Origin of the sequence: Streptomyces sp. JJ66, from assembly GCF_019303495.1 — a bacterium.
Lineage (GTDB): Bacteria > Actinomycetota > Actinomycetes > Streptomycetales > Streptomycetaceae > Streptomyces.
The window spans coordinates 1-57,328 of the sequence record NZ_JAEVFI010000007.1 but is presented as its reverse complement, the minus strand read 5'-3'; the positions used below and the strand labels follow the sequence as shown (position 1 = coordinate 57,328).

Sequence of the window (57,328 nt, the reverse complement as noted above, 5' to 3'; positions counted from 1 at the left end):
CCCACCGGGGACAGGCACATCTCCCCGAGCGTCTGGACGAGGTAGACGCCCAGCAGCCAGAACACCGTCACCCGGCCGCCGTCGCTGCTGGCGGCCGCCGCGCCCGCCAGGCCCATCAGGCCGAAGGAGCCGCCGATGAGCAGCATCGCCAGGGCGAACTTCACCGGCGTGCTCGGCTCCCTCTCGCGCCGGGCCAGCCGCACCCACAGCGCGGCGAACACCGGCGCCAGAATGATCACGTAGACCGGGTTCACCGACTGGAACCAGGACGCGGGGAACTCCCAGCCGCCGATGCCCCGGTCGGTCTTGGTGTCCGCGAAGATCGTCAGCAGCGAGCCGGACTGGTCGTAGATCATCCAGAACAGCACGGCGGTGACGAAGAACCACACGAAGGCGACGATCTTCGGCCGGTCCGCCGCCGACAGCTTCGGGCTGCGGAACATCATCCAGAAGTAGCCGATCGGCAGCACGATGCCGAGGACGGCCAGCGCGTTGACGATGTGCTCGATCGTGAACGTGCCCAGCACGAGGTCGAGCACCAGCGCCGCCACCGCGACCCCGGCCCACAGCGCGGCGCGGCCCAGCACGCGGCGCTTCTCCTCCTGCGAGGCCGGGTTCGCCGGCACGCGGCCGACCTCGCCCAGATGCCTGCCGCCCAGCACGTACTGGACGACGGCCAGCGTCATGCCCACCCCGGCGACACCGAACCCCAGGTGCCAGTTGACCTTCTGGCCCAGGGTGCCGACGACCAGCGGCGCGGCCAGGGCGCCGATGTTGATCGCCATGTAGAACAGCGTGAAACCGGCGTCGCGGCGGGCGCTGGACTGCCCCTCGTACAGCCCGCCGACCATCGCGGAGATGTTCGGCTTCAGCAGGCCGGTGCCCGCCGCGATGAGGGCCAGGCCCAGGAAGAAGACGGCGTCGTTCGGGATGGCCAGCACATAGTGGCCGCAGGCGATGATGATGCCGCCGACGAGCACGGTCTTGCGGGCGCCCCACAGCCGGTCGGCCACCCAGCCGCCGGGCATCGAGGTCATGTAGACGACGGCGTTGTAGACGCCGTAGATCGCCGCCGCGAGGGCCTTGCGGTCCTCCAGCGGGCCGTCGAGTACGCCCTCGATCAGGTAGAGCACCAGGATGGCGCGCATCCCGTACCAGGAGAAGCGCTCCCACATCTCCGTCATGAAGAGGGTGGCCATACCGCGCGGGTGGCCGAAGAAGGTGGCTTCGCCGCTGGGGCGGGCGCCGTCCTTCGTCATGCTGGACGCCATGGGGGTTCCTTGTGGGTTCAAGGCGCACGTCACAGGGTGGGAGCGCGCGCCCGGACGGGGGTGCCGCGGGCCGGTGGCGCCGGTCCGCACAGGAAGACGGCCGGGTGGTCCGTCCCGGCCGCTCAGGGGCCGTGCGGGAAGAGGCGTCCCGGCGGCGGTTCCGCCGGTCCGCGTCCGGCACGGCCCGGGGCTCCCCAGCGGGGGAGCGCAGTCACTTTACGCCAGACCCACACACCGACCGAAGATCGATGAGATGTGAATCACAGGTAAAGAACGGCTTTACTCGACGCTTTCCATGGTGGAAGTCCGTTCCGGCCGCCGGAGCGCGGGCTAGACCACTGGAGTGGTCCGGGGTGCGCGCGGCTGGGGGAGCGGCCCCGGGCGTCCCCGCCCGAGCCCCTGGCCAGCGGGACTACCATCGGGCCATGACCCGAGTACTGCTCGCCGAGGATGACGCGTCCATCTCCGAGCCGCTCGCCCGCGCGCTGCGCCGGGAGGGGTACGAGGTGGAGGTGCGCGAGGACGGCCCCGCCGCGCTGGAGACCGGGCTGCGCGGGGACGTTGACCTCGTGGTGCTCGACCTCGGACTGCCGGGCATGGACGGACTGGAGGTCTGCCGCAGGCTGCGCACCGAGGGCTGGACCTTCCCGGTGCTGGTGCTCACCGCCCGCGCGGACGAGGTGGACACCGTCGTCGGCCTGGACGCGGGCGCCGACGACTACGTCAAAAAGCCGTTCCGCCTGGCCGAGCTGCTCGCCCGCGTCCGCGCCCTGCTGCGCCGGGGCACCGCCGAGACGGCCCACCCCGCTCCCCAGCCCCTGGCCACGCACGGGGTGCGCATCGACGTCGAGTCGCACCGCGCCTGGATCGGTGAGGAGGAACTTCAGCTCACCGCCAAGGAGTTCGACCTGCTGCGGGTGCTGGTACGCGACGCTGGCCGGGTCGTCACCCGGGACCAGCTGATGCGCGAGGTGTGGGACACCACCTGGTGGTCGTCCACCAAGACGCTCGACATGCACATCTCCTGGCTGCGCAAGAAGCTCGGTGACGACGCGGGCAACCCGCGCTACATCACCACCGTGCGCGGCGTCGGCTTCCGCTTCGAGAAGAACTGACCCACCGGACGAAGAACCGACCCCACCGGGACAGCCCGCATGCGCCGCCGCCTGATCAACTCCACGCTCGCCGTCGTCCTCGTCGTCATCGCCGTCTTCGGCACCTCGATCGTCATCATCGAGACGCAGGCCATCGAGCGCAGCGCCCACGAGACGACGCAGTCGGAGGCCGCGCGGCTGGTCGCGGTCGTGGAGGCGCGACTCGCGGCGGGGGAGCGGGTCACCGGCGAGACGATGCGCAGCGCCGTGCCCGCCGACCGGTATGTGCGCATCGACCTGCCTGGCCAGCCCCCCATCGAGCACGGCGAGCGGCCCACCGGTGAGGTGATCGAGGGGCGGGAGACCGGCGGCAGCGGCGAGACCGTCGTGGTGCGGCAGCCGCGCAGCGTCGTCACCGACGAGGTGGGACGCATCCTGATGATCATCCTGGCCGTCGCCGCGCTGACGATCGTGGCCGCCGCGCTGCTGGCCGTGCGCCAGGCCCGCCGCGTCGCAGCCCCGCTCACCGACCTCGCCGAGACCGCCGAACGCCTCGGCTCCGGCGACCCCCGCCCCCGGCACCGCCGCTACGGCGTGCCCGAGCTGGACCGGGTCGCCGACGTGCTGGACGCCAGCGCCGAGCGGATCGCCCGCATGCTCACCGCCGAGCGCCGCCTGGCCGCCGACGCCTCCCACCAGCTGCGCACGCCGCTGACCGCGCTGTCGATGCGGCTGGAGGAGATCGTCCACACCGCCTCCCAGCCCGACCCCGAAGGCGGCGAGCCCCACCCCGGCACCGCCGGCGGCGACCCGGTGACCGTGCGCGAGGAGGCGGCCATCGCGCTCGCCCAGGTCGAGCGGCTCACCGACGTCGTCGAGCGGCTGCTCACCAACAGCCGGGACGCCCGCGCCACCTCCGCCGTCGGCTTCGACCTGGACGAGGTGGTGCTCCAGCAGGTCGAGGAGTGGCGCCCGGCCTACCGGGGCGCGGGCCGGGCCATCGTGCACTCCGGCAAGGCCGGGCTGCGCGCGGTCGGCACGCCCGGCGCGGTGGCCACCGTGCTCGCGACGCTGGTGGAGAACGCCCTGGTACACGGCGCGGGCACGGTGGCGCTGCGCACCCGCGTCACCGGCAACCAGGTGGTGGTGGAGGTCACCGACGAGGGGCCCGGCGTCGATCCGCAGCTGGGCTCGCGCGTCTTCGAGCGCACCGTCAGCGGGCACAACTCCACCGGTCTCGGCCTGGCCGTCGCCCGCGATCTCGCCGAGGCCGACGGGGGCCGCCTGGAGCTGCTACAGCAGCACCCGCCGGTGTTTGCGCTGTTCCTCAGCCGGGAAGTCGTCAGCCTCGCCGACGTCACCAGCTGACCGCCGCCCCCGGAAGACCCACGTCCGGTAGGACCAGAACCTAAACGCGGTGCCCAGGCCCAGGCCCACGCCGTACTTGGCGATGTTGTCCGCCAGCGGCGAGGTGAAGCCCAGCCCGTAGTGCGACAGCGCCAGCACGCCGTTCTCGATCACCAGGCCCACCCCGCTGAACAGCAGGAACAGTGACGCCTCCCGCCGCACCCGGGTCTTCGCCGTGTGCAGGTACGTCCAGTAGCGGTTGCCCAGGTAGTTCGTCGCGACCGCCACGGCCGTCGCGATGACGCCGGAACGCACGGTGGCCAGGCCGAAGACGTGCAGGCACAGGTTGAAGGTGGCCACGTTGACCAGGACGCCGAAGGCCCCCACCGTCCCGAACTTGGCCAGCTCGCGCACCAGCCGCCGCATGCGGAGGGCCAGCGGCAGGCGTTCACCCATCGTGATCTTCAGCGCCCCGTTTCTCTGCCCGTCGGTCTGGCCCGCCCCCCGCTCCACGCTACCCGCGCGACCCCGGTCCGCCCCCGCCTCCTCATGCTAGCCGCGCGCGACGCCCCCCGCGGCTCCCCGTACCCTGGGAGCGTGACGTTCCCGGTAGTCGGCATGGTCGGTGGCGGCCAGCTAGCACGTATGACCCACGAGGCGGGCATCGCGCTCGGAGTCCGCTTCAGGCTCCTCAGCGACACCCCGCAAGACTCCGCGGCCCAGGTCGTCGGCGACGTCGTCCTCGGCGACTACCGCGACCTGGACACCCTGCGTGACTTCGCGCGCGGGTGCGATGTCCTCACCTTCGACCACGAGCACGTGCCCACCGAGCACCTGCGCGCGCTCCAGGCCGACGGAATCCCCGTCCGCCCCGGGCCCGACGCCCTGGTGCACGCCCAGGACAAGGGCGTCATGCGGGCCCGCCTCGACGCGCTCGGCGTCCCCTGCCCCCGGCACCGCATCGTCGCCGACCCCGCCGACGTCGCCGCCTTCGCCCGGGCTGGCGGAGGCTTCCCGGTGGTGCTCAAAACCGTGCGCGGCGGCTACGACGGCAAGGGCGTGTGGGTGGTGCACTCCGAGGCCGAGGCGGCTGACCCGTTCAAGGCGGGCGTGCCGGTGCTGGCCGAGGAGAAGGTGGACTTCGTGCGCGAGCTGGCGGCCAACGTGGTGCGCTCCCCGCACGGGCAGGCCGTCGCCTACCCGGTGGTGGAGTCGATCCAGGTCGGCGGCGTCTGCGACACGGTGATCGCGCCCGCCCCCGGGCTGTCCGCGCAGGCATCGGCGTCCGCGCAGGAACTGGCGCTGCGCATCGCGGCCGAACTCGGCGTCGTCGGACACCTCGCGGTGGAGCTGTTCGAGACGCGCGACGGGCGCACGCTGGTCAACGAGCTGGCCATGCGCCCGCACAACTCCGGCCACTGGACGATGGACGGCGCCGTCACCTCCCAGTTCGCCAACCACCTGCGCGCCGTGCTCGACCTGCCGCTCGGCGACCCGCGTCCGCGCGCCCCCTGGACGGTCATGGCCAACGTCCTGGGCGGCGACTACCCCGACATGTACGGCGCGTACCTGCACTGCATGGCCCGCGACCCGCGGCTGAAGATCCACATGTACGGCAAGGACGTGAAGCCCGGCCGCAAGGTCGGCCACGTCAACACCTTCGGGGCGGACCTGGCCGACGTGCGCGAGCGCGCCCGGCACGCCGCCGACTACCTGCGAGGAACGATCACCGAATGAGCGCCCCCGCCGACCGCCCCAGCCCCTCCGACGGCCGCCCCGACGGCTCCCTTGACGGCGACGGCCCGCTCGTCGGCATCGTCATGGGCTCCGACTCCGACTGGCCCGTCATGGAGGCCGCCGCCGACGCGCTGGACGAGTTCGAGGTGCCCTACGAGGTGGACGTCGTCTCCGCGCACCGCATGCCGCGCGAGATGGTCGCCTACGGTGAGCAGGCCGCCGGGCGCGGCCTGAAAGCGGTCATCGCCGGGGCGGGCGGCGCCGCCCACCTGCCCGGCATGCTCGCCTCCGTCACCCCGCTGCCCGTCATCGGCGTCCCCGTCCCGCTCAAGCACCTCGACGGCATGGACTCGCTGCTGTCCATCGTGCAGATGCCCGCCGGAGTGCCCGTCGCCACCGTCTCCGTCGGCGGCGCCCGCAACGCCGGCCTGCTCGCGGTGCGGATGCTCGCCACCCACGACAGCACACTGCGCGAGCGCATGGCCGCCTTCCAGGACGAGCTGAACCAGCAGGCCACCGAGAAGGGCCGCAGGCTGCGCAACAAGGTCTCGGGCGACGCCGGTTTCGGCTTCGGCGGCCGCCCGTGAGCGACCTGCTGGCCCAGGCCCGCGCACTGCTCGCCGCCCACCCCGTCTTCGACGGCCACAACGACCTGCCGTGGGCGCTGCGCCAACAGGTCCGCTACGACCTCGACGCCCGCGACATCGCCACCGACCAGACCGGCCTTCTGCACACCGACCTCCCCCGGCTGCGCGCCGGAGGCGTCGGCGCCCAGTTCTGGTCCGTCTACGTGGCGACGTCGCTGACCGGGGACGCCGCCGTCAGCGCCACCCTGGAACAGATCGACGCCGTCCGCCAGCTCGCCGCCCGTTACCCGGACGACCTCCAGCTCGCCCGCACCGCCGACGAGGTGGCGGCCGCCCGCAGCCGTGGCCGCATCGCCTCACTGCTGGGCGCCGAGGGCGGCCACAGCATCGCGAACTCACTCGGCACCCTGCGCGGCCTGTACGAGCTGGGCGTGCGCTATATGACGCTCACCCACAACGACACCCTCGACTGGGCGGACGCGGCCACCGACGCGCCCCGGCACGACGGGCTCACCGCGTTCGGGGAGCAGGTGGTGCGCGAGATGAACCGCTGCGGCATGCTCGTGGACCTCTCCCACGTCGCCGCCTCCACCATGCGCGACGCCCTGCGCGTCACCCGCGCCCCGGTGATCTTCTCGCACTCCTCCGCCCGCGCGGTGTGCGACCACCCCCGCAACATCCCCGACGACGTGCTCGCGGCGCTCCCCGCCAACGGCGGCGTCGCCATGGTCACGTTCGTGCCCAAGTTCATCGCCCCCGACGCCGTGGAGTGGACCCGGCGCGCGGACGAGAACATGCGCGCGCACGGCCTGCACCCGCTGGACACCACACCCGCCGGAATGGCCGTCCAGCGCGCGTTCGAAGAAGCCCACCCGCGTCCGCGCGCCACCGCCGCCACCGTCGCCGACCACCTCGACCACATGCGCGCGGTCGCCGGTATCGACCACCTCGGCATCGGCGGGGACTTCGACGGCACCGCGTTCCTCCCCGACGACCTCGACAGCGTCGCCGGATACCCCCACCTCGTCGCCGAACTCCTGGCCCGCCGCTGGTCCGGGATCGACCTCGCCAAGCTCACCTGGCACAACCCCCTGCGCGTCCTGCGCGACGCCGAATCCGTCGCCCGCGACCTCCGCGCCACCACACCCCCGTCCAACGCCACCCTCACCGACCTCGACGGCTGACGCGACCCCACCCGGTCGGGCAGGATGCCTGGCATGATCACCGCCATAGCCAGATCTCGGCCTGCCCGCCTCCCCAAAATCTGTCCCCGCACTTATGCTGAGGCCCAGTTCGTCGCCGTGAGGGAGGGGGACACGTGTCGTTTGACGAGGAGTGGGCCCAGATCGTGGCCAATGTCCAGGAGCGGCAAGCTGCCGGGATGCGGCTCAACACCCTAGACCCGGGCGGTGGCAGCGGTGACCTGACCGTGCACCAGGACGATCTCGGCCGCGTTGGTGGCGCCGCGTACAGTCTCCACGGCGGTGTGCGCGCCCACGCTGAGCACGCCTCCCAGGCCAGCCGGGACGCCGCGACACACCTCACTGGCGACAACTTCACCTGCGGAAGCGCACTGAGCGACGTGGTGGACACCTGGGAACGCCAGTCCAGCACGCTGGCCGAGGCGTGTGCGCACATCTCCAACCACCTGGACTACTCCTCGAAGCGGTACGGCGAGGAGGAAGAGAAGATCACGACGTCCATGACGACCCTGGACGGCGAGCTCATGAACGTTTCCCGCATATCCGAGTTCTACAAGTAGGGCTGAGGGAACGGTGGCACTCAAGTTCGAGGACGTCCTGCACGCACGTCTCAGCAGACTCGCAGACGCGGTTGACGACTGGTCAACCGTGGTCACCAAGTTCGGTGAACTCGCCGAGGAGTCCCGTACCGTGCTGAAGGCCCGGTCCGACGCGGCACGCTGGGAGGGCGCGAACGCCGCCGTCACGCGGCCCTTCGTGGACAAGACAGCCGGTGAGTTCAACGACGCCGAGAACCAGGCGGTCAGCATCCGCAACATTCTCCGGGACGGCCACAGCGATCTCACCACCGCCAAGAACGACCTCCAGAAGCTGATGGACAACCTTCCTGACGGGGTGACGGTCTACCCGAACGGAGTGGTGGCCCGCTCGGTTCACCCTGACCGCCGCAGCGCGGACAACACTGACCCCGGCCCAACCCAGGCGACGCTGGAGGATGTGCGGGACCAGATCGCCGAGATCGTCGGCCGCGCAGCGGAGACGGACGCCAGGGTCGCCCGCGCTCTGAAGGACGTTATCGCCGGCCACCCGTATGACTTCAGCGGCACCCGCTACGAGTCCCTTGACGAGTGGCACGAGGAGCAGTCCGTCGAGGATGCCGAAGTGGCGGCGGAACTGTTTGCCAAGGGTCATGAGATGACCGACGAGGAGCTGGAGCGCTTCAACAAGTATCTGGACGACAACCGGGACAACCCCACGTTCGCCGAGCACTTCGCCACGCAGCAAAGCGCCGAAGACCTGATGGAACTCTACGTGGCCATGGCCGACAACCGGCTGAACGGCGGCATCGATGAGGACCGTCGAGCCCAGCTCGCCGCGATGCAGGAAAATCTCAGTCACGTGCTCGGTATCGCGACCCAGACCGACACCCCGGAGATACGGCGCTGGGAAGAGGACGTCATCGAACTCGGCCCCACGGTCTTGGACCCGGAGGGGCATACCAGCGTGTACGGATTCCAGGTCATGAGCAACCTGATGCGCCACGGCGAGTTCGACACCGAGTTCCTGCAAAATTACGGTAACGCGCTCTTCGCCACCGAGAAGGAGATGGGGATACCAGGGAATTACTGGAACGGCCCCCTAGCCCACGATGTCAACTTGAACTTTGCCGAGCCAGAAGGGCACGGTGAGGATGCGAGCCCTGCCGACGAGGAGCGTGACCCGGACTTCGGCCGCGACCCGATGACCGGATTCCTCATGGCCCTCGGCCGTAACCCCGAGGCTGCCACCGAGTTCTTCTCCGCCGACCACCCCCATGACAACTCCGCCTACATCCTGGCCGAACGCGAGTACTTTCAGGACAGCCTTCCCGGCACCCCGATGGCCAGCCGAGAGGCCGCCGCCGCGGCACTGTACGCCGCAGGCTCGGGCATCAACGCTTACGATCCCGACGCCACGTATGTACCCCACACCGATGCGCACCGAGAGATTCTGCGCGACTCGCTCGACCATCTGTCCCAGCAGGGGGATGACTTTCCTCCGGAGATGCGCGAGGGTATGGCACATCTCCTTGCCAACCACGGGGACGAGGTGCACGAGTCCGCCAGCGCCTTGGGTAAGACATCGTCCCCGCTCGACCGCAGCCAGCTGCTGGAAGTTTTCAAACAAGTGTCCCGCGACCAGGACGGCCATGCCATCCTCAATCTGGGCATGAACGCAGAGATCATGCGCGATATCGAAGCCAACGAGGTAGACCACCCCAAGGAAACACTGCTGCGCGGGGGTAAAACTATCGGCTTCCTCGAACAAGCAAAGCAAATGGCTATCGAAACGGATAAAAGGGATCCTTCGTGGCATGCGAAGTGGGGCTATCATGTCTTCGGTGCTGTTGTTAATGAAATACCAATTCTCGGCGATGTTGCTCAACGTGGCGTTGATCTTGCGACATATTCCTGGCAGCTGGATCAGCAGGAGGCCGTCAAAGCGGAGGCAACGGAGGAGGGGCAGAAGGCGTTCTTTACCCGGGAGTCTCAATTGAACAGGATGGCCGAAATCTGGACTGCTCGGAATCCAGGAGTCGATGAAGGTCAATTCGAAATCGCACAGCAGGCCCATGAGGCCGCATTTTCGGGTAACGATACCGCCAAAGCTTTGGCGTCGTGATGAGACGTTCATTCGACTCCGCGCTGCGTCGAGGTTCTGTTGTGGGTCTGCTGGTCACGCTGACGGGTTGCGGGTCTGGGGAATACGAGATTCCGCCTGAGGCGTGTGGTACAAAGATGGATCGCGGTGCCATAGCGGCGGTATTGCCTCCAGGCGAGGAACTGGAGGTCTCCTTGCGTGAAGTGGGTTCGGAGATCAGGTATGACGTGTGCTCCTTCGCAGTGGACGGTGTCATCGAGTTCAGCGTGCGAAGGTTTTGGGAAGGAAAGGCCGTGGAGCCGAGGCCATTGACTGAAAGATGGCAGGAAGCGGAGAGCAGTGGCGGTCCGCTAGAGCTCGGGGAGGCTGGAGCTGTGAGTGCAGACGGTTTCATCGCCGTCTACTCCTGCCCCGAGAAGGGCCGCACAGGCATGCTGATAGTTGACGGTTGGCTCGGCAGCGACGTGCCGGAAGGTGAAAGCAAGCAGGAGGAGTTGGCCGAGTTCGCGCGTTCCTACGTGCCCGGGGCCGTGCGGAACGCGGGATGCCGGTGAGCCGGGCCGGGAGCGCACGCGGGGCGGGTGAGCTTATGCCTTGCTGGCACCCTGCGACGCCCGTGCCGCGCCAGCGGGTTCGGGGCGGGAGGCGATGACCTTGCGGGCCAGGGAGCGGGGGCTGGTCAGGTAGCCCCAGCCCCAGGACAGGTGCATGGTGGCCAGGGCGAGGGGGATCTGGACGCGGGCGCGCAGCGGCAGACCGCGTCCGGCCGGGACGGAGCCCGCGGTGATCGCGGCGAGGTAGCCGCCGGGAACGGCGAACGCCCACGGGGTGAGCACCACACCGGCGACGACGCCGGCGGCGATGGCCAGCAGCGCGGTGGGCGGGGCGAGGTAGCGCAGGTTGATGGAGCCCGCGTGGTAGCGGGCGACGACGTGCCGCCAGCGGCCGTAGTGCAGGTACTGTCTGGCCAGCGCCCGCACGGTGGGCCGGGGCCGGTAGGACACCAGCAGCTCGGGGGAGAACCAGATGCGTCCGCCCGCCGCGCGGATGCGGTAGTTCAGCTCCCAGTCCTGGGCGCGGATGAACTCCTCGTTGTAGCCACCCTGCTCCCGCAGCACCTCGCGGCGGAACACGCCGAGGTAGACCGTCTCGGCCTCGCCCGCCGCGCCGCCGGTGTGGAACGCCGCGTTGCCGACGCCGATGCGCGACGTCATCGCGGCGGCCACCGCCTGCTCCCAGGGGGTCTCACCCTCCGCGTGCATGATGCCGCCGACGTTCGCCGCGTCCTGTTCCTCCAGCAGCCGGACCGCCGTGGCGATGTAATCCGGGGAGAGCATGCCGTGCCCGTCCACCCGGACCACGACCGGGTGGCGGGAGGCGCGGATCGCGGCGTTCAGCCCGGCGGGCGTGCGCCCGGTGGGGTTGGGCACGGTGCGCACCCGCGCGTCCTGCGCGCTCAGCTCGGCGGCGATCTCGTCGGTGCGGTCCGTGGACGGGCCGAGCGCGATGACGACCTCCAGCTCACCCCGGTACTCCTGCGCCAGGATGTGGCGCACGGCGGAGCGCAGGTGCCGCTCCTCGTTCAGGACGGGCATGATCACGGAGACGGCGGGCGCGGCGTCGGCCGGGCGGGGTGCTGCGGAGGTCACCCGGTCACGTTACCGCGTACGGGGGACGCCTCCCGCACGGCAACCGGGACCCGCGTCCGCGCCGCTCTAGGGTGCCGATTACCCCTGTCCCCGCGCCCCGAAGGTGCCGCTTACGTGCCCGCTGCCCCGCGTCACGCCCGCCTGCGTCACCCGGCCCGCCGTGGCTCGCGGTGGGGCCTGCGGATCAGCGTGCTGACCGCCGCCGGGGTGCTGACGGTGAGCGGCTTCGGGCACGCGGTGGTGCGGAGCTTCACCCAGGACATCCGCCGGGTTGACGCCTTCGCCGAGCTGGGCGAGCGTCCGGTGGCGGGGCGGGGCACGAACTTCCTCGTCGTCGGCGTCGATCACCGCGACCAGCTCACCGACCAGGAGAAGAAGGCGCACCGGCTGGGCGGCGCGCCCTGCCGCTGTACGGACACGATGCTGCTCGTCCACCTCTCCGAGCACCGCGACCGCGCCTCCGTCGTCAGCCTGCCGCGCGACACCTACACCACCATCCCGCCGCACGCGGACGCCGCCAGCGGCACGCGGCACGGCACGGAGCGGATCAAGCTCAACGCCGCCTACACGCACGGCGGCCCCGGGCTGACGGTGGAGACCGTCGAGCGCCTGACCGGCGTCCACATCCACCACTACCTGGAGATCGACTTCACCAGCTTCGTGCACACCGTGGACGCGCTCGGCGGCGTCCCGGTGTGCACGGTGAAGCCACTGAAGGACCGCCACTCGGGCCTGGACATCCCGGCCGGAACCAGCGTGCTGGACGGTGGCGAGGCGCTGGCCTACGTGCGCGCCCGGTCCGTGGACGGTTCCGCGGACCTCGGCCGCATGCGGCGGCAGCAGCGCTTCGTCGCCTCCGTCGTGGACCGGGCCACACGCAGCGGGGTGCTGCTGAACCCGGCGAAGTTCCGCGACGTGACCTCCGCCGCGCTGTCCTCCGTGCGCGCCGACCACGCCTTCGGCCCCGAGCAGCTGCTCGCGCTCGGGCAGGCGCTGCGCGGCCTGGGACCGGCGGCCACGGAGTTCACCACCGTGCCGATCAAGACCTCTGACCACCAGGTGCCCGGCATCGGCGCGACCGTGCGGTGGGACGACGCGGCGGCCGGCACCCTGTTCGGCGCCCTGCGCGCGGACCGCCCGCTCACCGACCGGGAGCCGGACGCCCCGCCGAAGCGACGCGCGCTGCCGGTACCGGTGCCCCCGCGCAACATCCGTGTCCAGGTGGACAACGGCACCCCCACCGCCGGGCTCGGCCACACGGCGGACCAGGAGCTCCGCGCCACCGGCTTCGCCACCACCGGCGTCCCCGGCAACGCCGCCGAGCGCGACGTTGAGCGGACGACAATCGCCTACGACCCGCGCTGGGACCGCTCCGCGCGGGTCCTGGCCGCCGCGCTCCCCGGCGCGGAACTGGTGCCCGCCGCCACCCAGGGCCCGGTCATGCGCGTCACCCTCGGCACCGACTTCACCGGCGTCACCCCCGTCCGCCCCGCCGCCCCCACCGATTCGGGCGACCACACCCCCCGCACCGGCGACGAGATCGTCTGCCCCTGACGCACCCCGGCGCGACCCGGCTCCGTCCGGGCGACCTGGGCCTACACCCGGGTGACCCCGTACGCCACACCCCTGAGTGACCGCCAGTCAGGGCAACGCGCAGCGCCCTCGGTTCGGAACTCCTGTACCGAGGGCGCTGTGGCGTGCGGCGCGTCAGTCGTGGCCGGGTTCGGGGAAGATGAACCCGCGCACCGGTCGGCCGTCGTGCCACCCCGGTCCCTGTGGTGGCTCCGGCTCCGGCTCGGCTTCCAGGGCGTTGATCAGTGCGTCGAGCGCGTCGAGGGTGATGTCGCGATCATCGGCGGTGATGCCCCACAGGCCCGAGGGGTGAGCGGGGTCCAGCGGGGCCGCCTCACCGGGCAGGCCGGTCAGGCGCAGCACACGGGCGAGTTTGCGGGCGACTTCCTCGGGCACGGCGGGTCCTTCCTACGCGGCGGCGGGGCCGCCCGGCTTCTGCTTCGGCCTCGGAATGGGCTCGATCGGCCCGCAGTTGGGCGAGTGCTGGCACCGCGCCGCAACGCCCACCAGCTCGCGGCCCGGGGCCGTCCACAGCTCCCGGTCCACTGCGTACCCGGCTTCCTCCATCAGCGCGCACGTGCGCGCGATGACGCCCGGATCGAACCGTTCCTCGTCGGGACGCTCAGGGTAGTGGTGGACAAAGCCGCCCAGCCGCTCGCACAACTCGGCGTACACGGTGGTGTGCAGGATGAGGGCGTGCCACCCCTCGTCCACGACGCGCGAGGGCGCGATGACGGCGGTGGGGTAGCGGGCGGCGGTGGCGACGAACGCCAGGGCTTGCTCGGTGATGCGGGCCGCGACCGTGAGGTGCATGCCGTCGTTGTTGTCGAGCACGGTTGCTACCACGTCGCCGTACTGTTCGGGGGTCAGTAAGGTGCGAGGTGCCATCGTTCTCTCTCCTTTGGGTTCGGTGGGTGGGTGCCCCGCCGCCGTGCCCGCGCTGTGGTAGGTCTCGGGCGTGGGCGGCGGGGCGTCCGCGCGTCGTCGGGGTGCGCCGTGAGGGGTTCGGCTCCGCCGACGTAGCGCGGGGTCGGATGGTGGCCCCATCAGGGGTGGGGCCAGGTGGCGACGGCGGCCATGCCGAGGGCGCCGAGGACTACGCCGATGGCGAGGACGCAGGGGATGGCGGTGTACTCGGCTGCGCGGGCACGGAGACGGCGCGCGCGGGTAGGACGGGCGTGATGGGCCATCAGGGGTTACGCCTCCAGGCGCGGTACGGCTCCGCCGTGAGCAGGCGGTAGGTCAGGTGCTCGGGGTGGCCCCCGGCGTGCGAGAAGAACCATTCACGGGCCTGCTTGGCCGTGGGGTGGTCCCCGGAGCGGGCGCGGCACACCGCGCACTCGGCGGCGTAGTGGACGGGTTCGGCGTCGGGTTCGCGGTCGGGGCCGATGGTCCACAGCTGGTGGTAGAAGACGCTGCTGCCCATCAGCTGGCCGGGGCCTTGCTGCGGTCGCTGGGGAGACCGGGGCAGCGCGGTGGTTGGTGGTGAGGGTGGCGTGTCAGCAGGACTCGGCAGTCCGTTGCCTTGGAGTAGTCGTACTTCGCCAGCGCTGTGACGAGCTCGGCTTGCAGGCGTTCACATTCGGCGCAGTTCACAGGATTCTCCCTAGTGTTCCGAATTTGCGTCGGCGCTCGCAGTCTTCGCGGACGCGTGCCCTTAGGTCGGCCATCAGCGGACTGTCTTCCTGCGCCCGGAGCGATCTGCGGGGGCTCGCAGGGGTGGGGCGTGAGTCGAGTTCAGGGCCGGTATCAGGGGTGTCCCCTTGCGTGTGGGCTGTGGTCCGTTCGCCTGCGGCCATGTGCCACACACAGCGGCCGGGTTGTGCGGTCGTGGCCGCCTCAGGCGTTGGGGTGGTCTTCCGAAGCATGCTCGGCACCTCTCCGTAGCGGTACGGCTACCGGGGAAGCTCAGCGTGGCCTATAGTCGGTCCTGCTTCAACTTGCGAACCTTGAACGAAGAGTTAGGGGCAGGCAGTTGAATCGGAAAGAACTTGACCCCGACAGTTCCCCCGTTGCGGCGTTCGGGCAGCGCTTACGCAGTCTGCGGGAGCGGCGCGGGTGGACACAGGACGAGCTAGGTGAGCGGATGGGGTGGAGTGGCACCCATATTTCCGCCGTAGAAACTGGTCGCCGTCCCCCAACTCTCGCCTTCGCCGCAAGTGCTGACAGAGCCTTGGGCACGGGTGACGCCCTTCAGAGTGAGTGCCGTGCGCTGCGTGAGGTCTCGCTTCTAGAGGGCTTCCCGGAGTTCGTCCGGCAGGAGGGACGGGCAGCGGAGATCCGGCTCTTTGAGCTTGGCATCCTTCCGGGTCTCCTCCAGACACCGGACTATGCGTCGGCGATTACTTACGGCGCCGTGCAGCGGGGGGCGATCACAGAGCACCAGGCGCAGGAGCGGCTGTCCCTGCTCAGAGATCGGCAAGCGTCCTTGGAGCGGACGCCCCCACCGATGGTCTACGCCGTTTTGGACGAAAGCTGCCTATGGCGCATCGTGGGGGGACCCAAGGTCATGCAAGTGCAGCTAGACCGCCTCATCACCTTCGCTGAGCAGCCATCGACCGTACTCCAGATCGCTCCCTTCAATCTCGGAGAGCGCCGCTCTTTCGACCTGCCGGTGACACTGGTGACGCTGGCAGACGGGTCCTACGTCGCGTACAGCGAATCTGCGCAACAAGGCAGGCTGGAACGGAACATGCGGTTCGTGCAACCCATACTGACGGCCTACCATCAACTCCAGGCGGAAGCGCTGTCGCAAGCGGCATCCGTGGCCATGATCAGGCAGCACCGAAAGGCAATCTCGTGAACGAAGTCCGGTGGCAGAAGTCCTCCTATAGCAGCAACGGTGGCCAGTGCATCGAGTGGGCGCCGGAGCACGCCCGTGCTACGGGTGAGTACCTGGTCCGGGACAGTAAGGACCTGCACGGGCCGCACCTGAGCCTGACTGCCAAAAGCTTCGCCGGGCTGGTGTCCTTCGCCAAGTCGCACGGCTGACCGGCCGACGCCTCACTCTGAATTCGGTCACTCCGTGATACGCGAAAGCGCGCCCCGTTCCGGCACGTAGCCGGGGCGGGGCGCAGTTCGTCAGCGGGTGGTTTGCCAGATGGTGATCACGAGTCCGGTGAGGCCGACGAGTCCGGCGAGGGAAGACAGCGGCCAGCGCTGGGCCTCGGGGTGTCCAGGCGCCCAGCGCCGCGCTTCCGCCGCGCGGTGGCGCCGTCCAGTGGGCGGGCCGTGCCCCTGACGCACCCCGGCGGGACCCGGGTCAGTCGTCCAGCAGGCCGTTCGCGGTGCGTTGTTCGCGGAGTTCGCGGATGGCGCGGCGGCGGGCCAGGCGGTGGGTGCGGCGGATCTGGGCTTCCTGGTAGCGCCGGTTGTCGCGCTCGGTGTGCGGCAGCACCGGCGGGACCGGGCGCGGCTTGCCCTCGGTGTCCACGGCGGCGAAGACCAGGTAGGCGGTGCCGACCTGGGTGGGCGGGGTGGACTCGTTCCAGCGCTCGGCCAGGACCCGCACGCCGACCTCCATCGACGTCCGGCCCGTCCAGTTGACCTGGGCTTTTACATGGATGAGATCGCCCACGCGGACCGGCTCCAGGAAGACCATCTCGTCCATCGAAGCCGTGACTGCCGGTCCCTCGGAGTGGCGGCCCGCGACCGCCCCGGCGGCGTCGTCCACCAGTTTCATGATCACCCCGCCGTGCACGGTGCCGAGCAGGTTGGTGTCGTTGTGCGTCATGATGTGCGACAGCGTGGTGCGGGAGGCGGCGGTGGGCTTGCCCGCGAGCTCGCTCTCGGCGGCGGCGGTGACGGGGTCGGTCATGCGTTCCAGCCTAAACGGTGCTGGTGGGGGTCTTCGCATGCCGTGAAATGCCGCAACTGTGCCACAAGCCTGCCCCGGTTCCGTATCCGGTGGTGCAGCTTCCGCGTGGAACAGGGCACACTTCCAGCATGAATGACTGGCCCCAGGGGTGGACCGAGGACCGCGGCCGCGACCGCTACGGCCGTGGTGCCGCCGGTGAGCGTCCCGAGAGCGCCCGCGTCATGCCGACGGTCCGGCGCGGCGCCCCGCCCAGCGGCGGCACGCGGGTGCCGCCGCAGCACGGAGGCCGTCACGACGCGGCGCCGCCCTACGGGGCGCCGTCCACCTACGGCGACCAGCGCGGGTACAGCCAGGGCACGGTCTACAGCGGCTCCGGCGGCGGCCCCGGCGGACGCGGCACCGCGTCCCGGCCGCGTCCGAACTGGGGGAGACGCGTGAAGGTCGGCCTCATCACGCTCGTCTGCGCGCTGCTCGTGATATCGGTGGGCACGTACTTCTGGGCTGACGGCAAGCTCCGCCGCGAGGTGGACCTCGCGGGCATCGAGGAGCGGCCCGAGCCCGGTAAGGGCACCAACTACCTCATTGTCGGCTCCGACAGCCGCGAAGGGCTCAGCGACGCCGACAAGGACCGCCTGCACACCGGGTCCGCCGAGGGCAAGCGCACCGACTCGATGATGATCCTGCACGTCGGTGACAACGGGAACTCCCTGATCAGCCTGCCGCGCGACTCGTGGGTGACGATCCCGGCCTTCACCGGCTCGGAATCCGGCCGCCGCATCCCCGAGCAGCAGCAGAAGCTGAACTTCGCCTTCTCCGCCCAGGGCCCGGAACTGCTGGCCCGCACGATCGAGTACAACACCGGCCTGCGCATCGACCACTACGCGGAGATCGGCTTCGGCGGCTTCGCCAGTCTGGTGGACGCGCTCGGCGGCGTCGAGATGTGCTTCGACGAGCCGGTCAAGGACAAGAACTCCGGAGCCGACTTCGCCCGGGGCTGCCAGCAGCTCGACGGCGCCGAATCCCTCGCCTTCGTCCGCAACCGGTACAACGTCGAGGGCGGCGACCTGGGGCGGACGAAGAACCAGCAGAAGTTCCTCGCGGCGCTGGCCAAGGAGACCGCGACGCCCAGCACCGTGCTGAACCCGTTCACCCTCTACCCGGCCATGGGCGCGGGCCTGGGCTCCCTCATCGTGGACGAGGACATGAGCCTGTTCGACCTCATGTCGATGTTCTGGGCGATGAAGGGAGTCAGCGGGGGCGAGGGCACGCAGATGAACATGCCGGTCGCGGGCAACTTCGCGGCGCCGAACGGCCAGAGCGCGGTCAAGTGGGACATGGCGCGGGTGGAGCAGCTGATGGAGCAGCTGCGGGCCGACGAGAAGGTGACGGTCAGCGGCGGCCAGTGACGCGGGTCCAGCCCGCCGGAGCCGTGCGCAGGCGACGCCTCCGCACGCAGGGAAGCGGCGGAGCGACGGGGGCCGCGCCTGGCCGGTGCCAAGGCGGGGGGCCGCCCCGGCCGTGGGCTGGAGGCGGGGCGGCGGGGACTACGCCGTGGGGCGGCCCAGCGCGCGGAACGTCCAGCCCGCCTTGCGCCACACCGCCGGGTCCAGCGCGTTGCGCCCGTCCAGGAGGTGCCGCTCGGCCACCTCGTCCGCCAGCCGCTCCGGGTCCAGCTCGCGGAACTCGCGCCACTCGGTGAGGTGCAGCGTGACATCGGCCCCGCGCACCGCCTCCAGCGCCGTGGGCGCGTAGCCGAGCGTGGGGAACAGGGCGCGGGCGTTGGCCATGCCCTTGGGGTCGTAAACGGTGACCTGCGCGCCCTGGAGGTGCAACTGCCCGGCCACGTTGAGGGCGGGCGAGTCGCGCACGTCGTCGGAGTCCGGCTTGAACGTGGCGCCCAGCACCGCGACGCGCTTGCCCAGCAGGGTGCCGCCGACCGCGTCGCGCGTCAGCTCCACCATGTGGCCCCGGCGGCGCATGTTGATCGAGTCCACCTCGCGCAGGAACGTCAGCGCCTGCGAGGCGCCCAGCTCGCCCGCGCGGGCCATGAAGGCGCGGATGTCCTTGGGCAGGCAGCCGCCGCCGAAGCCGATCCCGGCGCGCAGGAACTTCTTCCCGATGCGCTCGTCGTGCCCGATGGCCTCCGCGAGCTTCACCACGTCGCCGTCGGCGGCCTCGCAGACCTCGGCCATGGCGTTGATGAAGGAGATCTTGGTGGCCAGGAAGGAGTTCGCGGCCGTCTTGACCAGCTCGGCGGTCGGAAAGTCGGTGACGACGAACGGCGAGCCCTGGCCGATGGGGGTGGCGTACACCTCGCGCAGCAGGTCTTCGGCACGCTGCGAGCGGACGCCGACGACGATGCGGTCCGGGCGCAGGGTGTCCTGGACGGCGAAGCCCTCGCGCAGGAACTCCGGGTTCCACGCCAGCTCCGCGTCCGCGCCGACCGGGGCCAGCTCGCGCAGGCGGGCGGCCAGCCGGTCCGCGCTGCCCACCGGGACCGTTGACTTGCCGACGACCAGCACCGGCCGGGTCAGCAGCGGCGCCAGCGACTCCACGGCGGCGTCCACGTAGCTCATGTCGCACGCGTACTCGCCGTGCCGCTGCGGGGTGTTGACACACACGAAGTGGATGTCCCCGAACTCGGCGGCCTCGGCGTAGGAGGTGGTGAAACGCAGCCGCCCGGAGGAGCCCTCGACCCCGGTCACGTGCCGCGCCAGCAGCGCGTCCAGCCCCGGCTCGTACATCGCCGCCCGCCCCGTGGACAGCAGCTCGACCTTCTCCGGCACCACGTCCAGGCCCAGCACCTCGAAGCCCAGCTCCGCCATCGCGGCCGCGTGCGTGGCCCCGAGGTAGCCGGTGCCGATCACGGTGATCCTGGGGGCGGGGCTGGCCATGGACGGTACTCCTGACGGCGTGGACGGGACGCTGCCCGAGCATATCGCCGGGCCACCCCGTGCCCGCACGCCGCCGTTGCCGCCGCCGTCACCCCGGCCGCCCGCCGCTCCGGCTGACCCGGTTGCGCCCGCCCGGGCCAAGCCCCCCGGGGGCTGTCCCGTCGCCATGCTGGCCGTCGTCCGGCCGTGCCGCCGTGCTGGCCCACCCCGCTGCCGGAGGCCCGCCGTCACCCGGCTGTTGGGCCGCTGCCGCACCGCCGCCGCACTGTCGGCAAGCTCACCTATACCTCCAGTGGCGCTGACCATTAGAATTGAGTTACTTAACGGTAGTTAGCACCCACCTCCCCAAAGGAGTGAGCCACCGTGGCGGGAGCCGCTGATTTCGACCTGTACCGGCCGTCCGAGGAGCACGAGATGCTTCGCGACTCGGTGCGCTCGCTCGCCGAAGCGAAGATCGCCCCCTTCGCCACCGCCGTGGACGAGGAGGCCCGCTTCCCGCAGGAGGCCCGCGACGCCCTCACCGCCAACGACCTGCACGCCGTGCACGTCCCCGAGTCCTACGGCGGCGCCGGTGCCGACGCGCTGGCGACCTGCGTCGTCATCGAGGAAGTGGCCCGCGTGTGCTGCTCCTCCTCGCTCATCCCGGCCGTCAACAAGCTGGGCTCGCTGCCGGTGATCCTCTCCGGCTCCGAGGAGCTGAAGAAGAAGTACCTCGCGCCGCTGGCCAAGGGCGACGCGATGTTCTCCTACTGCCTCTCCGAGCCCGACGCCGGTTCCGACGCGGGCGGCATGAAGACCCGCGCGGTACGCGACGGCGACCACTGGGTGCTCAACGGCGTCAAGCGCTGGATCACCAACGCCGGTGTCTCGGACTTCTACACGGTGATGGCCGTCACCGACCCGGAGAAGAAGACCCGGGGCGGCATCTCCGCCTTCGTGGTGGAGAAGGGCGACGAGGGCGTCTCCTTCGGCGCGCCGGAGAAGAAGCTCGGCATCAAGGGCTCGCCGACGCGCGAGGTCTACCTCGACAACGTGCGCATCCCCGCCGACCGGATGATCGGCGCCGAGGGCACCGGCTTCGCCACCGCCATGCAGACGCTGGACCACACTCGCATCACCATCGCCGCGCAGGCGCTCGGCGTCGCGCAGGGCGCACTGGACTACGCCAAGGGCTACGTCCAGGAGCGCAAGCAGTTCGGCAAGCCCATCGGCGACTTCCAGGGCGTGCAGTTCATGCTGGCCGACATGGCGATGAAGCTGGAGGCCGCGCGTCAGCTCACCTACGCCGCCGCCGCCCGCTCCGAGCGCGTCTCGCTCGGCGGCGACGGCAAGGGTGAGGACCTGACGTTCTTCGGCGCCGCCGCCAAGTGCTACGCCTCCGACGCCGCGATGGAGATCACCACCGACGCGGTACAGCTCCTCGGCGGCTACGGCTACACCCGCGACTACCCGCTGGAGCGGATGATGCGGGACGCCAAGATCACCCAGATCTACGAGGGCACAAACCAGGTCCAGCGCATCGTCATGGCCCGCAACCTCCCCTAGCGGGGTTCGCGCAGGTCAACGGCCCCCATTTACCCAACGCAGCCCCCGGCGTGACGCCGGGGGCTGCGGCCGATTCGTCATGCCTCCGCTCGTGGCTACTTGTCGTCGTCGGGCTTGGGCTCAGGGGGGCGCGGGGCCTCCGGTGGCATCGGTCCTCCGTCGTGCCTGCCGCCGTCCAGGGCGGGGTGCGCGAACGGGATACCCCGCCAGCCCTCAGCATCCGGCGTACGGGACGCGTACGTCTCGACTGCCACACGGGTCATGGCAACTCTCCTTTCTCCTCGGTGTTTCCCGGCCCCGCCCGGCTTGGGACGGGGTGTCCTTGGGATGAATCCGCGGGCATGCGTGGCCAGCACACGGGCGGTAACGGGGCTGTCTGCCTCAGACAGTCCTACTGACGCCCCTTCGCCTGGCAGATGGAGCACGGGAAGGGGCATGGCTTGATGACCGCCCCACGCGGCACGAACACGACACCGGAGGCACGGTCCACCCGGGGAACACCGGGTGCCGGGGCGGCCATCAGTGCCCCTCGGGGTGGCGGGCCAGGAAGACGTTGCAGTCAGAGACCGTCGTCATGTCCCCACCCGCACGCGCACGGTCCCGCACATTCACCAGCGCAGCGCACCCCGCGCACCCCTCCACCGGCTCCGGCGCCGCCTCCCAGCGCAACGGCAGCTCAACCGGCGCAGTGGAATACCTCGTTGGCTCGGACATCCGACACCCCTTCGCGTCACTCACGTGATGAAGACGCTACGGAGCGTGGGCGCGGCAGAGCCACGAGATTGCACGTGATTGCACACGAATTACCGGAGTGCGTCTCGTGCCGCAGTGATCACGGCGCGGGCCTTCGCTCCGTAGACCGCCATGTCGGCCAGCCCTGCGAACATCTCGACGTAGGAAGCGATTTCGCTGGGTTGCGTGATGGTGAGGTAACCGGAGACCAACTCCACGTTGACCTGAGTCCCGTCGTAAATCCAGAAGTTCTCGACCGGAAGTCGGGGGCGTCCCTGGGACACGGGGACTACCCCCAGACTGACGTTCGGCAGGCGGCTCACCACGAGCAACTGATCCAATTGGCTCCGCTGTGTCTCCGCAGTGCTCAGCGTGTTCCGGAGAACCGGTTCCTCGATCAGGAAAGCAAAGCGGCGGTTTCCTTCGTACAGCACACGCTGGCGTTCCATGCGGGCCGCGACCGCGTCGGCTACATCATCCATCGAGACGCGCTGCCTCTGAATAGTGCGAAGCACGTCCTCTGTGTAGCCGTCGGTCTGAATGAGCCCTGGTATAGCCCATGAGGCGTAGGCACGAAACCGGTGCGTGCGTTCATACAGCGGGAGACGTTCGACCTGGGACCGTCGCAGACCGGCGCGCTCCGCGCGGCGCCACTCGATCCACATCCCCTCGACGGCACGCAGCGAGGCAACCAAGTCGTTCGTCTGGTCTTCCGCGTCGCACGCCTGGCACCACATCCGGATGTCGTCAACTGACGGTGATGTTTTCGCCGTCGAGATTCGCGATACCTTGGATGGGTGCCAGCCGCACCTATGCGCGAGCGTCTTGCCGTCCAGTCCGGCATCCGTGCAGATCTCACGAAGACGTTGAGCAAGTATCTTGCGAGCGGCTTGGGCGCTCGATGATCCTGCAGCGGATCGCTGGGCGCGGGACAGCGGTTCACGTGCCGGGGGCTGCATCGGCTGCGGCTCCGTCCTTTCGCGGGATGTGCTGAAGCATGACTGCAGGAAGCCGGATGATCGTCTCGTACTCCGGGACGTCCGAGGAGTGTCCAGGGACGTACCCGGTCTCCTGGCAGGCTTTCACTTCCTCCTCGGTCGCCCGGTACGACTGGATCAGCAGGTCTTCCGTCTCCTCGTGGAGTCAGATCCTCTGTGAGTCGTCCTTGCCGGTGCCGGGGATGATCCCGAGAAACTTGTAGGCCATGGCTGCTCCCGGTGTCGATGCGATTGCACTCACTTGCGGAAGCGTCACCCTCAGGGTGACAGCGGTCCAGGGAGCAGCGGAGGCGTGAAGGGGCGCACTGTCGGCGCATAGAGTTCAGTGCTGCCCCTCATGTCGCGAGCCATGGACTTCGGGGCGTGGTATAGGGCGGTCTGTGGAGCTGGAGCTGTACGTTCTACCTTCATGAGCCGAATACGGCTCTCCAGGGTGCCTCCACTTCATGTCTCCCCTTCAGCTCCTGAAACGCGGTGGCTACGCCTTCTGCACAGCGAAATCTATGATCTTGCACAAGCTTGCCCGTGCGTTACCCGAGTGAGTTGATAGCTTCTGAGATCAAGGTTCGCGCCGCAGTACCGTAAACGGCGATATGCGAAAGCTCGGAGAAAGCCTTCGCATAGGTGGCGACTTCGCTCGGCGCTGTTACGTTCACGGCGGCCGTCAGCGTCTCAACGCTCACTTGTCGGGCGTCAAACAGATAGAACGCTTCGAGCGGCCAGACGCGACGTGGTGCGGTGAAGGGAATAACCCCTAGGCTGACATTGGGAAGTGAGATGACCGTCAGCAGATATCCCAGTTGACCTGCCAAGGCTTCATCATCCGCGATCCGGTACCGGAGAACGGTCTCCTCCAGCAGAAAAGCGAACCTATGGTCCCCCTCGTGCAGAACGCGTGATCGTGCACGTCTCGATGCTGCGGCGTTGGCGGAGTCGTCAGGTGTGCCCTGAAAGGTTGCGATAGCGGAGAGAAGCCCGGCAGCGTAGGGCTCGGTCTGAAGAATGCCCGGCATGACGTTTGAGCAGTAGATGCGGAACCGCCGTGTCTTCTGGTAGAGAGGAACGACTTCCTCTTGTGCCCTGCGCATTCCGTGCCGGTGCAGCTTCTTCCAGTGCACGTACATCTGATCGGCCTGACGATTCGCCGCGACCAGATCCTCGGTTTGCTCCTCGAACCCTGTGGCCCGGCACCAGGCTCGGATATCGGAGGCGGATGGGGGCGTCTTGGCGCGCTCGATGCGAGATGACTTCGCAGGGCTCCACCCGCACCGAAGAGCCAACTCGTGTCCGGTGAGTTCCGCCTCCCTACGCAACTCCGCCAGCCGGGCCGCAATAATCTCACGCGCTTCTTGAGCGCTGGACGAGGAAGATGGGGACATGAGTTGGCTGTCTCCGTCATTTATTCACTGGGTCGGACCGACTGCTGCGCGTGCGGAATGCGGAGTTTCCAGACGGGGGCCTGTTCTTCTGTACCTGCATCAATCATGGTGCCATGACTGGCTCCGGGCGCCGAGTGGCTTACGCCAACTTGCACCAGAGTGGCGGCATTGGCTGCCGTCGCCATGTGAATCGGCGCGGTGCGTGCTGGGCCTAGCGGGTAGGACGCAGAGCGAGCGAGCACGGCTGAGCGGCGTTGCCTTCCGGAGACTGCCGCCTTTCCCGGGGGTCAGGGGAAGCTGTCGTGCTGCACTGACGCGGGCGGGACGTTCTGAGCGGGCGCTCACCAGAGTCGTCCAACGGCAGCGTTGCGAGGCTGGTTTGTTCGTCGCGCGAGGCTGGGCGGGCGTGCGGTGCGGTGCACCAACCCGGGCCGTGTGGGTTACCAGGTGGCGGAGGGGTTGACGGTCATGCAGGCGTTGGTGTCCTTGCCGTTGAGGCCGTCGAGGGATTCCGGGGGCTGGGTGTCGTCCGGTGGGGTTGTCTCGTCCTCGGCGGGGGTGTCGGTCGCGGGGTAGGTCGCGCCCTCGCGCCAGTCGGCGCCGATGACCAGGGTCAGGCCGGTTGCCCCGGCGGAGTGCTGTACGGCGCGTTCCGGCAGGCCGAGTGCGTCGGCCACCGCGCGGACGGCGTCGCGGTCGGCCGTATCGCCGTAGGTGAGCACCGTGTCCCACTGCGAGCGGGGCTCGGTGCCTGCGGCGGCCTGGGTGAAGCCTGCCTCCCGCAAGCTGTCCGCGATGGTCGAGGCCCGGCCGCTGACCGCTGTCTGGGCCGCTGTCCCGGTGCCGTTGAGCACGCGCACGGCGATCGTCGCCGCGTCGGTGTCCGTGGGTTCCTGGGTCGGCGTCGGCTCGGGGGAGGGCTTCTCGTCCTGGCCGTCCAGCGCGATGTCGTGGCGGATCATCGAGAAGACCTCCTGCGCGTCGCCCTCCTTGGGCAGCACGTAGGTGCCGCCGGGGGAGTAGACCCACGGGATGGTGGCCATGGTGATGCGGCCGGTCGGCACCTGCCGAAGCTCGGTGGCCAGGTCGTAGAGCTTGCCGACGGAGCCCAGGCCCTCGTCCACGGTGAGGGCCTTCGTCGCCTCCTCGGCGAGCCTGCGCAGCTGGCCCGGGTTGCTGAGCTTGGTGCCCGCCTTCAGCTGCCGGACCATCGCGTTCATGTACATGTGCTGCGCCTTGGCCCGGCCCAGGTCGCTGCCGTCCTCGAAGCCGTGCCGGGTGCGCAGCCACTGCAACGCCTGTTCGCCCCGGATCACCGTCTCGCCCGCTTCGAGCCGCAGGCCGGACTTGGGATCGTGGACGTTGTCGTCCACACACACGGGGACGCCGCCGACCGCGTCGGCCATCGACACCACTCCGGCGAAGTCCACCATGACGAAGTGGTCCACCGGAATCCCGGTCAGCTCCTCCCAGGTGGCCACCGTGCAGCCCGGACCGCCGTTTTGCAGACTGGTGTTGATCTTGTTGACGCGCTCCTGGTAGACGGTGCCGTCGTGCGGGTCGGTGCAGGTGGGGATGGTGACCTTGGTGTCACGCGGTATGGACAGCACGGACATGCTGCTGCGGTCGGCGGACAGGTGCAGGAGCATCTGCACGTCCGCGAGCGGTGGGCGCCCCTGGTCGGGGCGGGAGCCGCCCAGGCGCAGGTTCTCGGCGGAGTTCCGGCTGTCGGAGCCCAGGAGCAGGATATTGAGCGGCGTCTGTCCAGCGGCGTTGGGCTTGGGGCCGTCGAGCTTGTTGTCGCCCAGGTGCAGGGCGTCGTCCCGGATGTTGTCGTTGAGACCGTCGATGTAGAGGTATCCGGCGCCGGCCGTGCCGAGTATCAGCACCGAGACGGTCAGCGCCGCCCAGCGCAGGACGCGCCGCTTGCGCGGGCGCCGGGGGCCGCCGGACGCGGAACTCGCGCCGCCACCGCCGGCAGCGGCCATCCCGGAATTCCCGGACGCTCCATCGGCCCCGGACGCCCCGGCTGCGGGTCCGTCGGGGGTGCCCCGGGCTCCCGCGCGCTGCCGGGGCATGCCCGTTCCGGTTCCGTGCTGTCGGGGCGCGCCGGTGCTGCCGACGGTGTCCCCCTTCACCGGTCGCACCGGTTATCCCCCTCGTCCTGCCGGACGTGCGTCACTGGGCGCACACGTCCTGGTCACCGCCGTTGATCTTCTGGACGCCCTCGGGCGTGTTGTCCGGCGCCTCCAGCGGCGTCCCGGCGGAGGTGAAGTCGGCACCGAGGACGAGCGTCATCGGCACCCCCTCGCCTCCGGCCTGCGCGTCCTCCTTCAGCGCCGCCTTCGGCAGGCCCATCAGCCCGGCGAGTGTCGCCGCCTGCCCGGCCTGGTCGGGCCCGTAGGTGAGCCGGGTGTGCTCCTGCTTCGCGCTGGCGTTGCCCGCGTTGGTGGACAGCGGCACGCCCTGCTCGTTCTGGAGCCAGTTCACGGTCTGCTGGGCGGCGCCGATGGGGCCGCCGCCGTTGAACACGTCCACCCGCACCTGCTCGGCCGGTGCCTTGGGGACGGACGGGCCGTCGTCCTTCTTCTTCTTGTCCTTCTTGGTGGCGGCCAGCGACTTGTCCGCCTTGACCATCTCGAACAGGGGTCGCGCCTTGGCCTCGTCCAGCACGACGGTGGCGGCGACCGCCTCGGCGGGGTTGTCCAGCACCGGGACGGTGGCGAAGGTGATGTTCTTCGGGTTGACCTGGGACAGGTCGCGGGCGAGACCGGAGAGCGCCTGTACGTCGCCGATGCCGGTATCCACGGTGAGCGCCTCGGTCGCCGCCGTCGCGACGCTGTAGAGCTTGCCCGGGTCGGTGAGGGTCTCGCTGGACTTCAGCTTGCGGAACATCGAGCTGAGGAACTGCTGTTGGAGCTCGATGCGGCTCAGGTCGCTGCCCAGGCCGACGCTGTTGCGGGTGCGGACGAACGCGAGTGCCTGCTCGCCCTCGATAACGTGCCGTCCGGCGTCCAGCTTCAGATGGGACTTGGGGTCGTCGATGTCCTTGGCGACGCACACCTCGACGCCGCCCACCGCCGTGGACAGCGTCTTGACGGCGTTGAAGTCGGCCATCATGAAATGGTTGATCTTGATCCCGCTGAGCTCCTGCACCGTCTTCCAGGTGCAGCCGGGGTCCCGGCCGTTCTGGCCCAGGCTCTCGTTGAACCGCACGCCCCGCTGGCCGGGAATGGCCTCCGTGGAACCGTCGGGCTGCTTCGTCTCGCAGTCCGGGATGTCCACGATCATGTCACGCGGGAAGCTCAGCACGGACGCGTTCGAGCGGTCCTTGGAGACGTGCAGGAGCAGCGTGGTGTCCGCGTGGCCGACGCTTTCGGCGTCGCCGTAGCCGGTGTTGCCCTCACCGGTGCGCGCGTCGGTGCCGATGAGCAGGATGTTCACCGGCTTGCCCGACGTGGCGGGGTTGTCGAAGCCGACGTCCACCTTGTCGATGTTGTCGTTGAGGTCGGAGATGATGACGTAGGCGGTCGTGCAGCCGCCGAGCACCAGCAGGGCCAGCGCGCCGCCGCCCCAGCGCAGCGCCTTCTTCTTCCCGGACGGCTTCGGCTTCGGCTTGCGCCGGCTGTGCGGCGAACCGGGGCCGGACGGGTCGGCGGCGCGGCGCGAGCGCTGTCCGGGGACCCGGCGCTCGGGGTCACGGGGTTCGGCGGTGACCCGGCGGCGTCCGGTGCCGGTGCCAGCGGCGTTCGCGGCGGCTCCGGTGCGTCCTGCGGAGCCCGCGCGTCCGGTCGAGCCCGGGCGTCCCGCGGAACCGGTGCCCGACGCGGTGCGGGCGGCGCCGCCCGCGGCCCGTTCGGCGGCCGGGCGCCCGGCGGTGTCGCCGCTGCGCTGGCGGGGCGGGTGCGGGGTGGCCGAGGCGCTGCTCGCGCCGCCCGTCGCGGAATCAGCGGCACCGGGCAGTCTCAGTTCGTAGCTGCCGGTCCGGGGGTTGAACACCCACTGATCCGCGGGGTCGATGTCCCCGGCGTGCCCACGGCCTTGCGCGTCCACGTCGCGTGCGTCCTCCGTTGTGCCGGTCGCGCTTCTCTCCTTGGAGCGCTCCGGTGGTCGGGGCGGTCGGTCGAGCGCACACACTATCCGCCCCGTTCGGGGACAAGCCATGCCGGTGGTCAACAATCCCGGGCAAAAATCCGGCATTTCTCGGCAATTCCGGACGCGGGGTGGGGTGTCGCCTCCGTCACCCACAACTGCCCTCGGCGCCTGTGGAGCCCCGGTAGGTGGGGGAGGGTGCGGGCTCCTCGCCGCGCCCCGTGCCGTCCTGACCGGCGTCGCTCCTCTCCTCGTCCCCGCCGGCGCCGTCCCGTCCGGCCTCCCGCTCGTTGCCGACCTCCACGGGGCGGTCCGCGCGCAACAGCGTGAACAGCCGTTCCGCCTCCGGCTGCGTCAACTCGTCGCGGTTGGGGTTCTGACTGTAGGGCTGGCGCGGCACGGTGAGGAAGGAGACGCCCTCTTCCGGCATATCCCGGACGCTGCGCACCAGGTCGTACAGCTCGGCCAGCGAGTTCAGGCCCGGGTCGGCGGTGACCGCCGAGGTGGCCGCGTCGAGTACCGGGTAGAGCTTCGCCGGGTTCATCAGCACGCCGTTGCCGCGCACCTTCTGGAACAGCGACGCCAGGAACTCCTGCTGCCGCGTCATGCGCTGGGTGTCGCTGCCGTTGCCGAGCGTGTACCGGGCGCGCACGTAGCCGAGCGCCTCCGCGCCGTTCAGCGTCTGCCGGCCGGCCGGCAGCTTCAGCCGGGCATCCCGGTCGTGGACGGGCTCGGGCAGGCACACCTCCACACCGCCGACCGCGTTGACGATCTTCTTGAATCCCGTGAAGTCGATCACCATGTGGTGGTCTACGCGGATGTCCGTCAGCTCCTCCACCGCGCGGATCGTGCACGCGGCGCCGCCGAACTGGTAGGCCCAGTTGAACTGGGCGAACTGTTCGTCCTTGCGCGCGCCGTCGCGTGCGGTGCAGGCCGGGATGGTGACCATCAGGTCGCGCGGTATCGACACCGCCGTCGCGCTCTCCCGGTCGGCCGCCAGGTGCAGCAGGATCGTGGTGTCCGAGCGGGCGGTGCCGCTGTCCTCGCCGTACGCGGTGTTGCTGCCGCGCCGGCTGTCGGAGCCGACGATGAGGATGTTCTTCGCCTCGTGGTCAGCTGGCTCCGGGCGCTCCTCCTCGTACTCCTCCAGGATGCGGGCGGTGTCGTTGTCGGTGGTGATGTTGTCCTCCAGCGTGGCGTAGAGCGCCCAGCCGACCCCGGCCGAGGCCAGCACCACCGCCGCCGCGCCCAGCGCTCCCCACTTCAGCCACCGGCGCCGCTTCGCCGCCCGCCCGGCGGTGGCCGTGCCGTCGGCGCCGCGCTCCGGGCCGCCGTGTTCCGGGCCGCCGTGACCCGGGCCGCTGTGCTCCGGGCCGCTGTCGTCCGGGCTGCGATCTTCCGGGCTGTCGCCTGGGCCATCGTCCGGGTTGCTGTCGTCCCGGTCGTCGCTGTCCGGGCCGTCGCCGGACGCCGGGCGTTCGGAGGTGTTCGGGCGGGGGGTGCGCTCCGGCCCGTCCTCCGGGGTTCCCTCGGCATCGGCGTTGGTCACAACGTCCATCCCTCACGCTCGGCGGCTGGCCGAATTCGTACGCACGTATGTACGTACGAACTGGCTGCCCAGGCAGACGCCCGAGGGCCGCACGAGGTTGCACGACGGCCCCAGCCGACGGTCGCGGACAGTTCCTTCGCCCAGTGTGAACCCAGGGCTGGACCCCGACCACCGCCCCGGTGGGCCTGTGGGCCAACCGGGTGACGCGCCACCCCGTTCCCTCCGCCCCCCGTCGGCCGCCCGGGTGGCGGACGGGACCGGTGTCACAGCGACGTGTGCGTGACCCGCTCCGACGCCTGCCGGGCTTCCAGCGCCACCTGGTCGAGGTTGCGGCACAGCACGACGGAACCGCCTACGGCCAGCGGCGCCAACAGCCCGTGCGACAGGCCCGCCCAGTCGCCGTATCCGCGCGCGGACAGCAGCCGGGAGCCCGGGGCGAGGCCCAGCTCCGCCGCGTCGGCCCGGGCCCGTTCCACCACCTCCGCACCGGTCAGCTCCGTGCCGTCCACCACGAGGGCGACGTCGTGTGGGGCGGGCGGCGCGTAGGCGGCGAAGTGGTCGCCCTGGCCCGGCACCTCCACCGCGTAGTCCACGAACCCCTCGGGTGGCTGGGGGAAGCGCCCGCCCAGGGGGCGCAGGCTCAGCGCCACACGCTCCCCGGGGCACGCGCGCGCCTCGTCCAGCGTGTCGGGCCCGGCGACGACGAGGTCCGATCCGGCCGGGTCGCCGCCGGGTACCGCGACGGCGCCGACCGAGGCACAGGCCAGCAGCCACACCGCCGTCTGCCAGTGCGCCGGAAGCAGCAGCGCCACCCGGTCGCCGGGTTCGGCGGACAGCTCGTCCTGGAGCAGATTGGCGGTCTTGGCCACCCAATTGGCCAGGGTCGCGACGGAGAGTTCGACGCGCTCCCCGGTGGCGTCGTCGTAGAAGGTCACCAGCGGGCGGGCCGCGTCTTCGGTGAGGGCGGATCTCAGCAGGTCGGCGGGGGTGCGGTCGGTGTCGGTCATGCGCGCCAGGGTACGGCTCGCCTGCTCTGGCCGGGCGTCAGCCTGTCAGCCGTGTGAGGGATGTTGACATGGTGTCAGGGCAAAAGAGCGTCATGTTATGAATAGACAGTTGTGACGGTATATGTCCATTATCGTCACTATGCGTGCACTTCTCTCGTCCTCGATCGGAGTGGTCTGCTCGGCCGCACTCCTCGTCCCCCTCGCCTCCACCGCCGCCGCCGTCAACGAGCCCCGGCAGCCCCCGGGGACGCAGGCAGCCCAGCGCCCGGCGGACACCCGCTCGCTCCCCCTCACCCCCCTCGACCCGGGCGCGACCGCTGACCGCGCGGGCGGGGCGGCCACCGAGCTGGCGGGCGCGAAAGCGGGCCTCACCCGGCGGACCGTCGAACCGTTCTCCCTGCTCGGCATGGTCTGGGAGAACCCGGAACAGAGTCTGCACGGGCACCCTCAGGTGCGCACCCGGGACGCCGCAACCGGAGCCTGGTCCGACTGGCAGGACCTGTCCACCCACACGGACGACGCCCCGGACCCGGGCTCCGCCGAGCGCCGTACGGGCGACGTGAAGGGCAGCACCGCCCCGCTGTGGGTCGGCCCCTCGGACGGGGTCGCGGTGCGGGTGCTGCCCTCGGACGCACCCGGCGCGGAGCACGGCACCGGCCACGACACGCACCACGGCGCGCACCACGACACTCACCACGGCACGGACACGGCGAGCGCGGAGCTTCCGGCCGGGCTGCGGCTGGAGCTCGTGGACCCCGGCACCGGACCCGGCGCCCCGGCGCCGGGCGAGGAAGCGACCACACCAAAGCTGCGGGAAGGCGACTACCTCCCCCCGCAGAGCCCACAGAGCCCGCAGAACGCCGAAGCCGGGACGACGGACGCGGACGCCGGGACGACGGACGCGGACGCCGGGACGACGGACGCGGACGCCGGGACGACGGACGCCGAAGCCGGGACGACGGACGCGGAGGCCGGGACGGGCGACGCCGCCCCCGTGGAGCTGGACCCGGCCCCCACCGCCTCGAACGCCGCCCCCACCGCGCCGGAAGTGACCGCCTCAGCCGGAGGCATCCCCGAGGCCGCCCCCCAGCAGTCCGCCAGCCAGGCGGACACCGGCACCGGCCCCGGCTCCCAGGCCACCGCCGTGCCCGACCGCTCGCTCGCACCGCCCGCCGAGCCCGCCCCCGGCGTCGCCCGCGAGCTGCTGGAGGCCCGCCTGGCCGGACTCGGCTCGCTCTCCCCCGTCCTCGCCGAGGGCTGGCTCTCCAGCCTCCCCGAGGACGCCAGCGGGGCTGAGGAGGCGATGGACAACGTCGGCCCCCGGCCCGGCATCGTCACCCGGCGCGGGTGGGGCGCGGACGAGAGTCTGCGAGAGAGCCAGTACCTCTACACCCGCACGGTGAAGGCCGCCTTCGTGCACCACACCGCGATGAGCAACGGCTACGCCTGCTCCGAGGCTCCGGCGGTGATCCGCAGCATCTACCGGTACCACGTGAAAAGCCTGGGCTGGCGCGACGTCGGCTACAACTTCTTCGTGGACAAGTGCGGCAAGATCTACGAGGGCCGGGCTGGCGGGGTCCGGCGGGCGGTGATGGGCGCCCACACGTACGGCTTCAACTCCAACACCACCGGCGTCGCCGTGCTGGGCAGCTACGGCGCGGTCGCCCCGTCGAAGGCGGCGCGGGAGGGCGTGGCCAAGCTGCTGGGCTGGAAACTGGGCATCCACCGGGCGCCGCACCCGAACGGCAGCGTCACCCTGACCTCGGGTGGCGGCAAGTACCCCAAGGGCCGCAGGGTCACGCTGAAGACGATCTCCGGCCACCGGGACGGTTTCAACACCGCCTGCCCCGGCGACAAGCTCTACGCCGCGCTCCCCTCCATCCGCGCCCTCGCCGCCCGCCTCCAGGGCCGCTGACGTGTGCTGACGTGCGACAATGGCCCCGGATTTCGCCGTCCGGGGTCCCCGTCGTCCGCGCCGCCGCCTACACTGGCCGCCGTTCCAACCCGGCAGTAACGTTCAGGCGCCCCCCGGCAGGAAGCAGGACGACGGTGACAGAAGCGATCCTCCTCGTCGGAGGCAAGGGGACCAGACTGCGCCCCCTGACCGTACGCACCCCCAAACCGATGATCCCGGCGGCGGGCGTGCCCTTCCTCACCCACCAGCTCGCCCGGGCGCGGGCGGCCGGGGTGGAGCACATCGTGTTCGCCACCTCCTACCTGGCCGAGGTGTTCGAGCCCTACTTCGGCGACGGCTCCGCGTTCGGCCTGCACCTGGAGTACGTCACCGAGGAGGAGCCACTGGGCACCGGCGGCGCGATACGCAACGTGGCCTCCCGCCTGCACTCCGCCCCGGGTGACCCGGTGCTCGTCTTCAACGGCGACATCCTCACCGGCCTGGACATCGGCGCGCTGGTGGACACCCACCGCACCAGTGGCGCGGACGTCTCCCTGCACCTGAGCCGGGTCGAGGACCCGCGCGCGTTCGGGCTCGTCCCCACCGACGCCACCGGCCGCGTCACCGCCTTCCTGGAGAAGCCGCAGACGCCGGAGGAGATCGTCACCGACCAGATCAACGCCGGGGCCTACGTCTTCACCCGCTCGGTCATCGACACCATCCCCGGCGACCGTCCCGTCTCCGTCGAACGCGAGACCTTCCCCGGTCTGCTGGCGGCCGGGGCCCACCTGCAGGGCATGGTGGACTCCACCTACTGGCTGGACCTGGGCACCCCGCACGCCTTCGTGCGCGGCTCCGCCGACCTGGTGCTGGGCCGCGCCCCCTCGCCCGCCGTGCCCGGGCGGCGCGGGGAACACCTGGTCATCGACGGTGCACGGGTGGCCCCGGACGCCAAGCTCACCGGCGGCACGACGGTGGGCGCCGGGGCCGAGGTCGGCGCGGGCGCCCGGGTGGAGGGCAGCACGCTGCTGGACGGCGCCGTCATCGAACCCGGTGCCGTGGTGCGTGACTCGCTGGTCGGCGCCGGAGCCCGCGTCGGCGCCCGCAGCGTGCTGGACGGCGCGTTCATCGGTGACGGCGCCACCGTCGGCGCGGACAACGAGCTGCGCGAGGGCATCCGCGTCTGGTGCGACGCCCGCATCCCGGCCGCCTCCGTCCGCTTCTCCGCCGACTGCGCCTGACCGGCGTACGCCAAGGGCTTGCGGGGAAGCACCGTGCTGCTTCACCGCGAACCCCTAACCTGTTCCGCGTGTCCCTCACCCGCACCTGGGTCCCGCCCGGCCCGTACGACCTGTGCCGCAGCCTGAGCGTGCTGCGGCGCGGCCCGTACGACCCGGCGTGCCGCATCGGCTCCGGCACGGTGTGGCGGGCGAGCCGGACGCCGCAGGGCCCGGTTACCCTGCGCCTGCGCCAGCGGCCCGACGGCGTGCGCGCGGACGCCTGGGGGCCGGGCGCACCGTGGGCGCTGGAGGGGCTGCCCGCGCTGCTCGGGGCGGGGGACCGGCCGGAGGAGTTCACCGCCCACCACCGCCTCACCCGCGAGGCGCACCGGCGCAACCCGGGGCTGCGGCTGCCCCGCACCGGCCTGGTCCTGGAGTCGCTGATCCCGGCCATCCTGGAGCAGAAGGTCACCGCGAACGAGGCGTACCGCGCCTGGGGCCGCCTGCTGCGCCGCTTCGGCGAGGCGGCGCCGGGACCGCCCGCCGAGGGCAGGCCGGAGGGGCTGTACGCCATGCCGGAGCCGCGCGGCTGGGCGCTCGTCCCGTCCTGGGAGTGGCACCGGGCCGGGGTGGACGCCAAGCGGTCGGCGACGGTCCTGCGGGCCGTGCGCGTCGCCCGGCGGCTGGAGGAAGCCACCGCGCTGGAGCTGCCGGACGCGCTCGCCCGGCTGCGACGTGTCCCCGGCATCGGCCCGTGGACGGCCGCCGAGACGCTGCAACGGGCCATGGGTCACCCGGACGCGATCACCGTGGGCGACCTGCACCTGCCGCGTCAGGTCGGTTACGCGCTCACCGGCCGCCGGGACACCGACGACGCGGGCATGCTCGCCCTCCTCGCCCCCTACACCGGGCAGCGCCACCGCGCGGCGCGGCTCATCCTGGCGGCTGGCCCGGCCATGCCGCGCCGCGCGCCGCGCATGTACGACCAGGACATCGCCCTGCTGTGACCCCGCACGTGTGGCCCGCACGGTGTGGCCCGTCCGGGTCCGTTCGCGGCCGTGCGCACGCGGCCCGCCACGCGCCGCGCGGGTGGCGGCGGGCCGTCCCGGTCTCACCACCCGCCCCGGGGGCGCGCCCTTACCGCACGACGGTGAAGTCCGCCGCCGGGCGGGGTGGGCGCGGCCGGGGCGGGGCGGCGGCCCGGCCCACCGCGACGGCGCCCATCGGGTCCCACGTGGCGGGCAGGTCCAGCACCTGACGCACCACCTCGCGGCAGAACATCGTCGAGGACACCCAGGCCGAGCCCAGCCCCTCACCGGCCAGCGCGACCAGGAGGTTCTGCACCCCGGCGCCCGCCGCCACCACGAACATCTCCCGCTCGGCCGCCGCCCGCCGCGCGTCCGGGTAGGCGTGCGCGCCGTCCGCGACGAGGCAGGGCACCACCAGGTAGGGCGCCCGCCGCAGCACGTCACCGCGCCGCACCCGTCGCGCGATCGACTCCTCGCTCCGGCCGTCCGCCCGCAGGTCCGCCACCCAGGCGTCCCGCATCGCGTCCAGCAGCCGCTCCCGCACCCCCGGGCTCTCCAGCAGCACGAACCGCCACGGCGTGGTGTGGTGCGGCGCGGGCGCGGTGACGGCGAGGTCCACCGCGCGCCGCACGGCCGCGCCGTCCACCGGCTCGCCGGTGAACTCGCGCACGGTGCGGCGCAGCGACACCGCCTCGCGCACGGCCTCGGAGGTGCCGAGCCGGAACATGTCCTCGCCCGCGTCCCGCACGAGCGCGGCGGCCCCGGTGCCGTCGTCCGGCGCGTCCAGGATCTCGCCGAGCACGTGCTGTGGCAGGCCGCGCACGACGGCGACGGGCAGCCCGTCCGCCTTGCCCTTCACCAGTTCACCCGCCCCGGCCAGCTCGTCGGCCACGGCGGTGACCGTGACGCCGAGCGGGTTGCCGTGGCGGTCGGTGCCGCCGCGCAGGTCGCTCAGCACGCGCAGCCCGGCCGCGCCGATCGCCACGTCGGTCTGGCCGACGCGCCAGGGCCGGCCGAAGGTGTCGGTGACGACGACGCCGACCTCCACGCCCAGCAGCTCCCGCACCCCGTCCCGGATGCGGCGGGCGGAGGCGTCCGGGTCCTGGGGCAGCAGCAGCACGGTGCCCGCCGGGGTGTTGGACGCGTCCACCCCCGCGGCGGCCATGACGAACCCGTGGCGGCTCTCCACGATCCGCGCCGGACCGCGCCGGGCCACCACGCGCACCGTCTCCGCGTCGATCGCCGCCTGACGGTCCGCCGCCTGGACCACGCGGCCCTCGGACTTGCTGACGATCTTGGAGGTGACGACGAGCACGTCTCCGTGGGCCAGGCCCGGCAGCCCGTCGGCGGTGGCGGCGTCGGCGATGAGCTGCACCAGGTCGTCGCCCGCCCGCACCTCCGGCATGCCGGGCAGCGCCCACACCCGGTAGGCGGGCGGCGCGTCCGGGGTCACGGCCGCACCTCTTCGGCGAGCGTGAGCGCCGCGCGGGCCATGGCGGCGGTGGTGTCGGCGTCCGACATCAGCAGCGGCACGGCCCGGCAGCGGATACCGGCGGCCTCCACCCCGGGCACCGTGCCGGCGTCGGCGGTATCGACCAGCCAGCCGTCCAGCAGGCCCGAGCCGTAGTGCGCGGCGACGGCGGCGGCCGTGGCCTCCACGCCGATCGCGGCCAGCACCTTGTCGGCCATGCCGCGCACCGGCGCACCGCCGATGAGGGGGGAGAGGCCGACGACCGGCACCCCGGCCCCGGCGATCGCTTCCCTGATCCCCGGCACGGCCAGGATCGTCCCGACGCTGACCACCGGGTTGGACGGCGGGAAGAGCACGACGTCGGCCTGGGCGATGGCGTCCAGCACGCCGGGCGCGGGCTTGGCCTGCTCGGCGCCCACCGGCACCACCGCGTGCGCGTCCACCGCCGCGCGCATGCCCACCCAGTACTCCTGGAAGTGCACCGCCTTGCGGCCCTCGGCGGTGTCCACGACGACGTGTGTCTCCACCCGGTCGTCGGTCATCGGCAGCAGCCGCACCCCCGGCTGCCAGCGTGTGCACAGTGCCTCGGTGACGGCGCTGAGCGGATAGCCCGCGCCGAGCATCTGGGTGCGCACGATGTGCGTGGCGAAGTCCCGGTCGCCCAGGCCGAACCACTCGGGGCCGACGCCGTAGGCCGCCAGCTCCTCCTTGACCGTGAACGTCTCCTCCGCCCGGCCCCAGCCCTGCTCCTCGTGGATGCCGCCGCCGAGCGTGTACATCACGGTGTCCAGGTCCGGGCACACCTTCAGCCCGAACAGGTGGATGTCGTCACCGGTGTTGCCGATGACGGTGATCTCCGCGTCGGGCGCGGCCTGCTTGAGGCCGCGCAGGAACCGGGCGCCGCCGATGCCTCCGGCCAGAACCACAATGCGCATGCCGCACAGTGTGTCAGCCCCGGGCAGGCCCGCACTGTCCGGTCAGCCGACGGTGTGGGCCTGCCCGGCGTGCGGCCCGGTCTCCCGCTCCGCGTGCCGTGCGGCGTCCCGGGCGAGCGGCGTGCACTGCGGGGCGTGCATCGGCATCTGGGTCAGTCCCGGGAAGTAGACGTGCAGGCTGACGGCGGGTTCCAGCGCGTCGTTGACCACCTCGTGCACGTACCCGGGGGCGAAGACCCGCTGGGCTCCGGTGCCCAGGGTGCGCGTCACGGGGCCCGCGTGCTCGGTCAGCTCACCGTCCAGCACGGTGAGGACGCCGCTGGAGGGGCCGTGGTCGTGCAGTCCGCTGCCCTGCCCCGGCACCCAGCTCAGCAGCCACACCTCGTAGCCGGGGCCGGTGCGCAGGCGGTGGTACCAGCGGGTGGTGGCGTCGTAGCGGACCAGGGGCGCCCAGCTCGCGCGGTCGGCGGCGAGGGCGTGGGCGAGCCCGGCGAACCCGGCGACGGTGCTGGGGTGGGCGGAGACGGGCGGCAGCCGGTGGGCCAGGGCGAGCGGGTCACCGGCGATCTCGACGTCGCTGTTCACGTGCGGGATTCCTGTTCGTGGCGGGGGCTGGAACTGAAGCGGAGGACGGAGGGAGACGCGCCTCAACGACAACAGCGACAGCGGCCCCGGGCAGCACCGAGCGACCCGCGAACGCGGGTCTGGACGCGAGCGGGGCTCGCCGGGGTGCTCACCGGCAGGACCGACAGCCCCGACAACACCGACGGCACCGACAGGAAGGCCATGGGAGCAAGGAGAGCGGGTGCCGCGCCACGCTGTCAACCGCTTGCGGGGTTTGGGCGATGGAAGTCACTCCATCCAGTGAGCCGCGCTGCCGAAAGGTTTGTGCGCCGGTTGCGGGGATACATGCGCTGCATCCGCGTACACGGACGCCGTTGCGCTTCCGTGACCTGTTGGTGATCCCGGTCGCTTCGGAGCGCGGTGCGGAACGTTCGTGGCGCCACCGGGAGTCTCACCCATGACGGCACCGGTAGCCCGCGAAGCCGAGATCGCCGCTGTCATAGTTTGTGGTGATTTCAACACTTTCTGTGGCGCCTTGGTTCCGCAGAGTGAATAACGGGCGCTCTAGCAGAACCCGGCTTGACTGCCCCGGATCGGCGCACTTGTAATTTCACTCGTGTCGTTCACGCGGGTTCATCACAACGGCATCACGGGGACGTAAAGACGACGAGGGGCGCACACATGACCGAGCCGTTCCAGCAGTTGCTGGTACTAGAAGCGGACGAGGAGCTCGGCTGGCAGGAGCGCGCCTTGTGCGCGCAGACGGATCCGGAATCCTTCTTTCCGGAGAAAGGCGGCTCCACCCGCGAGGCGAAGAAGGTCTGCCTCGCCTGCGAGGTCCGCTCCGAATGCCTGGAGTACGCCCTTGCCAACGACGAACGCTTCGGCATCTGGGGCGGTCTGTCCGAACGCGAACGCCGCCGCCTGAAGAAGGCCGCGATCTGACGATCTGACGATCTGCCCCACCCGCCTGCCCGCCCCACGGCGGTGACGCCATGGCCCGCCATAGGGGCGCTCCCCAGCCGCCTGGCGGGGGAGCGTGGGGGCAGGGCCGCAGACCCTGGCCCCCGCCGGGGAAGCCGGGAACGGAGACGCGGGTGCGGCTCGCCCACCTCGCCCCTGGCCCCCGCAGGGGAGCCGGGCAACCGCGCGGGGCCACCCTCCCGGGGGTCAACCCCCGCCGCACAGCCGACCGCACGCGAACGGCCTACTAGGGTGGGGCCGTCCACGACGCCACCGCGCGTCGATCCACCCACCCATCCGGGGCCACAGCGTGCACAGCCAGTCGGCGGCCCAGTACGAGCAGCAGGCCGCGCCCGAGTTCCCCCAGCACGTCGTGACGGCCGTGCTGGTTTCCCACGACGGTGAGCGCTGGCTCCCGGACGCGCTGGCCGGCCTCCTCGGCCAGACCCGGCCCGTGCAGGACACCGTCGCCGCCGACACCGGCAGCGCCGACGCCTCCGCCCAGCTCGTCGGCGACGCCATCGGCCACGACCGCGTGCTGCACCTGGCCCGGCGCACCGGCTTCGGCGCCGCCGTGGGCGAGGCGGCCCGCAGCGCGCCCCCGCTCACCCCGGACGACCTGCCCTACCTCAAGCGCCCCAGTGCCTGGGACCCGGTCGGCCGCAGGTGGCGCATGGACACCTACGACCTGCCCGAGTTCCCGCACGGCGAACCCGTGCACTGGCTGTGGCTGCTGCACGACGACTGCGCGCCTGAGCCCGACGCCCTGCTGGAGTTGCTGCGCGTCGCGGACTCCAGCCCGTCGGCCGCCGTCGTAGGACCCAAGCTGCGCAGCTGGTACAACCAGCGTCAACTACTGGAAGTGGGCGTGTCCATCGCGTCCAGCGGCCGCCGCTGGACGGGGCTGGACCGGCGCGAGCAGGACCAGGGCCAGCACGACCAGGTGCGGCAGGTGCTGTCCGTCTCCACCGCGGGCATGCTGATCCGCCGCGACGTCTTCGAGCAGCTCGGCGGCTTCGACCGGCGCCTGCCCCTGATGCGTGACGACGTGGACCTGTGCTGGCGCGCGCAGGCGGCCGGGCACCAGGTGCTGGCCGCCCCGCAGGCCGTGTTGCGGCACGCCGAGGCGGCCTCCCGGGAGCGGCGGCCCATCGACTGCGCGGGCCGGAGCGTGGCCGGTGCGCACCGGGTGGACAAGTCCGGCGCCGTCTACACGCTGCTGGCCAACACCCCGGGGCGCGCGCTGCCGTGGGTTTTGCTGCGGCTCGTGCTCGGCACCCTGGTGCGCACCCTGGCGTACGTCATCGGCAAGGTGCCGGGACAGGCGCTGGACGAGATCACCGGCCTGTCCCGGGTGCTGCTGCGCCCCAGCTTCGTCCTCGCCGCCCGGCGCAGACGCCGTACGCCGCCCGCCGCACGTGCTTCCGGACGCCCTGTCGAACACCGCGAACTGCGCCCGCTGTTCCCGCCGCCCGGAGCGACCGTGCGCGCCACCGTCGAGCAGGCCGCGGCGAGCATCAGCCGCCGTACCGAGCCCGAGACCGCACCCGCCGGGCGGCACGGCGGGGCGGTGGAGAGCGGGCCGGGAGCGGAAGACGCCGACTTCCTGGATATCGAGCAGTTCGCCCGGCTCAAGCGCGTCGCCCGCAAGCCGGGACCGGTGCTGTTCGCCCTGCTGCTGCTCGTTTCGCTCATCGCCTGCCGCGCGCTGCTGGGCGGCGGCGCGCTGGCCGGGGGCGCCCTGCTGCCCGCGCCGGGCGGCGCCGCCGAGCTGTGGTCCCGCTACGCCGACGCCTGGCACCCCGTCGGCGTCGGAGCCGCCGAGTGGGCACCGCCCTACCTCGCGCTGCTCGCCGGGCTGGCGACCCTGCTGCTGGGCAGCACCGGGCTCACGATGACACTGCTGCTGGTGTGCTCGGTGCCGCTGGCCGGGATCTCCGCCTACTTCGCCTCCCGCGCCCTGGTCGGCTCCCGGCTGCTGCGCGCCTGGGGTGCCGTCGCCTACGCCTTCCTGCCGGCCGCCACCGGCGCGCTCGCCACCGGGCGGATCGGCACCGCCGTGCTGGCCGTGCTGCTGCCGCCGCTGGCGCGCACCGCCGTCGCCGCCTTCGGCCCCGCCCGCTCCGGCCCCGCCCGCCCTGGCTGGCGCGCGCTGTGGGCGTGCGCGCTGCTGCTCACCCTGGCCACGGCGTTCACCCCCGTCGTGTGGCCCGTCGCCCTCGTGCTGACCCTGGCCGCGCTGGCGGTACGGCTGCGCGGCGGCTCCGGCGGCTCCGGCGGCTCCGGTGGCCCCGGCGGCTCCGGCGGCGTCCGGGGGCACGCCGTCCGCGCGCTGCTCCTGCTGGCCACGCCCCTGGTGCTCCTCGCCCCCTGGTCGCTGACGCTGCTGACCTCCCCGTCCGCCTTCCTCGACGAGGCCGGGCTCCCCTACGACGGCCACGCCGCCACCCCCCTCGGCCTGCTCGCGCTCAACCCCGGCGGCCCCGGCACCCACGGCGGACTGCTGCTGCTGGGCCTGCTGGGCGCGGCGCTCGCCGCACTGCTGCGCGCCGAGCGGCGTCCGGCGATCCTCACCGCGTGGGCGGCGGCGCTGACCGGGCTGGTGTTCGCGGTGCTGTCGGCCGGGTCCACCTGGGCCGGGCCTGCCACCCTCGTCTACGGCCTCGCGCTCATCGGTGCCGCCGTGCTGGGCGCGGAGGGGGCGCGTGGCCGGGTGGCGGCACAGTCCTTCGGGTGGCGGCAGCCGGTGGCCGTGCTGGTCGCCGCGCTGGCCGCGCTGGCGCCCGCCGTGAGCGCGGTGAGCTGGATGCTGGCCGGTGCCGACGGGCCGCTGGAGCGCCGCGACCCGGTGCGGGTGCCCGCGTTCGTCGCCGAGGAGAGCGACACCGTGGACCGTCCCCGCACGCTCGTCCTCGACAGCGGTGAGGGGCAGGCCGTGCGCTACACCCTCGTCCGTGGCTCCGGCGTGCGGCTCGGGGACGGCGACATCGCGCGCGCCGCCGGAACGTCCGCACGGCTGGATGAGCTCGTGGCGAACCTCGTCGCGGGCTCCGGCGCCGACCAGCGCGAGGAGCTGGGCGGCTTCGGCATCCGGTACGTCCTCGTTCGCGGCGGCGAGTCGCGCGAGATGGTGGACGTCCTCAACGCCACGCCGGACCTGGAACGGCTCAGCGAGCAGGACGGCGGCCAGCTGTGGCGGGTGGGCGACGGCTCGGGTGCCCCCATCGCCCGCGTCACGGTCGTGGCGGCGGGCGCGGAGCCGGTCGCCGTCCCGGCCGGACCCGTGGACGTCCGCGCCGAGCTCCCCGCCGGGCCCGAGGGCCGCGTGCTGCGCCTCGCCGACGCCGCCGACCCCGGCTGGCAGGCGACGCAGGATGGCCGCTCGCTGACCCCGGTCACGGTGGACGGCTGGGCGCAGGGCTTCGAACTCGGTCCGCAGGCCGGGCCGGTGACGGTCACCTACGAGACGCCGCTGAGCCGCACGGTGTGGGTGTGGGGGCAGGGCCTCCTGCTGCTCGTCGTGCTGGTGCTGGCCCTGCCGGGACGGCGCACGCACGTGGACGACGACCTGCCGGACGCGGCCACCGCGACCGTGCCCGCCCAGGCCGCCGAGGGGGACGGCCGCCGCGCCCGCCGCCTGCGCGCCGCCGCCGAGCAGTCCGCCCCGGCCGCCGAGCCCGTCACGCCCGCTGAACCGCCCGCTGCGGCGCCGCCGCCCGCTTCCGGCCAGCCGCCCGCGCCGGACGGGGAGCCCCAGGGCGCCCCCTACATCCCGCGGCAGCAGCCCCACGACGACTGGAGCGGATACTCCCAGCCCGGCCCGTACGACCTGCAGCCGTCGTACCCCGAGGGCCAGCCGTACGGCCACCAGCAGCAGTACGACGCCAACCCTCAGTACTACGCCACCTCCCAGCCGTACGAGCCCGGTCAGCAGTACGCCACCTCCCAGCCGTATGACCACCGCCAGCCCTACGACCCGGCCCCCCAGCCGTACGGCGATCAGCGGCGGTACGGCGGCACCCCCCAGCACAACGACTCCACCCAGCCGTACGACCACCGCCAGCCCTACGACGACGGCTACGGCACCCAGGACGACGACCACCGGAGCCAGCAGTGAGCCTCACCCGACCCGCGCTCGCCCTGGCTGCCGTGGTCACCGCGCTGGCGGCCGTCACCGGTGTCGCCGCCGTCACCACCCCGGCCGGTCAGTCCGCGCCCCAGGCCACCGAGGCCGAGCGCCGCCCGGTGCAGCGCGCGACACTGGTCTGCCCGCAGCCGCCCACCTCCGACCTGGGCACCACCGAGTACACCGCCCACACCCCGCCCAGCGACGGCACGGGGGACGAGGGCAGCGCGGGTCTGCTGCCCGCCTCCTCCACGCTGGACAACGGCGGGCAGGACAAGCGCCCCGAGGACGCCGAGCGGCAGGTGGCACTCAAGCAACCGGGCACCCCGGTCACGTACCCGGCCGAGGGCCAGCTCACGGCCCTGACCGGGACCGCCACCGGCGCCCTCGCTCCCGGCTGGACGGTGCAGCAGACCACCACGGTCACCGGCGGCGACGGGCGCGGCCTGTACGGCGCGCGCTGCACGGCTCCGGACACCGGCTTCTGGTTCGCGGGCGCCAGCACCGCCGAGGAGCGGCACGACTCCGTGCACCTCACCAACCCCGACGACACCTCGGCCACCGTTGACCTCCAGCTCTACGGCCCCGACGGCCGCGTCGAGACCGAAAGCGGCTCGGGCATCAACATCCCCGCGCACTCCACCGTCCCGGTGCTGCTGTCCACCCTCACGCCGGAGCCGGTCACCGACGCCACCCTCCACGTCGCCGTGCGCACCGGCCGCGTCGGTGCCCAGGTGCAGGCGCTGGACGAGAAGCTTGGCGGCGACTGGATCGCACCGGCCGCGCGGGCCAGCGAACGCATCGTCATCCCCGGCATCCCGGCCGACGCGACCGGGGTGCGGCTCACCGCCTTCGCCCCGGGCGAGGAGGACGCCGAACTGGCCGTGCGGCTCGCTGGTCCGGACAGCTCCTTCACCCCGGCCGGGCAGGAGACGTTGCACGTCAAGAGCGGTATGACCACCGCCGTGGACCTGGGTGACCTCACCCGGGGCGAGCCCGCCTCGCTCGTCCTCACCCCGGTGCGGGACTCCGCCGACGGCCCGGTCATCGCCGCCGTCCGCGTCCTGCGCGGCGAGAACGCCTCGGACGGCGAGGACGGCGACGGCGCTTCGGACGGCGGTGACGGTGCGGACAGCGGGAAGGGGGCCCGGGAGCTCGCCTTCATCCCCGCGACCCCGCCCGTCGAACGCCGCACGACCGCCACGGGCAGCCCGGCCGCCCCCAAGGGCGGCGAAGGCAGCACCCTGTACCTCACCGCGCCCGGCGAGGCGGCGGAGGTCAGGGTCACCGCGTCGCCGGGCAGCGAGGGCGGCGAGGCGGTGTCCAAGGCGTACACCCTGAAGAAGGGCACGACCACAGCCGTGGACGACCTGCTCCCCGACGCGGGGCAGGGCCGCTACGCGCTGACCGTGGAGAAGGTCTCCGGCGGCCCGGTGCACGCGGCCCGCATGCTGGAGCGGGTCGAGGACGACGTGCCGATGTTCACCGTCCAGGCACTGACGGACGACGGTGGCACGGTCACCGTCCCGCCCGCCGTCCAGGACCTCTCGCTGCTCACGGAGTAACCGGCCGTGAGCCGGAGCCAGGGCCGTCCACCGCCGTGCCCGCGCGGGCGGCGTGGGACCGAGCAGCCGCGCCCGGCCAGGTCAGCCCCGCGTGCCGGATCAGTCCAGCCCGTACCGTGGGTCGATCGACTCCGGGGTCTGCCCCAGCAGCTCCGCCACCTGCTCCACGACGACCTCGTGCACCAGCAGCGCCCGCTCGTCCCGCGTCTTGCTGCGCAGTTCCACCGGACGCCGGTAGACGATCACCTGGTCGGGCCGGTCACCGCGCGCGGGCACCAGGCGGCCCAGGGGCACCGGCGCGCCCAGCCCGTCCCACTCGGCCCCGTCCTCGTCCGGCAGCGGCACCTCCCGCACGCCGAACGCCACCGACGCCAGTTGCGGCCACGCCCGTTCCAGCCGCTCGGCCGATTCGCGCACCAGGTCGTCGAAGGACGCGGCCCGGCTGACCGCCAAGGGGACCTGGGGCGGCGCGACCGGGCCGCGCATGCCGCGCCCGTGGCGGTCTCGGTGCCGCGGCCGGTCCGGCGACCGGCGCGGCGATACGGCGTCGCTCATCACCCCCGAGCGTATCGGGGCCCGGTGCCGCTGTCGCCGAGTGACCGGACCGGTGGCGTTTGCGCGCGTTAGCCGACCTGCCCCGACCGCCCGCTGGGCACCCTTGTCACCGTCCGCCCCGTTGCCTGACCACCAGCGATCACCCGGCGACCGCCGCGCAGTGACGATTCTGCGCCCCTGTGGCCCCTTGCCCAGCTCAGCCCACCCGGGGCTCCTCCACACTTTCCGGGCGAAGCAGGACGACACGGCCGGGTGACGCCGGGGAGAGTCGTCGCAGCCCCTCGGCTCGTGCGGTACCGTCCAACATCGTGAGCCCTGTACGTCGCTGTTCGCGCACCGCCTGCGGCCGCCCGGCCGTCGCGACGCTGACGTACGTCTACGCGGACTCCACCGCGGTCCTCGGCCCACTGGCCACCCACGCCGAACCCCACTGCTACGACCTGTGCTCCGACCACTCCGAGCGCCTGACCGCCCCGCGCGGCTGGGAGGTCGTCCGCCTGGCCGTGCCGCCCGGCCCCGCGCGCCACAGCGGGGATGACCTGGAGGCCCTGGCCGACGCCGTTCGTGAGGCCGCCCGCACCCCCCGCGCCCCCGAGCGGGCCGATCCGCCCGCCCGCAGCCCGGAGACCGACCCCATGGAGGTGGCCCGCCGTGGCCACCTCCGCGTCCTGCGCTCCCCGGACTGACCGGCCGATCCCGCCAGCTGGCCCGGCCAGCCCGCCAGCCCGCCAGCCCGGCGCCCCGGGCCGGATGCGGACAGCGGCGGAAGGTGTTTCGCTGGACACGCGGCCCGCCCCCGCGCGAGGAGCGCGCCGCAGGAGGCTTGGGAGCCGGGCGGCTGCGGAGAGGTCCCCCGCGCCCGCAGGCAGACGCTTCCGCGGACGGTGAGGTGTATGGCGCACACCCCGATCGAGGACTACGGCCTGCTGTCCGATCGCCACAGCGCGGCGCTGGTCAGCCGGGGCGGAGCCGTTGACTGGCTGTGTTTCCCCCGGTTCGACAGCCCCGCCGTGTTCACGGCGCTGCTGGACGAGGGGGCGGGCAGCTGGTCGGTGCGCCCCACGGCACGGGCCCGGACCTCCCGCCGCTACGTGGACGGCACGATGGTGCTGCGCACGGAATTCCGCACCGCCACCGGCGTCCTGGCGCTCACCGACGCGCTCGCCGTCGGCGCCTGCGACGACCCGCACCGGCTGGGGGCCTCCGCCCCGCACCTGCTGGTGAGGCACGTGGTCTGCGCCGAAGGCTCGGTGGAGGTGGCGGTGGACTTCCGGCCGCGCCCCGAGTACGGCCTGGTGGTGCCCCAGCTGAGAGCGTGCGAGGGCGGCGTCGTGGCCCGTGGCGGGCCCGTCACCCTGGCGCTGTCCAGCCCGGTACGGCTGGCCACCGGACCGGACGCGGCGACCGGCACCACCCTCCTGCACGAGGGCGACGAACTGCACTTCGCCCTGCATTGGGGACCACTCTCCGGCCCCGCACCCCGCGTCTTCACCGCCCCCGAGATCGCCGACCACCTCGCCCAGACCATCACCGCGTGGCAGGAGTGGTCGCGGCTGCACCAGAACTACGACGGCCCCTGGCCCGAACTCGTGCACCACTCGGGCCGCGTCCTGCAAGCCCTGTCGTACCAGCCGACCGGAGCGGTCATCGCCGCCGCCACCACCTCGCTGCCCGAGGAGCTCGGCGGCGAACGGAACTGGGACTACCGCTACGCCTGGGTGCGCGACGCCGCCTTCGCCATGGACGCGCTGTGGGTCGCCGCCTGCCCGGACGAGGCCGACGAGTTCTTCTCCTTCATGACCGCCGCGTCCGCCACCACCTGGACCCGCTCCCGGCTCCAGATCATGTACGGCATCGGCGGCGAACACGACCTGACCGAGCGGGAGCTGTCGCACCTGGCGGGCTGGGGCGGCAGCCGCCCGGTGCGCATCGGCAACGGTGCCTGGGACCAGCCGCAACTGGACGTGTACGGCGAACTCCTGGCCACCGCCGTCCGGTTCGAGGACCAGCTGGACGCCGCTGGCCCGGAGCTGCCCGCCTTCCTCGCGGGACTGGCCGACGCCGCCGCCCAGGTGTGGACCGAGCCGGACCACGGCATCTGGGAGATCCGGGGCGAGCCGCGCCACTTCCTGTACTCCAAGCTGATGTGCTGGGTGGCCCTGGACCGGGCGCTGCGCCTGGCCGACCGCATCGACGCCGCCGGCCGGGCCGCCGCGTGGCGCCGGGCGCGCGCGGAGATCCGGGCGGCGATCCTGGAGCGCGGGTGGCACGAGGAGACCGGCGCCTTCACCCAGTCCTTCGGCGACACCGCCCTGGACGCCTCCGCCCTGATGCTGCCGATCACGGGCTTCCTGCCCGCCGACGACGCACGCGTGCTGTCCACCCTCGACGCCATCACCCGGGACCTGACCGACGGCCACGGCCTGGTCCACCGCTACCGCACCGACTCCGGCGTCGATGGGCTGGCCGGGCAGGAGGGCAGCTTTCTGCTGTGCACGTTCTGGCTCGCCCACGCCCAGGCCCTGGCCGGGCGGCTGGACGACGCGCGCGCCACCTTCGAACGCGCCGCCGCGCAAGCCAGCGACCTGGGCCTGCTCGCCGAGCAAACCGACCCGGCCTCGGGCCGGTTGCTGGGCAACTTCCCCCAGGCGTTCAGCCACATCGGTCTGGTCAACGCGGCCTGGGCCATCGCGCAGGCCGGAACCCGGCAGCCGTAGCGACCGCCCCACCCGGTGTCCGGCCCATCAGCCCCACCGCACCGCTGCGGGGGAGGCCCGGTCCCACCGCCGCCGCACGCGCGATAGGTTGGGGCCGCCACCGACCGCCACGCCGCCGAAGGGGAACCCCGTGCCCGACCTGTCGCAGATCGTCAAGGCCTACGACGTCCGCGGAACCGTCCCCGACCAGCTGGACGAGCCGCTCGTGGAACTCTTCGGCGCCGCGTTCGCCGAGATCACCGGCCGCACGCCGCTCGTCGTCGGCCACGACATGCGCCCCTCCAGCCCGGCGCTGGCCACGGCGTTCGCCCGGGGCGCGGCCTCGCGCGGGGCGGACGTGACGCTGATCGGCCTGTGCTCCACGGACCAGCTCTACTTCGCCAGCGGCCACCTCGACCGCCCCGGCGCGATGTTCACCGCCAGCCACAACCCGGCCCAGTACAACGGCATCAAGCTGTGCCGGGCGGGGGCCGCCCCAGTCGGCCAGGACAGCGGGCTGGCCGAGATCCGCGCGCTGGTGGAGGAGTGGCAGGCCACCGGGCTGCCGCAGACCGCCGCCGAGCCCGGCACCGTCACCGAACAGGACCTGCTCACCGCCTACGCCGAGCACCTGCGCACCCTGGTGGACCTGTCCGCGATCCGCCCGCTGAAGGTCGTGGTGGACGCGGGCAACGGCATGGGCGGCCACACCGTGCCCAGCGTCCTCGACGGGCTGCCGATCGAGCTGGACGCGCTGTACTTCGAACTGGACGGCACCTTCCCGAACCACGAGGCCAACCCGCTGGATCCGGCCAACCTCGTGGACCTCCAGGCCCGCGTCCGCGCCACCGGCGCCGACCTCGGCCTGGCCTTCGACGGCGACGCCGACCGCTGCTTCGTGGTGGACGAGCGGGGCGAGCCCATCTCGCCGTCCGCGATCACCGCGCTGGTCGCCAGCCGCGAACTGGCCAAGCACGGTGGGGGCACGGTGATCCACAACTGCATCACCTCCTGGTCGGTGCCGGAGGTCGTCAAGGAAGCGGGCGGCACCCCGGTGCGCACCCGCGTCGGTCACTCCTTCATCAAGGAGGAGATGGCCAAGGCGGGCGCGATCTTCGGCGGGGAACACTCCGCGCACTACTACTTCCGCGACTTCTGGAACGCCGACACCGGCATGCTGGCCGCCCTGCACGTGCTGGCCGCGCTCGGTGAGCAGCCCGGCCCGCTGTCCCAGCTGGTGGCCGCCTACGACCGCTACGCCGCCTCCGGCGAGATCAACAGCCGGGTGGCGGACCAGGCGGACCGGGCCGCCGCCGTCGAAGCCGCCTACGCGGGCCGGGACGACGTCACCCTGGACCACCTGGACGGCCTGACCGTCACCGCGCCCGACTGGTGGTTCAACCTGCGCGCGTCCAACACCGAACCGCTGCTGCGCCTGAACGTCGAGGCCCGCGACGCCGACACCTGCGCCCGCGTCCGTGACGAGGTGCTGGCCCTCGTCCGCGCCTGAGCCCGGCGGCCCGCCGCGACGCGCCGCGCCCCGGCCCGGGCACGCGGCCCCGCCTGGCCCCGCCCACGGCCGCCAGCGCAGGCGAACGGCAGGTCACCGGCGGTAGGCTGACCCCAGCCGTAACCAAGCTGGAGGGACGTCATGCCGCTCGAAGCCGGTCTCCTGGAGATCCTCGCCTGCCCGGCGTGCCACGCCCCGCTGCGGGAGGAGACGTCCGCCGAGGGCACCGAACTGGTCTGCGCCAGCGAGAGCTGTGGCCTGGCCTACCCCGTGCGGGACGGCATCCCCGTCCTCCTGGTTGACGAGGCCCGCCGCCCCGCCTGACGGAGGGCGCACCCCATGCTGGACGAGTCGCTGCTCGACGACGCCGACGCGCTGGCCCGCGCCGACCACCACGCGCTGCTGCGCGGCACCGCCGAGGCGGGCGCCCGCGTCCGCACCGCCGCCCGGCTCGCCACCGAGGCGGGCCTGACCGCGCTGCGCCCCGACGGCAGGCCGCGCGGCCTGCTGGTCGCCGGGCCCGGGCCGGTCGCCGGATGCGCCGCGGACCTGCTGGCCGCTTTCAGCCACGGCGTCGTCCCCGTCGCCCTGCTGCGACCGACCGGGGCGAGCGGCGCCCCGCCCGCCCTGCGCTGGGCGCTGCCGGGCTGGGCAGGGCCGCTGGACCTGCTGCTCGTCGTCACCCCGGACGGCACCGAGGCCGGGCTCACCGCCCTGGTCGAGCAGGCGTACCGGCGCGGCTGCACCGTCGTCGCCGTCAGCCCGGCCGGTGCCCCGCTCGCGGAGACGGTCAGCGGCACCCACGGCCTGACGGTGCCCATCGCCCAGGGCGCCACCCCGCCCGGTTCGGCCGCCGAAGCCGGACCCGGCGCCGTCACCGACGAGGCCGTCGGGCTCCTTGGCCCCGCCGCCCGTCCCGTCGTCCCCGGCACCCTGTGGGCGCTGCTCACCCCGCTGCTCGTCCTCGCCGACCGCCTGGACCTCGCCGACGTCCCGCCGGAGGCGATCGAGGCCCTGGCCACCCGGCTCGACGACATCGCCGGACGCTGTGGCCCGGCCGTCCCCACCTACGCCAACCCGGCCAAGACACTCGCCGTCGAACTGGCCGAGGCGCTGCCCCTGCTGTGGAGCGAAGGCCCGATCGCCCACGCCGCCGCCCGCCACTTCACCACCGTGCTGGCCGCCGTGCCCGGCCGCCCCGCCGTCGCCGCCGAACTCCCCGAAGCGCTCACCGTGCACGGGGCCCTGCTCGCCGGTGCCTTCGCCGCCACAGCGAGCGAGCCCGACGACTTCTTCCGCGACCGCGTGGAGGAGCCCGAACCCCTGCGCGCCCGCGTCCTCCTCCTGCGCGATGCCACCTTCACCGGGGCTGCCGGGGCCGCCGGGGATTCGGCCGCACCCGCCGCGCGCGAGCTGGCGTACGCGCACGACACCGGGCTCAGCGAGCTGGAACCCGCCGAGGGCAGCAGCCCCGTGCAGGCCGCCGCCGACCTGCTGGCCACCACCGATTTCGCGGCGGTTTACCTCGCGCTCACCGCCGACGCGTAAGTCTGGCCCGTCGCCCACGGCCAGCCGTCCGGATACGCTGCGGACCTCCCGGTCGGGGCCCGTTCGACACTCGCGGAGGAACGCCCCATGGACCGTCTCACCAACACCGTGCGCCCCTACGCCTGGGGCTCGCTGACGGCCCTGCCCGAACTGCTGGGCGTCGAACCCACCGGCCAGCCGCAGGCCGAACTGTGGATGGGTGCCCACCCCGGCGCACCCTCCCGCATCGACCGCGGGGCCGGGCCGCAGCCCCTGTCCGACGTCATCGCCGCCGACCCGGTGGGCGAACTGGGCGCCGCCTGCGTCGAAGCGTTCGGGCCCCGGCTGCCGTTCCTGTTCAAGGTGCTGGCCGCCGCCGTACCGCTCTCGCTCCAGGTCCACCCCGACCGCGAGCAGGCCGCCGCGGGCTACGCCGCCGAAGAGGCCGCGGGCCTCCCCGCCGACGCGCCGCACCGCAACTACAAGGACGCCCACCACAAGCCCGAGCTGCTGTGCGCCCTCACCCCGTTCGAGGGCCTGTGCGGCTTCCGCCGCGCCGACGAGGCCGCCGAACTCCTCGCCGCCCTCGACATCGACGCCCTCAAGCCCTACGCCGACCTGCTGCACGCCCATCCCGAGGACGCCGCACTGCGCGAGCTGCTGACCGCCGTGCTGTCCGCCGACCGCGCCGAGATCGCGCCCGCCGTCACCGAGGCCGTCACCGCCGCCGAACGCCTCGCCTCCGCCGGCGGGCCGCACGCCGCCGCCTACGCGGCCTGCGCCGCCGCCGCACACCACCACCCCGGCGACCCCGGCTTCCTCGCCGCCCTGCTCCTGCACCACGTCCGGCTCCAGCCCGGTGAGGCCCTGTACCTGGACGCGGGCGTGCCGCACGCCTACCTCAGCGGGCTCGGCGTCGAGCTGATGGCCAACTCCGACAACGTGCTGCGCTGCGGCTTCACCCCCAAACACGTGGACGTGCCCGAACTGCTGCGTATCGTCCGCTTCGCACCCCGCGACCTTGAGGTGCTGCGCCCTGAGGACGACGGCACCGGCGACGAGGTGTACGACACACCGGCCGACGAGTTCCGCCTCTCCCGGCACGTCCTCCCCGCCGGCGCCGCTCCCCGCTCCCTGACCGCACCGGCCGCGCAGATCCTGCTGTGCACCGCCGGCTCCGTCACGCTGCGGGACGCCGACGCGCGCGAACTGACGCTGGGGCGCGGCCAGTCCGCCTACGTCCGCGCGGGTTTGACCGTGCACGCGGCAGGCGACGGTACCCTCTTCCGCGCCACCGTGGCCGTCACCCCCGCCCCCGGGACCGTTCGGCCGACGGGGTGAACGGTGTAGATTCGTTACCGCACAGACGTCGCTGCTGATGGCGGTCGGGCGTCCCGCAGAGCGGGGCGGCCGAGGGAGAGAGGGCCTCCGACGGACTGCGCTGCGGCCAGGGACCTGTGGTCCGTAGGGTGCACCCCACAGGCGCGTACGCGCCGGTGCGGAGGGCACCTGTGTACGCGTACCCTGCCCGCTGCCGCAGACGAGTCAGCCCGTACCTCGACCGACACCCGAGGAGCAGCCCACCATGACGACGCCCGAGACCGCGCAGGACTTCAAGGTCGCCGACCTGTCCCTGGCCGAGTTCGGCCGACGCGAGATCGCCCTGGCCGAGCACGAGATGCCGGGTCTGATGGCCATCCGCGCGGAGTACGCCGACGCCCAGCCGCTGGCGGGCGCCCGGATCACCGGCTCGCTGCACATGACGGTGCAGACGGCGGTGCTGATCGAGACGCTGGTGGCGCTGGGCGCGCGGGTGCGCTGGGCGTCCTGCAACATCTTCTCCACCCAGGACCACGCCGCCGCCGCGATCGCCGCCGCCGGCATTCCCGTCTTCGCCTGGAAGGGCGAGACGCTGGAAGAGTACTGGTGGTGCACCGAGCAGGCGCTGACCTGGCCGGACGCCGAGACCGGCGGCCCGAACATGATCCTCGACGACGGCGGCGACGCCACGCTGCTGGTGCACAAGGGGGTCGAGTACGAGAAGGCCGGTCAGGTCCCGCCGGTCGAGAGCGCCGAGAACGACGAGCACCGGGTCATCCTGGAGTTGCTGCACCGCACGCTCGCGCAGAACCCGCAGAAGTGGACGCAGCTGGCCTCCGAGATCCGCGGTGTGACGGAGGAGACCACCACCGGCGTGCACCGGCTGTACGAGATGTACCGGGACGGCACCCTCCTGTTCCCCGCGATCAACGTCAACGACGCCGTGACGAAGTCGAAGTTCGACAACAAGTACGGCTGCCGCCACTCGCTGATCGACGGCATCAACCGGGCCACGGACGTGCTGATCGGCGGCAAGGTAGCCGTGGTGTGCGGCTACGGCGACGTGGGCAAGGGCTGCGCGGAGTCGCTGCGCGGGCAGGGCGCCCGCGTCATCGTCACCGAGATCGACCCGATCTGCGCGCTGCAGGCGGCGATGGACGGCTATCAGGTCGCCCGCCTGGAGGACTTCGTCGAAACGGCTGACATCTTCATCACCACCACGGGCAACAAGGACATCATCCTCGCCTCCGACATGGCGCGGATGAAGCACCAGGCGATCGTGGGCAACATCGGCCACTTCGACAACGAGATCGACATGGCCGGGCTGGCGAAGCTGCCGGGGATCGTGCGCGAGGAGGTCAAGCCGCAGGTCCACACCTGGACCTTCGACGACGGCAAGAAGATCATCGTGCTGTCCGAGGGGCGGCTGCTGAACCTGGGCAACGCCACCGGACACCCCTCGTTCGTGATGTCCAACTCCTTCGCGAACCAGACGATCGCGCAGATCGAGCTGTACACCAAGACCGAGGCGTACCCGACCGGCGTGTACGTGCTGCCCAAGCAGCTGGACGAGAAGGTCGCCCGCCTCCACCTCGACGCCCTCGGCGCCCGCCTGACCGAGCTGCGCCCGGACCAGGCCGCCTACATCGGCGTCCCCGTCGAAGGCCCGTACAAGCCCGACCACTACCGCTACTGATCCCAGCCGATCCGGTGCGGGTCCCGGGACCCGCACGGGAAACCCGCACCTGATCTCCCGCTGATCAGCGCACCGCAGTCGGCCTCCGGCCCCCGCCGCCCGCGCCCCGGGCGACGGGGGCCCGCCGTATCGAGGACCCACCATGCCCCGCGGCCGCTACTCGCTCTTCGATCCCCACGACCACACCCCTCTCGGCGACGAACACTTCCAGTGCGCTACCGGCCCCTCCGGCTGGCGCTACGTCTCCCAGCTCACCTCCCCCTCCGGAGCCCCCGCGGGCTCCGTCGATCTGACGCTGGACACCCTCGGCCGCCCCCTGCGTCTCCAGCTCGCCGCCGCCCACTGGCAGATCCGCGGCGCCGCCGTGGACGGCCTCACCTGGGTCCGCAGCGATCCCGGCGGCGACCACGCCCAGGAAGGCAACGCCGCCGCACACGCCTTCACCGGTGTCTCCCCGGCCTTCCTCGTCGCCACCGCCCGGCTCCTGCGCCCAGCCCGGGGCGCCGCACCCACCCGCGTCCGCCTCGTCACTTTCGCCCCTCCCGTACTCGCCCCGCGTACCGTCGATCAGGCCTGGTCACTGGTGAGCAGCGAAGCACACGCCACTGACAGTGCCCCCCTGATCGCGGACGAGTACCAGGTCAGCGACCTGCAAACCGGTGAGCAGCACACCGTGCACCTCGCGGGCGATGTCGTCCTCGCCGCTCCCGGTGTGGAACTGGAGGACCTGGAGTCGCCGCCCTCCCAGTTCGACTGACCCGCTGATCCCGCGCGTCTTCCCGCGCGCCCCACCCAAGGCCGTCGGTCCCGCCGCGAGCGCTCAGCCCGCGCCGCGCGGACCGGTCCGCTCACGCGGGCGGTACGAACCCCGCACCGCCGCCCTTCCGCTGGGGGACCGGCGGCGCCGCAGGCGCAGGCTGGGGTGCTGACTGAGCAGGGCCGGGCGTGGACGGGGACAGCTCCGGCGCCCTCCCCGCCGCCGGTGACGTGACGGTCCCCGCACCGGGCACGGGCACCGGCCCCTGCGCGCTCGCCCCCGGGAGCCGCCGTGCTTCCCGGACCTGCCGCTCGGCCAGCACTCCCATCAGGTAGCCGAGCGCGGGCACGCCTTGCGGTGGTGCCGTTCCCGTCAGCGCGACCACGTCGCCCGCCAGTCGCTCGGCCATGGCCGCCCCCGCCTGCGGATCGAAGTGCCCCGCCCGCGCTACGTACTGCCGCACCGTCAGCCACAGCCCGTCCGGCACCCGGGACAGATCCAGCTCGGCGAAGTACCCGGCCAGCCACGGAGGTGGCGGCATCACGGGGGGAGCCTGCTGTGGCACGGGTACGCGTTCGCGGACGACGAGCGTCCCGGCGAAGACGTCGCCCAGCCGTCGGCCCCGCGCTGAGACCAGCGAGGCCACGCACGCCACCATGCCCAGCGTCATCAGGACTTCCACGAACCCCAGCAGCCCGCGCACCAGCGCGTGCCGGAACCGGATGGGTCCGCCGTCCACCCGCACCACGCGCAGTCCGCACGCCAGCTTCCCCAGCGAGCGCCCGTGCGACAGCGTCTCGACCAGCACCGGGACGCCCACGAGCACCAGCAACCCCAACGCCACGACCACGGCCGCGAGCGCCGCCTGGTCCAGCGAGCCGACGGCCGTCAGCATCCAGAAGGAGAGCAGGAGGTAGACGGCGAACAGCACCACCAGATCGATGCCGACGGCCAGCGCCCGGCTCGGCAGCCGGGCGGGCCGCAGCCCGAGCACCACCGCATCCCCCGTCACCAGTTCGCTCACCGTTACGTCCCCTCTCCAGTCATATGAACAGTGTGCCGACCGGCCCGGGCGCCCCGCCACGCCGGTGTCTCTGCGAAGCTCTCCTCATGGACCTCGACGTCTTCGTCACCACGCACCGGGCCGAATGGGACCGGCTGCAGGAGCTGCTGCGCCGCAGGCGCCCGCGCACCGGCGCCGAGGCGGATGAACTCGTCACCCTCTACCAGCGCACCGCGACCCACCTGTCCCAGCTCCAGGCCAGCGCCCCCGACCCGGTGCTCACCGCGCGCCTGACCACACTCGTCGCCCGCGCCCGCAGCGCCGTCACCAGCCCACGCCGCTCCTCCTGGCGCGACGCGGGCCACTTCCTCACCGCCGGTTTCCCCGCCGCCGTCTACCGCACCCTGCACTGGTGGGCCCCAGCCGCGGTGTTGTCCCTGCTGCTGGCCGCCGTGATCGGCTGGTGGATCGCGCAGAATCCCGACGTGCAGGCGGTCATCGGCGCGCCCGAGGAGCTGCGGGAGATGACCCGGCCCGGCGGCGAGTACGAGTCGTACTACTCCAGCAACCCCGCCGCGTCCTTCGCCGCCCAGGTGTGGACGAACAACGCCCGCGCCGTCGCCATCTGCCTCGCCTTCGGCGCCCTCCTGGGCATCCCGGTGCTCTGGGTCCTGTTGCTGAACATGGCCAACCTGGGCGTTGGCATCGGTCTGATGGCCGCAGCGGGACGCCTCGACGTGTTCCTGGGCCTGGTGATCCCCCACGGACTGCTGGAGCTGACGGCCGTCTTCGTCGCCGCGGGAACGGGACTGCGGCTCGGCTGGACGGTCATCGACCCCGGCCCGCGCAGCCGTCGGGACGCCCTTGCCGCCGAGGGACGCGCCGCGATCGGCATGGCCATCGGGCTGGCCGTCATCCTGTTCGTCTCGGGCGTGATCGAGGGCTTCGTCACGCCCTCCGGCCTGCCCACGTGGGCCCGCATCGCCATCGGCGTCCTGGCCGAGGCCGCCTTCCTCGCGTACGTGCTGATCCTTGGCCGACGCGCGGCCCGCGCGGGCGAGACGGGCGACATCGACGCCGCCGACCGGGCCGCTTCCGTCCCCACCGCGGCATGACACCGGCCGGATGTGCACCGGACGCCGGTCTGCTGCTATGGTCATCTCCGCCCACGGGGAACCCTTGACGGAGCCCTCGCGGGGAGGTAGATTTGAACGGTTGCCTGAAAGCCGATAGGCTGAGGTGAGCGGGAAAAATCTTCCGCTGAGCAAGACCTACTCCGAATTCCACTCAGGATCAGCCGATGTGATCGGCGAAAATGATTCTGATAGTGTCGGAGACACCGAAGGGAAGCGCCCGGAGGATCGCCTGGAAGGGTGTCCGAAGGAA

At 72.2% G+C, this 57,328-nt stretch carries 50 protein-coding genes (1 of these 50 cut by a window edge); 28 read left to right on the top strand and 22 right to left on the bottom strand.

All coding sequences use genetic code 11. The annotated features are described in order from the left end of the window. Positions 1 to 1,271, bottom strand: the 5' portion of a protein-coding gene (locus JJV70_RS07095; protein WP_219046878.1) for a peptide MFS transporter. Its footprint begins 232 nt before the window's first position; the window shows 1,271 of its 1,503 coding nt (coding positions 1-1,271); the start codon lies at positions 1,269 to 1,271; the stop codon falls past the left edge of the window. 425 nt (positions 1,272 to 1,696) lie between these two features. Here JJV70_RS07095 and JJV70_RS07090 point away from each other — a divergent pair, with 425 nt between their 5' ends. Both JJV70_RS07090 and JJV70_RS07085 read left to right on the top strand, forming a co-directional pair. After that, entirely contained in the window at positions 1,697 to 2,386 is a 690-nt protein-coding gene (locus JJV70_RS07090; protein WP_219046877.1) for a response regulator transcription factor, read from the top strand. 39 nt (positions 2,387 to 2,425) lie between these two features. Beyond that, entirely contained in the window at positions 2,426 to 3,733 is a 1,308-nt protein-coding gene (locus JJV70_RS07085) for an ATP-binding protein (RefSeq protein WP_219046876.1), read from the top strand. Here the strand turns inward: JJV70_RS07085 and JJV70_RS07080 are convergent. Next, on the bottom strand, positions 3,659 to 4,168 hold the full coding sequence (locus tag JJV70_RS07080) for a GtrA family protein (RefSeq protein WP_219046875.1): 510 nt from the start codon (positions 4,166 to 4,168) through the stop codon (positions 3,659 to 3,661). The two genes, JJV70_RS07085 and JJV70_RS07080, sit on opposite strands and share 75 nt — an antisense overlap. Before the next feature lie 141 nt (positions 4,169 to 4,309). Between JJV70_RS07080 and JJV70_RS07075 the strand changes: the two genes are divergently transcribed. The 6 genes from JJV70_RS07075 to JJV70_RS07050 all read left to right on the top strand — a co-directional run bounded on the left by JJV70_RS07075 (position 4,310) and on the right by JJV70_RS07050 (position 10,432). Next, complete coding sequence (locus tag JJV70_RS07075) at positions 4,310 to 5,449, top strand: 5-(carboxyamino)imidazole ribonucleotide synthase (RefSeq protein ID WP_308294717.1); 1,140 nt, start codon at positions 4,310 to 4,312, stop codon at positions 5,447 to 5,449. A gap of 83 nt (positions 5,450 to 5,532) precedes the next feature. Continuing rightward, a complete protein-coding gene (gene purE, locus JJV70_RS07070) occupies positions 5,533 to 6,036 on the top strand; it encodes a 5-(carboxyamino)imidazole ribonucleotide mutase (RefSeq protein WP_219046960.1) in 504 nt (167 codons plus the stop codon). Next, positions 6,033 to 7,220, top strand: a complete 1,188-nt coding sequence (locus tag JJV70_RS07065) for a dipeptidase (protein ID WP_219046873.1) — start codon at positions 6,033 to 6,035, stop codon at positions 7,218 to 7,220. Before purE ends, JJV70_RS07065 begins: the two co-directional genes overlap by 4 nt. A gap of 134 nt (positions 7,221 to 7,354) precedes the next feature. Then, positions 7,355 to 7,798 carry a hypothetical protein gene (locus JJV70_RS07060; RefSeq protein ID WP_219046872.1) on the top strand — a complete coding sequence of 148 codons (444 nt, stop codon included), beginning with the start codon at positions 7,355 to 7,357 and terminating at the stop codon, positions 7,796 to 7,798. Between the two features lie 13 nt (positions 7,799 to 7,811). Further along, positions 7,812 to 9,899 carry a hypothetical protein gene (locus JJV70_RS07055; protein WP_219046871.1) on the top strand — a complete coding sequence of 696 codons (2,088 nt, stop codon included), beginning with the start codon at positions 7,812 to 7,814 and terminating at the stop codon, positions 9,897 to 9,899. Positions 9,900 to 9,940: 41 nt separating this feature from the next. Next, a complete protein-coding gene (locus JJV70_RS07050) occupies positions 9,941 to 10,432 on the top strand; it encodes a hypothetical protein (protein WP_219046870.1) in 492 nt (163 codons plus the stop codon). 33 nt (positions 10,433 to 10,465) lie between these two features. Here the strand turns inward: JJV70_RS07050 and JJV70_RS07045 are convergent, their stop codons facing one another. Continuing rightward, the gene (locus tag JJV70_RS07045) at positions 10,466 to 11,473 is read right to left on the bottom strand and encodes a glycosyltransferase family 2 protein (RefSeq protein WP_219046958.1); all 1,008 of its coding nucleotides are present in this window, start codon (positions 11,471 to 11,473) and stop codon (positions 10,466 to 10,468) included. A gap of 168 nt (positions 11,474 to 11,641) precedes the next feature. Between JJV70_RS07045 and JJV70_RS07040 the strand changes: the two genes are divergently transcribed. Next, the gene (locus tag JJV70_RS07040) at positions 11,642 to 13,081 is read left to right on the top strand and encodes an LCP family protein (protein ID WP_308294715.1); all 1,440 of its coding nucleotides are present in this window, start codon (positions 11,642 to 11,644) and stop codon (positions 13,079 to 13,081) included. Positions 13,082 to 13,234: 153 nt separating this feature from the next. Here the strand turns inward: JJV70_RS07040 and JJV70_RS07035 are convergent, their stop codons facing one another. From JJV70_RS07035 to JJV70_RS07020, 4 genes are all read right to left on the bottom strand, one after another. Continuing rightward, on the bottom strand, positions 13,235 to 13,495 hold the full coding sequence (locus JJV70_RS07035) for a hypothetical protein (RefSeq protein WP_219046869.1): 261 nt from the start codon (positions 13,493 to 13,495) through the stop codon (positions 13,235 to 13,237). Positions 13,496 to 13,507: 12 nt separating this feature from the next. Continuing rightward, on the bottom strand, positions 13,508 to 13,987 hold the full coding sequence (locus JJV70_RS07030) for a hypothetical protein (protein WP_219046868.1): 480 nt from the start codon (positions 13,985 to 13,987) through the stop codon (positions 13,508 to 13,510). Positions 13,988 to 14,145: 158 nt separating this feature from the next. Next, positions 14,146 to 14,289: a hypothetical protein gene (locus JJV70_RS07025; protein WP_219046867.1), complete on the bottom strand. Its 144-nt coding sequence runs from the start codon at positions 14,287 to 14,289 to the stop codon at positions 14,146 to 14,148. Continuing rightward, entirely contained in the window at positions 14,289 to 14,525 is a 237-nt protein-coding gene (locus JJV70_RS07020; RefSeq protein ID WP_219046866.1) for a hypothetical protein, read from the bottom strand. Before JJV70_RS07020 ends, JJV70_RS07025 begins: the two co-directional genes overlap by 1 nt. Positions 14,526 to 15,074: 549 nt before the next feature. On the opposite strand from JJV70_RS07020, the gene JJV70_RS07015 reads away from it, so the two are divergent. Both JJV70_RS07015 and JJV70_RS07010 read left to right on the top strand, forming a co-directional pair. Continuing rightward, positions 15,075 to 15,902, top strand: a complete 828-nt coding sequence (locus JJV70_RS07015) for a helix-turn-helix transcriptional regulator (protein WP_219046865.1) — start codon at positions 15,075 to 15,077, stop codon at positions 15,900 to 15,902. Then, on the top strand, positions 15,899 to 16,090 hold the full coding sequence (locus tag JJV70_RS07010) for a DUF397 domain-containing protein (protein WP_219046864.1): 192 nt from the start codon (positions 15,899 to 15,901) through the stop codon (positions 16,088 to 16,090). The genes JJV70_RS07015 and JJV70_RS07010 overlap by 4 nt, the downstream gene beginning before the upstream one ends. 271 nt (positions 16,091 to 16,361) lie before the next feature. On the opposite strand, the gene JJV70_RS07005 is transcribed toward JJV70_RS07010, so the two are convergent. Continuing rightward, entirely contained in the window at positions 16,362 to 16,916 is a 555-nt protein-coding gene (locus JJV70_RS07005; RefSeq protein WP_219046863.1) for an acyl-CoA thioesterase, read from the bottom strand. Positions 16,917 to 17,044: 128 nt separating this feature from the next. Here JJV70_RS07005 and JJV70_RS07000 point away from each other — a divergent pair, with 128 nt between their 5' ends. Beyond that, entirely contained in the window at positions 17,045 to 18,322 is a 1,278-nt protein-coding gene (locus tag JJV70_RS07000; RefSeq protein WP_219046862.1) for an LCP family protein, read from the top strand. Positions 18,323 to 18,460: 138 nt separating this feature from the next. Here JJV70_RS07000 and JJV70_RS06995 read toward each other — a convergent pair whose 3' ends face one another. Further along, positions 18,461 to 19,810: a UDP-glucose/GDP-mannose dehydrogenase family protein gene (locus JJV70_RS06995; protein WP_219046861.1), complete on the bottom strand. Its 1,350-nt coding sequence runs from the start codon at positions 19,808 to 19,810 to the stop codon at positions 18,461 to 18,463. Between the two features lie 363 nt (positions 19,811 to 20,173). Here JJV70_RS06995 and JJV70_RS06990 point away from each other — a divergent pair, with 363 nt between their 5' ends. Beyond that, positions 20,174 to 21,355 (top strand): acyl-CoA dehydrogenase family protein, encoded by a 1,182-nt coding sequence (locus JJV70_RS06990; protein ID WP_219046860.1) that lies wholly within the window; start codon positions 20,174 to 20,176, stop codon positions 21,353 to 21,355. Positions 21,356 to 21,450: 95 nt separating this feature from the next. Here the strand turns inward: JJV70_RS06990 and JJV70_RS06985 are convergent, their stop codons facing one another. From JJV70_RS06985 to JJV70_RS06955, 8 genes are all read right to left on the bottom strand, one after another. Further along, entirely contained in the window at positions 21,451 to 21,618 is a 168-nt protein-coding gene (locus tag JJV70_RS06985; protein WP_219046859.1) for a hypothetical protein, read from the bottom strand. Between the two features lie 256 nt (positions 21,619 to 21,874). After that, positions 21,875 to 22,069: a hypothetical protein gene (locus tag JJV70_RS22525; RefSeq protein ID WP_257573539.1), complete on the bottom strand. Its 195-nt coding sequence runs from the start codon at positions 22,067 to 22,069 to the stop codon at positions 21,875 to 21,877. Positions 22,070 to 22,158: 89 nt separating this feature from the next. Beyond that, on the bottom strand, positions 22,159 to 23,046 hold the full coding sequence (locus tag JJV70_RS06980; protein WP_219046858.1) for a helix-turn-helix transcriptional regulator: 888 nt from the start codon (positions 23,044 to 23,046) through the stop codon (positions 22,159 to 22,161). 569 nt (positions 23,047 to 23,615) lie between these two features. Continuing rightward, a complete protein-coding gene (locus tag JJV70_RS06975) occupies positions 23,616 to 24,464 on the bottom strand; it encodes a helix-turn-helix transcriptional regulator (RefSeq protein ID WP_219046857.1) in 849 nt (282 codons plus the stop codon). Between the two features lie 440 nt (positions 24,465 to 24,904). Further along, positions 24,905 to 26,452, bottom strand: coding sequence for an LCP family protein (locus tag JJV70_RS06970; protein ID WP_257573538.1), 1,548 nt, complete (start codon positions 26,450 to 26,452; stop codon positions 24,905 to 24,907). A gap of 190 nt (positions 26,453 to 26,642) precedes the next feature. Further along, positions 26,643 to 28,517: an LCP family protein gene (locus JJV70_RS06965; RefSeq protein ID WP_219046855.1), complete on the bottom strand. Its 1,875-nt coding sequence runs from the start codon at positions 28,515 to 28,517 to the stop codon at positions 26,643 to 26,645. A 187-nt stretch (positions 28,518 to 28,704) separates the two neighbouring features. Further along, a complete protein-coding gene (locus JJV70_RS06960; protein WP_308294714.1) occupies positions 28,705 to 30,105 on the bottom strand; it encodes an LCP family protein in 1,401 nt (466 codons plus the stop codon). A gap of 263 nt (positions 30,106 to 30,368) precedes the next feature. After that, positions 30,369 to 31,112, bottom strand: a complete 744-nt coding sequence (locus tag JJV70_RS06955) for a TIGR03089 family protein (RefSeq protein ID WP_219046853.1) — start codon at positions 31,110 to 31,112, stop codon at positions 30,369 to 30,371. Positions 31,113 to 31,251: 139 nt separating this feature from the next. Here JJV70_RS06955 and JJV70_RS06950 point away from each other — a divergent pair, with 139 nt between their 5' ends. From JJV70_RS06950 to JJV70_RS06940, 3 genes are all read left to right on the top strand, one after another. Continuing rightward, positions 31,252 to 33,027, top strand: coding sequence for an N-acetylmuramoyl-L-alanine amidase (locus tag JJV70_RS06950; protein WP_219046852.1), 1,776 nt, complete (start codon positions 31,252 to 31,254; stop codon positions 33,025 to 33,027). A 134-nt stretch (positions 33,028 to 33,161) separates the two neighbouring features. Continuing rightward, positions 33,162 to 34,247: a sugar phosphate nucleotidyltransferase gene (locus tag JJV70_RS06945; protein ID WP_219046851.1), complete on the top strand. Its 1,086-nt coding sequence runs from the start codon at positions 33,162 to 33,164 to the stop codon at positions 34,245 to 34,247. A gap of 68 nt (positions 34,248 to 34,315) precedes the next feature. Next, on the top strand, positions 34,316 to 35,233 hold the full coding sequence (locus JJV70_RS06940) for a DNA-3-methyladenine glycosylase (protein WP_219046850.1): 918 nt from the start codon (positions 34,316 to 34,318) through the stop codon (positions 35,231 to 35,233). A gap of 130 nt (positions 35,234 to 35,363) precedes the next feature. On the opposite strand, the gene JJV70_RS06935 is transcribed toward JJV70_RS06940, so the two are convergent. From JJV70_RS06935 to JJV70_RS06925, 3 genes are read right to left on the bottom strand one after another with little or no spacing between them, the layout of a single operon-like run. Then, complete coding sequence (locus tag JJV70_RS06935; RefSeq protein WP_219046849.1) at positions 35,364 to 36,707, bottom strand: coenzyme F420-0:L-glutamate ligase; 1,344 nt, start codon at positions 36,705 to 36,707, stop codon at positions 35,364 to 35,366. Next, positions 36,704 to 37,660: a 2-phospho-L-lactate transferase gene (gene cofD, locus JJV70_RS06930; RefSeq protein WP_219046848.1), complete on the bottom strand. Its 957-nt coding sequence runs from the start codon at positions 37,658 to 37,660 to the stop codon at positions 36,704 to 36,706. The genes JJV70_RS06935 and cofD overlap by 4 nt, the downstream gene beginning before the upstream one ends. A 42-nt stretch (positions 37,661 to 37,702) precedes the next feature. Then, entirely contained in the window at positions 37,703 to 38,245 is a 543-nt protein-coding gene (locus JJV70_RS06925) for a cysteine dioxygenase family protein (RefSeq protein ID WP_219046847.1), read from the bottom strand. A gap of 660 nt (positions 38,246 to 38,905) precedes the next feature. Here JJV70_RS06925 and JJV70_RS06920 point away from each other — a divergent pair. The 3 genes from JJV70_RS06920 (at position 38,906) to JJV70_RS06910 (ending at position 44,878) form a co-directional block, all read left to right on the top strand. Further along, positions 38,906 to 39,169, top strand: a complete 264-nt coding sequence (locus JJV70_RS06920; protein ID WP_219046846.1) for a WhiB family transcriptional regulator — start codon at positions 38,906 to 38,908, stop codon at positions 39,167 to 39,169. A gap of 328 nt (positions 39,170 to 39,497) precedes the next feature. Next, positions 39,498 to 43,304: a glycosyltransferase gene (locus JJV70_RS06915; RefSeq protein ID WP_308294713.1), complete on the top strand. Its 3,807-nt coding sequence runs from the start codon at positions 39,498 to 39,500 to the stop codon at positions 43,302 to 43,304. Further along, positions 43,301 to 44,878: a DUF5719 family protein gene (locus JJV70_RS06910; protein ID WP_308294712.1), complete on the top strand. Its 1,578-nt coding sequence runs from the start codon at positions 43,301 to 43,303 to the stop codon at positions 44,876 to 44,878. Before JJV70_RS06915 ends, JJV70_RS06910 begins: the two co-directional genes overlap by 4 nt. 99 nt (positions 44,879 to 44,977) lie before the next feature. Here the strand turns inward: JJV70_RS06910 and JJV70_RS06905 are convergent, their stop codons facing one another. Continuing rightward, complete coding sequence (locus JJV70_RS06905; protein WP_219046845.1) at positions 44,978 to 45,433, bottom strand: metallopeptidase family protein; 456 nt, start codon at positions 45,431 to 45,433, stop codon at positions 44,978 to 44,980. Between the two features lie 305 nt (positions 45,434 to 45,738). On the opposite strand from JJV70_RS06905, the gene JJV70_RS06900 reads away from it, so the two are divergent. The 8 genes from JJV70_RS06900 to JJV70_RS06865 all read left to right on the top strand — a co-directional run bounded on the left by JJV70_RS06900 (position 45,739) and on the right by JJV70_RS06865 (position 54,939). Then, positions 45,739 to 46,119 (top strand): DUF3499 domain-containing protein, encoded by a 381-nt coding sequence (locus JJV70_RS06900; RefSeq protein WP_219046954.1) that lies wholly within the window; start codon positions 45,739 to 45,741, stop codon positions 46,117 to 46,119. A 207-nt stretch (positions 46,120 to 46,326) separates the two neighbouring features. Further along, the gene (locus JJV70_RS06895) at positions 46,327 to 48,150 is read left to right on the top strand and encodes a glycoside hydrolase family 15 protein (RefSeq protein ID WP_219046844.1); all 1,824 of its coding nucleotides are present in this window, start codon (positions 46,327 to 46,329) and stop codon (positions 48,148 to 48,150) included. A 130-nt stretch (positions 48,151 to 48,280) separates the two neighbouring features. After that, positions 48,281 to 49,639 carry a phosphomannomutase/phosphoglucomutase gene (locus JJV70_RS06890; protein WP_219046843.1) on the top strand — a complete coding sequence of 453 codons (1,359 nt, stop codon included), beginning with the start codon at positions 48,281 to 48,283 and terminating at the stop codon, positions 49,637 to 49,639. A gap of 141 nt (positions 49,640 to 49,780) precedes the next feature. Next, positions 49,781 to 49,963 (top strand): Trm112 family protein, encoded by a 183-nt coding sequence (locus JJV70_RS06885; RefSeq protein WP_219046842.1) that lies wholly within the window; start codon positions 49,781 to 49,783, stop codon positions 49,961 to 49,963. A 15-nt stretch (positions 49,964 to 49,978) separates the two neighbouring features. Further along, the gene (locus JJV70_RS06880; RefSeq protein ID WP_219046841.1) at positions 49,979 to 51,187 is read left to right on the top strand and encodes an SIS domain-containing protein; all 1,209 of its coding nucleotides are present in this window, start codon (positions 49,979 to 49,981) and stop codon (positions 51,185 to 51,187) included. 87 nt (positions 51,188 to 51,274) lie between these two features. After that, positions 51,275 to 52,507: a mannose-6-phosphate isomerase, class I gene (manA, locus tag JJV70_RS06875; protein WP_219046840.1), complete on the top strand. Its 1,233-nt coding sequence runs from the start codon at positions 51,275 to 51,277 to the stop codon at positions 52,505 to 52,507. Between the two features lie 244 nt (positions 52,508 to 52,751). Continuing rightward, positions 52,752 to 54,182: an adenosylhomocysteinase gene (gene ahcY / locus JJV70_RS06870; RefSeq protein ID WP_219046839.1), complete on the top strand. Its 1,431-nt coding sequence runs from the start codon at positions 52,752 to 52,754 to the stop codon at positions 54,180 to 54,182. A 142-nt stretch (positions 54,183 to 54,324) separates the two neighbouring features. Further along, positions 54,325 to 54,939, top strand: coding sequence for a hypothetical protein (locus JJV70_RS06865; RefSeq protein ID WP_219046838.1), 615 nt, complete (start codon positions 54,325 to 54,327; stop codon positions 54,937 to 54,939). A 91-nt stretch (positions 54,940 to 55,030) separates the two neighbouring features. Here the strand turns inward: JJV70_RS06865 and JJV70_RS06860 are convergent, their stop codons facing one another. Further along, positions 55,031 to 55,963 carry an RDD family protein gene (locus tag JJV70_RS06860; RefSeq protein WP_219046837.1) on the bottom strand — a complete coding sequence of 311 codons (933 nt, stop codon included), beginning with the start codon at positions 55,961 to 55,963 and terminating at the stop codon, positions 55,031 to 55,033. Between the two features lie 86 nt (positions 55,964 to 56,049). On the opposite strand from JJV70_RS06860, the gene JJV70_RS06855 reads away from it, so the two are divergent. Beyond that, positions 56,050 to 57,057 (top strand): stage II sporulation protein M, encoded by a 1,008-nt coding sequence (locus JJV70_RS06855; protein ID WP_219046836.1) that lies wholly within the window; start codon positions 56,050 to 56,052, stop codon positions 57,055 to 57,057. Positions 57,058 to 57,328: the final 271 nt, after the last annotated feature.

Bases quoted from the DNA above. Each gene is read 5' to 3' on its own strand.
- JJV70_RS07020 (WP_219046866.1), bottom strand. From the start codon at position 14,525: ATGGGCAGCAGCGTCTTCTACCACCAGCTGTGGACCATCGGCCCCGAC.
- JJV70_RS22525 (WP_257573539.1), bottom strand. From the start codon at position 22,069: ATGTCCGAGCCAACGAGGTATTCCACTGCGCCGGTTGAGCTGCCGTTG.
- JJV70_RS07080 (WP_219046875.1), bottom strand. From the start codon at position 4,168: ATGGGTGAACGCCTGCCGCTGGCCCTCCGCATGCGGCGGCTGGTGCGC.
- JJV70_RS06880 (WP_219046841.1), top strand. From the start codon at position 49,979: ATGCTGGACGAGTCGCTGCTCGACGACGCCGACGCGCTGGCCCGCGCC.
- JJV70_RS07005 (WP_219046863.1), bottom strand. From the start codon at position 16,916: ATGACCGACCCCGTCACCGCCGCCGCCGAGAGCGAGCTCGCGGGCAAG.
- JJV70_RS06975 (WP_219046857.1), bottom strand. From the start codon at position 24,464: ATGTCCCCATCTTCCTCGTCCAGCGCTCAAGAAGCGCGTGAGATTATT.
- manA (WP_219046840.1), top strand. From the start codon at position 51,275: ATGGACCGTCTCACCAACACCGTGCGCCCCTACGCCTGGGGCTCGCTG.
- cofD (WP_219046848.1), bottom strand. From the start codon at position 37,660: ATGCGCATTGTGGTTCTGGCCGGAGGCATCGGCGGCGCCCGGTTCCTG.
- JJV70_RS06895 (WP_219046844.1), top strand. From the start codon at position 46,327: ATGGCGCACACCCCGATCGAGGACTACGGCCTGCTGTCCGATCGCCAC.
- JJV70_RS07025 (WP_219046867.1), bottom strand. From the start codon at position 14,289: ATGGCCCATCACGCCCGTCCTACCCGCGCGCGCCGTCTCCGTGCCCGC.
- JJV70_RS06855 (WP_219046836.1), top strand. From the start codon at position 56,050: ATGGACCTCGACGTCTTCGTCACCACGCACCGGGCCGAATGGGACCGG.
- ahcY (WP_219046839.1), top strand. From the start codon at position 52,752: ATGACGACGCCCGAGACCGCGCAGGACTTCAAGGTCGCCGACCTGTCC.
- JJV70_RS06905 (WP_219046845.1), bottom strand. From the start codon at position 45,433: ATGAGCGACGCCGTATCGCCGCGCCGGTCGCCGGACCGGCCGCGGCAC.
- JJV70_RS06920 (WP_219046846.1), top strand. From the start codon at position 38,906: ATGACCGAGCCGTTCCAGCAGTTGCTGGTACTAGAAGCGGACGAGGAG.
- JJV70_RS06980 (WP_219046858.1), bottom strand. From the start codon at position 23,046: ATGCAGCCCCCGGCACGTGAACCGCTGTCCCGCGCCCAGCGATCCGCT.
- JJV70_RS06995 (WP_219046861.1), bottom strand. From the start codon at position 19,810: ATGGCCAGCCCCGCCCCCAGGATCACCGTGATCGGCACCGGCTACCTC.
- JJV70_RS07085 (WP_219046876.1), top strand. From the start codon at position 2,426: ATGCGCCGCCGCCTGATCAACTCCACGCTCGCCGTCGTCCTCGTCGTC.
- JJV70_RS07030 (WP_219046868.1), bottom strand. From the start codon at position 13,987: ATGGCACCTCGCACCTTACTGACCCCCGAACAGTACGGCGACGTGGTA.
- JJV70_RS06950 (WP_219046852.1), top strand. From the start codon at position 31,252: ATGCGTGCACTTCTCTCGTCCTCGATCGGAGTGGTCTGCTCGGCCGCA.
- JJV70_RS06865 (WP_219046838.1), top strand. From the start codon at position 54,325: ATGCCCCGCGGCCGCTACTCGCTCTTCGATCCCCACGACCACACCCCT.
- JJV70_RS07045 (WP_219046958.1), bottom strand. From the start codon at position 11,473: ATGCCCGTCCTGAACGAGGAGCGGCACCTGCGCTCCGCCGTGCGCCAC.
- purE (WP_219046960.1), top strand. From the start codon at position 5,533: ATGGGCTCCGACTCCGACTGGCCCGTCATGGAGGCCGCCGCCGACGCG.
- JJV70_RS06955 (WP_219046853.1), bottom strand. From the start codon at position 31,112: ATGACCGACACCGACCGCACCCCCGCCGACCTGCTGAGATCCGCCCTC.
- JJV70_RS07090 (WP_219046877.1), top strand. From the start codon at position 1,697: ATGACCCGAGTACTGCTCGCCGAGGATGACGCGTCCATCTCCGAGCCG.
- JJV70_RS07000 (WP_219046862.1), top strand. From the start codon at position 17,045: ATGAATGACTGGCCCCAGGGGTGGACCGAGGACCGCGGCCGCGACCGC.
- JJV70_RS06985 (WP_219046859.1), bottom strand. From the start codon at position 21,618: ATGACCCGTGTGGCAGTCGAGACGTACGCGTCCCGTACGCCGGATGCT.
- JJV70_RS06885 (WP_219046842.1), top strand. From the start codon at position 49,781: ATGCCGCTCGAAGCCGGTCTCCTGGAGATCCTCGCCTGCCCGGCGTGC.
- JJV70_RS06970 (WP_257573538.1), bottom strand. From the start codon at position 26,452: ATGGCCGCTGCCGGCGGTGGCGGCGCGAGTTCCGCGTCCGGCGGCCCC.